Genomic DNA, 56,677 nt, shown 5'->3' with positions numbered 1-56,677 from the left:
ATCCAGGTTCGCATGGTGCCGGCACAGATCACGGGCGACGCAGGCGGCCGGATCAGCGGAACACACTGGCCGGACGTGCGCGACGCCTACGCCGATCGCGTGATCGACATTCTCGAGGCGCACGCCCCGGGTCTCACGGGGCAGGTGCGCGCTCGGGCGATCTCTTCTCCTGACGACCTGGAGCGGGCGAACAGCAATCTCGCCGGCGGCGACTCGATCTCCGGCAGCCACCATCTCGATCAGTTCCTGATGTTGCGCCCCAGCCTGGGGCTCAGTCGTTATCGCACGCCGATACCCCGTCTTTTCCTGGCCGGCGTAGGAACCTGGCCGGGCGGCGGCGTCAACGCCATCTCCGGCCAACTGGCCGCCGAGACATTGCTGCGGACGTTGCGACGGCGCCGGTTTCCTCAGATCCGGCCGGGCCCGGGACCGTCCTCGTCCGTCCATCCGGGATGATCGGGCTGGCCTTGAGCAGGCAGAACTCGTTGCCGATATCGGCCGACTGTTAGCCCCGGCTCTTCATGAGTGAGCGGCGGTGTGGGTGACCCCGAAAGAAGAAAGTGCCCCGTGGCCAGGTATGACAGGGCTCGGTGCCGACGTCGCGGATCGCACCGCTGAGCGGGGAGTTGTCGCAGGTCCACGAGCTGGCGCATCGATCGCACGTCGGAACGGTCGCGAAGCTTTGCCGTGGTCGAACCCAGTATGGTTTCTCCGCGTGACCAAGATCGAGACCGAGATCACCGCCGGTCTCATCCGCGACCTGCTGCGGGACCAGCACCCGGACCTGGCCGAGCTGCCCCTCCGCGAGGTGGAGGGCGGCTGGGGCAACCAGATGTGGCGCCTCGGCGACGATCTGGCCGTGCGGATCCAGCGCATGGACACCGACCCCGATCATCAGCTCAAGGAGCGCCGGTGGCTGCCGCTGCTCGCCCCACGCCTGCCGCTGCCGATCCCCGTCCCGGTGCGGGGTGGTGCACCCTCCGAGCGTTTCCCCAAGATGTGGACGATCATGACGTGGGTGCCGGGCCTGCCGCTGGACCACGGGTCGATCACCCGCGGCGAGCACGCGGCCGACACCCTGGCGGCGTTCCTCCGGGCGCTGCATGTGGCAGCGCCCGCCGACGCACCGGTTGATACAGGCCGTGGCGCGCACCCCAAGGACTGCACGGACGGCTTCGACCAGTTCTTCGACGCCGTCGACGCTGACGCGATCGGCTCCGACGCCGCCGCCGTCCGGGCCGTCTGGGACGACGCCGTCGCGGCCTCCGCGTGGGAGGGTCCGCCGGTTTGGGTGCACGGCGACCTCCATCCCGCGAACGTCGTCGTCGCGGACGGGACGCTGGCGGGCGTCGTCGACTTCGGCGACCTGTTCGTCGGCGACCCGGCGTCGGACCTGGCGGCCGCCTGGGTGCTGCTGCCGGCGGGCGCGGCCGCACGCTTCTTCGCCGCGTACGCGGAGGCTGACGAGGCGGCGGTCCGGCGCGCCCGCGGGCTGGCCGCGCTGAAGAGCCTCTTCCTGATGCTGATGGGCCAGAACGGGGACCGCGGCGTGCCCGGCGGCAAGCCGGCGTGGGGTCCGGCGGGACGGGCGGCGCTCGACCGGGTCCTGAGCGAGCGTCTGACCCGATTCCACGAGTAGATCGGCGGCATTCGCACTCCCGCACGCCCGGACCCGGAAACGCACAGCAGCCCGCCCGAGAAGATCAACTATCACGGTCGTGAATCATCGGGGTCAGTGGCGGGCGTGCGCGATGTCGCCGGCGCGGCGGCGTGGTGTCGTTGCCCATGACGGGAGCCAGGCCGTCTCGGGGAGCGGTGTCAGGCCGGCGAAGTGGTTGATGATCGCCCGAAGTGCCGGATGCGGATTCGTTCTGGGGAACATGAGGGAGAGTGGGTAGGCGAGCGTCGGGTTCACGATCGGGATGCGGCGTAGGTCGTAGTTCGTCGGCCAGATGTACCGGTCGCGCGCGCCGACGAGGGTGGCCACGTCGGCGGAGTCCGCGAGCTCGTCGATGAGTACCTCGGTGCCGAAGTTGGGGCCTGCCGCGTCGATGCGGAGGTCGAAGGCGGTGGCGAGCTGATCGTAGAACTCTGCCCATTCGCTTCGGGGCGCGATACCCGGCACCCAGATCCGAAGCTTGCGCAGCTGGGGTGGTGTCAGTGTTCGTGCGGAGGCGAGCGGATGCCTGGGGCCGACGAGGAGTTCCAGCGGGGAGTCGAAGGCGTGGATCATCTGCACGTCGCGCGGCAGCGTGGCCGGCTCGGTGACGGCGCGGAACGAGGCGTCGACGTCGCCTGTCCGGACGGCGGTGGCCGCCACGTGAGGGTCGTTGACCCTGAGGGTCACGACGTCGAGGTCGGTGCCCGGATGCGACCGCCAGTAGTCGTGCAGAACGACGGCCTGCGCGCTTCGGAGGCCGAGAACGTCGATCCGAAGGGCCCGTGAGCCCGGCCTGACCGCGGTGACGGCGCGATCAACACCCGCGACGATGCTCCGTGCGTGTGGGAGGAACGCCTGGCCGTCGAGCGTCAGTTCGACCCCTCGTGCGGTCCGGGTGAACAGGCGGACCTCCAGTTCGCGCTCCAGGGCGGCGATCCGCTTCGAGACCGCCTGCTGTGTCACGCCCGACTCGTCGGCAGCGTGTTGCAGCTGTCCGAACTCGGCCGCCCGGACGAACGATCGCACTGCCTCGGTATCCACTGATCCAGCTTATGGTCGCCCAACCAATCGTTGTGACTCGCCGAAAGGCGGTTGTTTGATCTCGCTCTCGTGTAGCCGATGTGATCAAGGGGTCCAAACATCGGTTGTACCGGAGGAGTCATGTGCGCGTGAAACTCGGGTCCGGGTTCGGCTGGCTGTGGTCGGCCTACGCCGTCAGCACGTACGGCACGTGGATCGCCTTCGGAGCGTTCCCGCTCATCGCTGTTCGAGTGCTGCACTCGTCGGCATTCGAGGTTTCGCTTCTGGAGGCAGCCGGGCTTGCCGTCGCGGCGGTCGTTGCGGTCCCGCTCGGGCCGTGGGTCGAGCAGCGGTCCAAGCGGCCGGTGATGATCGCGATGGACCTGGTCCGGTTTCTGGCAATGGCGAGCGTCCCGGTCGCGTACCTCCTGGGCTTGCTGTCCTACGGCCAGCTGCTGGTGGTCTCGGTCGTCTCCGGAGCGGCAAGCATCGCCTTCACCGCTGCGTCCGGCGCGTACCTGAAACACCTCGTCCGCAGCGATCACCTCCTCACCGCGAACGCGAGATTCGAGGGCACGAACTGGGTGGCGACCGCGGCCGGACCGCCCCTCGGCGGCGCGCTCATCGGGCTGCTCGGCCCGGTCGTCACCATTACGGCCGACTCCCTCAGCTACCTGCTGTCCGCACTCGGGGTCGGCCGCATCCGCGGAGGCGACGTCGCAGCACCTCGCGACCCGGCCACCAGGAGGCGGGGAGCCGACCTTCTCCGTGGCTGGCGCTTCATCCTCCACGACCGCGCACTACGGTGCCTGTTCCTCAACTCGATCCTGGTCAGCGGCCTGATCATGGCCACCGTCCCGCTCCTGGCCGTCCTCCTGCTGGGCGCCTACCACGTCCCGGCCTGGCAGTACGGTCTTGCCTTCGGCATCCCGGCGCTCGGCGGCTTCGTGGGCGCCCGCGTCTCCGCACGCCTCGTGAAGCGGTACGGCCGGCACCGGGTCATGACCGTCTCCGGCTGGCTGCGATCGCTCTTCCCGCTCGGTCTCGCGTTCATCCATCCCGGCATCACGGGGCTCCTCACCGTGATCGTCGTCGAGGCCCTGCTGATCACCTGCATGGGCATCTTCAACCCGATCTACGCCGCGGAACGCCTGCAACGGACTCCCGCGGATCACGCCGCCCAAGTCCTCACCGCATGGAGTGTCAGCAGCAAACTCGTGCAGGCCACTCTCATGGTGATCTGGGGCATCCTCGCCACCCTCACCAGCCCCCTCGCCGCGATCACCATCTCCGGCGTTCTCCTGCTCGCCACCCCGCTCTTGTTGCCCGGACGGACACACTCGTCGGACCCCGGTGTCAGCAACGCCGTGGCCTAGAACTAGGCCGCTCCGCGGTCCCGGATCAGCGCCGCGGCGCGCTCGCCGATCGCCAGCACCGTGGCGTTGGGGTTGGCTCCGACCAGGTCCGGCATGACCGAGGCGTCGGCGACGCGCAGGTGTGTGATGCCCCGGACACGGAGTTCGGTGTCGACCACTCCCTGGTCGTCGTCGCCGATCCGGCAGGTACCTGCGGGATGGGCCCCGCTGTGCACGGACTCCCGCAGGTATTCGCGTAACCGGGGTTGATCCTGGATGTCCGGGCCCGGCCGGAGTTCCTCCTTGCTCCAGCCGGCGAGGGCCCGGGTGCCGGCGATCTCCCGGGCCATCTGCAGCCCGGCCAGCAGCACCGCCACGTCCCGGTCGTCGGTGAGGAGGCCGGGATCGATCCGGGGTGCGACGGCGGGGTCGGCCGAGGCCAGCGTCACCGTTCCGCGACTGTGTGGGCGAGCGGCGGCGACGGCGACGGCGTACCCGTCGACCGGAACGGTCGCGGGATAGAACGGGCGGTCGAAGAAGAAGATCTGGACGTCCGGTGCGTCGAGTGTCCGGGTGGTGCGGAGCAGGGCGCCCAGAACCCGATGGACCTCCGTGCCGGAGGCCACCGGCCCGGCAGCCGACCGGATCACGCGGGTCATCGGATGGTCCTGCAGGTTCCGGCCGACCCCGGGGAGGTCGGCAATGACGTCGATCCCGTGGCGGCGGAGGTCGTCGGCCGGTCCGATACCCGACACCATCAGCAGGTGCGGAGACCCGATCGCTCCGGCGCACAGCACCACTTCCCGGGTGGCGTCGATCCGCCGCCGCGCACCGTCGAGGACGTACTCCACGCCCCGGCACCGACCGTCGGAGATCACCAGTCCGCGGACCTCAGCGCCTGCCATGACCGTGAGGTTCGGCCGGTCCGCGAGGACAGGGCGGATGTAGGCGTCGGCCGCGGACTGCCGGTGCCCGTCCACGATGTTCTGCTCGATCCAGCCCGCGCCGTCCTGATCGGCGCCGTTGAGGTCGTCCGAGACCGGGAGGCCGAGTTCGGCCAGGGCCTCGAATGCGGCGTTCTCGAACGGCGCGACGTCCTCGGCGCCCGTCACGATCATGGGGCCGCCGGTGCCCCTGTACCGCTCGTCGCGGCCGACCGCGTGCTCGCTCCGGCAGAAATAGGGGAGCAGATCCTCGTATCCCCAGCCCGTCGCGCCCGCAGCGGACCAGCCGTCGTAGTTGGCCCGGTGCCCGCGCAGATGCATCATCCCGTTGATGCTGCTCGTCCCGCCCAGCACCCGGCCTCGCGGATAGTTCAGGTCCCTTCCGGTCAACGCGGTCTGCGGTTCGGTGATGTACGCCCAGTCGACCGACGTACCCAGCAGCGTGGGCCAGGTCCACGGCACGGACATCGCCTCCGGACCGTCGGCCGCCCCTGCTTCCAGCAGCACGACTCTCACGTCCGGGTCCTCGGAGAGTCGTGCAGCGACCACACATCCGGCAGTGCCTGCGCCCACGACGAGATAATCAGCGGTGTCGGAATCGCTGTAGATGTCCACGATCGCCCTTTCGCTCGCTCTGTAGCGAATTCGAGGATACGGCGGCGCGTCCACCGGCGGAATCGAGGAAACAAGCTGTATCACGAATTGTGAATTCGCCCGACATGTAGTACGGCGCCGATTACGTGGGCGACTCCGCCGAGTCGACCGCGACGAAATGTGGAACCTCGTTCGTGAAGCCGGCGCGTACCCGGTCGCCGACCGCCAGTGTGGGTGCGCAGCGCCCCATCGCGCGGACCTGCTCGTCGAGATCGACGAGGCAGATCCCGAACGGTGTGGGCGGATGCTCCGCTCCTCGGGGTGCCCGATGGACGACGGTGATGGCGGTGACGGTGCCGACCCCGTCGCTGGGGAGGCGGTCGATCGTGTCGTGTCCGCAGGTCGGGCAACGGTCCCGGGGCAGGTAGCCTCGTCGGCCGCATCGCCGGCACCGGCTGTAGAGAATCCGGGGGATGCCCCGCGTCCAGTCGGCGTCCGGGCTGGGCTCGGTCCTCACGCTGCCTCCACCACGATGCTGACGTGCGCCGACATCACTCCGCCGTCGGCGTGTGCGAGCGCGGTCCGGGGCGGGCGGGGTACCTGCCGCGCTCCGGCGGCCCCGCGCAGCTGCGTCACCACCTCGGCCAGGTGCGCCATCCCGCCGCCGACCCCGCAATGTCCGTAGGACAGCAGGCCGCCGTGCGTGTTGAGCGGAAGCCGGCCGGTGCGATCGAAGCTGCCACGGGCGGCGTCGGCGCCACTGGTGCCCGGGGCGGAGAAACCGATCTCTTCGAGGAGCATCGCGAGGGTGATCGTGAAGCTGTCGTAGATGCCTGCGATGTCGACGTCGTCGAGATCGCGACCCGCCCGCCTCAACGCCGCGCGCGCGGCGCGGCGGGCTCCCAGGTCGGAGAAGTCGGCTTCGCAGATGTGTTGATGGCGATGTCCCTCTCCGATCCCGGTGATGCGCACCGCCCGTCCGCCCCGGGGCTCCGCGCTGACGAGGAACGCGGCCCCGCCGTCGGAGACGGGGCAGCAGTCCAGGAGCCGGAGGGGTTCGGCGATCATGCGCGACTGCTCGACGTCGGCGACGGTGACGGGTGCGCGCAGGTGGGCGCCCTCGGTCGGGCCGGCGTGGGTTCGCATCTGCACGGCCAGCGGCGCGAGGTCGGCCGGGGTGAGGCTGTGCTGGGCGAGGTGGTGTGACGCCAGGAGCGCGTAGTAGGCGGGGACGGTCGCCCCGAGCGGGACCTCGTACCTGCGGTGCCCGACCTGGGCCAGCGTCCTGGTCGAGACGTCGCCGCTCTGCCCGCTCGCGCGGTCCTCTCCCGCCGCGACGAGCACGGTAGTCGCGTCGCCTGCCCGGATCAGCCGTGCCGCAGCGGCCACCATCGCGAGCCCTGTTGCACCGCCTGCGCTCATTCCGAACGCTGCGTCGGGCCGGGCACCGATCTGCTCGGCGAGCAGATCGGCGGGCATCAGATGGCCATGGGTTGTCGCGTAGCCGCAGATCACGGCATCGACCTCGGTCGCGAGAACCTGCGCGTCGTCGAGGGCTGCCAGTGCCGCGCGAGCCTGCCACTCGAGGGCAGTGGGACCGGGCTGCCGTCCGAACGGGGTCAGTCCCACCCCGCTGAGCCACGGGCCACCGTTGCCGGTCATCGGGCTGCGGGTTCCGGACGCACCTTCACCATGACGTCCATCCGACCCTCCTGTGTCACGTCGCCGTGCTGGTTGACCAGCGAGAACCGGCGTCCCACGACACCGGCGTCGCCCCGGCTGGTCAACCGGGTGTCGAGGATCGTGACCCGCGCGTGCACGGTGTCGCCGATCCTCACCGGCGCGCGGAAACGCCAGCCGTCGATCCCGAGAAGCGCGACGGCGCTCCCCTCGAACGCGCCCGTCCGGGAGATGAGGCCCAGGCAGAGGGACAGGCCGAGCGCGCCGTGCGCGATGCGTTCCCCGAATCGGCCCGCGGCTGCCGCCACGGCGTCGGTGTGGACGGGGTTGTAGTCGCCGGTCCAGGCCGCGAAGGACACGATGTCGGCCTCGGTCACGGTACGAGCGGGGGACACCAGTTCCTGCCCTGTCGTGAAGTCCTCGAAATACAGGGGCATGTCTCCTCCTGGGGTCAGCTCGCCTCGCGGGGGCGGCCGGTCGAGGGCCGGGGGTGCGCAGCGGCCTCGGCCGTGCACTGCGCGGCGATACGCCGCATGTGCCGGCAGACGTCGCGACGCTCCTCGTCGTCGAGTGCTGCCAGCACACCGAGCGCCACGAGCACGCCGGCGAGTTCGTGCCTGGCGTTCACCACCGGGCAGGACACGGCGTAGATGCCGGCGACGTACTCACCCGTGGACTCGAGGATCTCGCCGCGGCGCAGCGCGTCGACCTGCTCGAGGTATCTGGTGGGGTCGGTCGTGGTTGCTGCCGTCATCTGCGCCAGTCCGGGGGCGAGCAACCGCTCGCGCTCCTCGTCGTCGGCGAAGGCCACGACCCACTTGCCGTAGGAGACCGATGTGATCGGGAACCGATTCCCCACGGAGACGCTCACCCCGGCGGCAGACGGCGGCTCGACCTTGGCCATGTACATCATCCGGTTGTCGCCTGCGCGTTGGACGAATGCTGCGGTGAGGCCGGTGTGCCGCGAGATCGCTGCGAGCAGCGGGCGCACCCGGTGGAGCACGTCCAGCCCTTCCTCGGCCCGCACCCCGATCACGACCGCGTACTCGCCGAGCCGGTAGCGGCGGGTCTCGTCGTCGTAGGAGAGCAGGTCGTGCCCTTGCAGGGTGCGCAGGACACGCAGGCAGGTCGTCTTGGAGACGTCCAACTCGGCGGCGATCTCGGAGAGCGTGCTCTCACGGGTGCGGTAGCGGCTGAGCAGCTTGAGCACCCTGGCGGTGAGGTCCGCCCCGGGCGAGTGATAGCCGGCTCGTGCCATATATGAAACGCCGTTCCTTTGGCTCACTGTCAGCGGACTATGGCAAGGGCGATCTCAACCTGTCAAAGGTCTCCACGAAGGCAGGCAAGGCCGTTTCACTGGTGGAACGAGCGGTTGACACCGGGACCCGGTGCGGCGAAATCTCGCGACGGCGATCTTGAGCGGCAGCACGCCGCAAGCTCACCGACGAGCGGAGCAGCATGACCGACGAACTCGTGATGCGGCCCGACCCGCAGAAGAGGACCCCGACCGTGTCGAGCGCCCGTGACCCGTTGCACGCCGTGCTGGACCCAGGATCCGTGGCGATCATCGGAGCGTCCAGCGATCCGGACAAGGTCGGTGGACGCCCCGTCGACTACCTGCGCCGGTACGGCTTCGGTGGCGTCATCCACCCCGTGAACCCGCGCCGCGACGAGGTGCAGGGCCTGCGTACGGTGCCCAGCCTCGCGGCCCTCGACGAACCGGTCGACGTCGTGCTCGTCGCGGTACCCGGAGCGGCCGCGGTGGAAGCGGTGGAGGCAGCGGCAAAAGCCGGAGCCCTCGCGACGATCGTCATGACGGCCGGGTTCGGCGAGACCAGGAACCCCGAGGGCATCGCGCAGCAGCAACGGATGCTCACGGCGGCCCGGGCGGCCGGAATGCGCCTGTTCGGGCCGAACTCGCAAGGGTTGGCCAACTTCGGCACGGGTGCGGTCCTCGGGTTCTCCACGATGTTCGCCGAGCAGCCGCCACAGGACGGCCCGGTCGCCGTCATCAGCCAGAGCGGCGCGATGTGCTCGGTGCCCTACGGGCTGCTGAGGCGGCGCGGCATCGGTGTCCGGCACGCGCACGCCACCGGAAACGACGCCGACGTGACCGTCGGCGAACTGGCCACGGCGGTCGCGGCCGATCCCCAGGTCCGCCTGATCCTGCTCTACCTGGAGAACCTTGCCGACCCGGAGTCGCTGGCTGCTGCGGCCCGGGTGGCCCGCGAGCGGGACCTGCCGATCGTCGCGCTGATGGGCGGGCGCAGCGCCGCCGGGCAGCGCGCCGCGAAGTCGCACACCGGTGCGCTCGCCGGCGAGCGCCGCGTGATCGACGCCTACTTCGCCGAGCTCGGCATCCGGCGGGCCATGAGCATGCCCGAACTGGTCGACACGACGGAGTTGTATCTGCAGGACTGGCGCCCGCAGGGTCGGCGGCTGGTCGTCGTCAGCAACTCCGGTGCGGTCTGCGTCCTCGCCGCCGACGCGGCCGAGGACCGCTCCATGCCGCTCGCCGCTCTGTCCGCGGAGACCGAAGAGCGCGTCGCCGCGGTCCTGCCCGGCTTCGCCACCTCGGCGAACCCCATCGATGTCACCGCGGCGCTCCTCACCGACAGCGGGCTGTTCGGCCGCGTGCTGCCCCTGGTCGCCGAGGACCCGGCCGCCGACGCGTTCCTGCTCGGGATTCCGGTGGCGGGCAAGGGCTACGACGTCCCGCGGTTCGCGATCGACGCAGCCGAGTTCGCCGCGCGCACACGCAAACCCCTGGTCGTCGCCGCGCCGCAGGAGTCGGTTGCGGAGGAGTTCCGGCGCCGCGGCATGACCGTCTACCCGGACGAGTCGACCGCGATCGGCTCGCTCGACCACTACCTGGCACACGTCGAGTTGCGACGCTCGGTGCGAACGGAACCTCGTTCGTACGGGACCGGACCGGCGTCGGACGACCCCGTCACACTCGACCAGGCCGCCGCACTGGCGCGGCTCGCCGACGCAGGGATTCCCGTCGTGCGACATCACCTGTGCCGCAGCCGGGACGAGGCGGTCGCAGCGTTCACCGAGCTCGGGACGGGAGCCGTCGTCGCAAAGGGCTGTTCGATCGATGCGCCACACAAGTCCGAGCACGGCCTCGTCGAGCTCGGCCTGACCACACCCGACGCCGTCGGTGCTGCACACGAGCGGCTCACCGCGCGGATTCGGCACCTCGGGCTCGCGTTCGGTGGCGTGATCATCGCCGAGCAGGTCCGTGCCCTGCACGAGATGGTGGTCGGGGCTCGCCGCGACCCCACCTTCGGACCCGTCGTCCTCATCGGGCAGGGCGGGAAGTACGTCGAGTACCTCCCGGACGTTCAGGTCGTGCTAGCGCCGCTGGGGCGCGAACGGGCCCGGCAGGCGATCGGTGAGTTGCGGCTCGCCCGCGTGCTCGGCGGGGTCCGTGGAGAACCCGCCGCGGACGTCGACGCCCTCGCCGACCTGGCGGTGCGTGTGGGCGAGATGGTGGCGACCGACCCCGGCCTCGTCGCGATCGACGTCAACCCGGTCATGCTCCGGGCGGCCGGCGAGGGTGCCGTCGTCGTTGACGCGCTGGTCCTCACCGGGTGATCACCGAGCAGCAGCCGACCACATCTCAGCCGGTGCGCCCGGGCCCCGCCCGACCCCACCGACATCCCATCGGGAGTGGTGAGGGCCGGGGAGCCCGGGTGCGGGTACACCTCGGCTCAGCGCAGGCCGAGCTTGCTGGAGCACGCCGGCCACGCTCCCCAGCCCTGCGCAGCGAGGACGCGCTGGGCGACAGCGATCTGCTGGGCACGGCTGGCCTGGTGGGGCATGCCCTGGCCACCGAATCCTCGCCAGGTGCTCATCGTGAATTGCAGACCACCGTAGAAACCGTTTCCGGTGTTGGTCTGCCAGTTGCCGCTGCTCTCACACTGAGCGACTCGGTCCCAGAGGGAGGCCGGCGCAGCGTTCGCGGTCGGCGCAGCGTTCGCGGTTCCGGCGATGGCGAGCGGGATTCCGAGCGCAACTGCGCCGGCCACGGCCACGCGGAGGAGAGCTCGACTCTTGCGGGGTTTCGGGGTGTTCATTCTGATTTTCTCCATGGCGCACCCCGAGACGAACCTGCTGGTCAGCGGATTAGAGGCAGCCCGGAAAAATGGGGTCCAGGTGCTTCTTCGAGCCACGGGGTCGGCTCGATAAATGGCCGTCTCGGCCCAGTCCCGACGGGGGGTCGGCGGACCGGAACCGGGGACTGGGGGCGGTGCGACGGTTCCGGATGTTTTCCCGATCGCTCCTCTCCGGAACGACCGCCACATGAAGCTACGAGTTCCGTCCACATGATCGCTGGGTGACCAATCTCACCTGATCAAATGATCTGATCACTAGTTCTGTAAATTACCTGGTCGCAGCGCGAATGTGTGGAATCGATCACGGGGTCGGTTCGACAGATGAAATGCATTCATCTTGGAAGTAGTGATCCGGCGCACATGGCGGCCTTGTTCTGGATCTTTACCGGGTGCGGGATGGGTCGTCGCGACCTGATTCTGTCCGTGCCCTTGGCGGCGCCTACGTCAAGCGAGCGCCAACGGCAGCATCGCTGCTGGTAGCAGCGCTACTCCTGCCCCCGGTAGTCGACGGCGGATCGTAGGCTGAGGGGTTCCTGTGCCGCTCAGGAGCCGGCAGTCACGGGTGCAGTGGGGGGAGCAGGTATGGCCGAGGCGGGTCGGGACGACGGTGGACCGGGTGTGATCCGGTCGGCGTTCGGGTTGCTCGAACTGCTGCGCGTCCTCGGGCGGGCCCGGCTGGCCGACTTGACAAGGGAATCCGGGCTGCCTCGCACGACCGTGCATCGCCTGATGGGCCAACTGACGGCAGTCGGGGCGGTCGAACGCATCGACGCGCACTACAGGCTCGGTCCGAACCTGTTGACCCTCGGCCAGCACGTGACACCGCTCGAACGGCTGCGCGCCGTGGCGCAGCGGCCGCTGATCGAACTCGCTGCGGCAACGCCGGCCCATGTGGGCCTGCTTGCGATGGCGGCCACGGGACCGATCTACCTGGACGTGTTCCTGGGCAGGGGCCGGCTGCCGTTCCGTCGCGAGCCGGGTGAACCGGCGCCTTCAGGCTCGGCCGGGGCGCGCCTGCTGCAGTCGCGCGGGCGGGCCCTCGCCATCGACGACGGCTGTTCGATCGACGGTGTGAGCTGCGCTGCGCATGCGCTCCCACTGCCCGGCGGCGACGTCGCATGCGTCGGCGTGACAGTCCCGCTGCCACGGTTGCCTCGCGCGCTCCTCGCTCCTCTGCAGGCAACCACGAGCCGTATCGCGGCGCTGCTGGCCGTGCACCCGGCCGAGCCGATGTGAGCCCGGCGTCAGCTGGCCCGCAGTCCGCCGTCGATCATGAGGTCGATCGCGCACACACCGGTGTTGGTAAGCAGGAAGTCCGTGGCATCGACGATCTCGGCGATCGTGACGAGCCGGCCCAGCGGCGTGCGGGCGATGGCCGGGTGATCGGGCTGATCCCGCCACCGTGAGCTGTCGCCGACCACACCGGGGTGCAGAGCGTTGATCCGAATCGGCGCCAACTCCAGCGCGAGCGTGCGGACCAGTCCGCTGACGCCGGCGTTGAACGTGGTGACCATGGTGGAACCGGGGTAGGGCCGGTTTCGGGCCAATCCGCCGAATACCACTACCGACGCGGACGGCGTGAAACGCTCGCGCACCACCCGGATCGTCTCGGTGAAGCCGATCAGCTTCACCGTGACCGAATCCGCCGCGGCGTCGATGTCGAACGCCGCCAGGGTGTTTCGAGAGGTGTCGTTGGCTGCCGTGGCGAGCACGAGGTGGTCGACCGGTCCTATTCCGGACAAAGCACTTTCGATGCCGTGGGGGTCCGAGAGGTCGAGCGCGCGGCCGTGGATATCTCCCCCGATGTCGCGTGCCGCCTTCTCGGCGCGATCGGCACTGCGCGAAGTGAGCACGACGTGGTCACCGAGCGCGGCCCTGTTGCGGGCGATTCCCGAGCCCAGGCTGCCGGTGCCGCCGACAATCAGAGTGGAAGTCATGGGACGACGATAGGAAGACTTGTGGGGGGACTCCAGGTAGCGTCCGCTCAACGGACCTGTCGTCGGGTGGCCAACCAGCGTGATGATGCTGCCGAAAGCGGGCGGACGGCTCTGCTGTGTCGGCGTCGGCGCTAGCAGTAGCGCTGTCTTCGCTGGTCTACATTCGAAATGGATCGTAGGCGCGGCGGAAGCTGATCTTCACTCGGCGGCTGCTGTTCCGGCGCAATCACCGGTTCGCGAATTTCTTCCGCTGTCGAAGCGCGAGTCATTGATGCCTGGAGAAGGGAATCTTCTTGAGCCTGCATAGCGGTGCACCGGCCATCGGTGGCGGACGAGCGCGTGTCAAATCCGTCGAGCAGTCCATCGCCGATACGGACGAGCCGGGCACGAGGCTCCGCAAGGAGCTAGGGGTGCTGGATCTGGTGGGGTTCGGCGTTGCGGCTGTGGTGGGCGCCGGAATCTTCACGCTCACGGCGAGTACGGCGGGGAACGTGGCCGGACCGTCGGTGTCGCTGGCGTTCGTCATGGCTGCCGTCGCGTGTGGGCTCGCCGCGTTGTGCTACGCGGAGTTCGCCTCCACCGTCCCGGTGGCCGGCAGCGCGTACACGTTCTCCTATGCCACGTTCGGCGAGCTGGTGGCCTGGATCGTCGGCTGGGATCTGGTGCTGGAGTTCGCAGTGGCCGGCGCGGTGGTGTCCAAGGGATGGTCGCAGTATCTGGCCCAGTTCCTGGCGCAGGCCGGGGTGGCGATGTCCGCTGCCACGGTGTCGGTGGGCCCGGTCGAGCTCGACTGGGGCGCGCTGCTGATAGCCGTGGCTCTCACCTCGGTGCTCGCGCTCGGGGTGAAGCTGTCCAACAGGGTCAGCCAGGTCATCACCGCGATCAAGGTTCTGGTGGTGTTGCTGGTCGTCGTGGTCGGTGTCGGCTACGTCAAGGCGGCGAACTACAGCCCGTTCATCCCGCCGCCTGCCCGCGGGTCCACCTCGGACCATGCCGGTTCGTGGCTGCACCAGACGCTGCTGGAGAGACTGTGGAGCAGCGGGAGCAGCAGTTACGGCGTGGCCGGCCTGCTTGCGGCGGCGTCGCTGGTGTTCTTCGCGTTCCTCGGTTTCGACGCGCTGGCCACCAGCGCGGAGGAGGCCCGCAACCCACAGAAGGACATCCCTCGCGGCATCATCGGCTCGCTGGTGCCGGTGACGATTCTGTACGTGGCGGTCACGCTCGTGCTCACCGGAATGGTCAACTACACCGAGCTCGCTACTCGACCGGACGGCACTACGGCCACCTTGGCCACCGCATTCGCGCTGGACGGGATCAACTGGGCCGTCGTGGTCATTTCGTTGGGAGCGCTCGCCGGTCTGACCACCGTTGTGCTGGTGGCGATGTTCGGCCAGATCCGGATTCTGTTCGCGATGGCCCGGGATGGACTGCTGCCGCGCGGGCTGGCGAAGACCGGTTCCCGAGGGGTGCCGGTGTGGATCACGCTGATCGTGGGCGCGGTGGTGGCCGTCGTCGCAGCGTTGCTTCCCATCGGCGATCTGGCGGAGATGGTCAACATCGGCACCTTGTTCGCATTCGTGCTGGTGTCCGTCGGGGTGGTGGTGCTGCGGCGCAGCCGACCCGACCTGCCGCGTGCATTCCGTACCCCGTTGATGCCGATCATTCCGATCTTGGCCGTGCTGTCCTGCCTGTGGCTGATGGTCAACCTGAGTATCGAGACCTGGCTGCGGTTCGTGGTGTGGATGGTTGCCGGACTCGCGGTCTACTGCAGCTACGGCCGGAGCCACTCCAGGTTCGCCCGATTGTGAACACGGCGTGGGCTGCTTTCCGGTTCAGATCCGAGGCCGTGCTGTGGATCACTGGATTCGTCGAACCGCGACGGGCCACGGGCCCGTGTGAAGACGCGACCGGGTCGGAGCGACCGCCTACAGATCGAGGGATTTCCTGATGAAGCTCATCTCCGTTGTCCGGTACGGGGTCATCGCCGCCGCAGGCTTCGCCGCGCTCACCGCGTGCAGCCAAGGCGCCCCCGCCTCGCTGGCGCCGGTGGTGCAGCAGGCCCCCGTCGCGCCGACGCCCCTTGCGTTGCCTCCCCAGCAAGGGGACCAGCAGACGCTCGAGCCGCTGGGTCAGGTGCAGATCTTCCAGGAGGCGGCGCCCAGCTACGTGACACCGCCTGCCGGCCACAAGCCGGCCAGGACCATCCAGATGCAGGCGGCTTCCAGCCCCAAGGTCGGCACCTACGTCACCGACAGCGCCGGCATGACCCTCTACAAGTCCACCTCGGACAACACGAACCCTCCGCAGTCCAACTGCAACGGCCGTTGTGCCGAGGTCTTCCAGCCGATGCGGGTGGACGGCGCCGCGAAGATCTACCTGTCGGGGATCGACGCTTCCAAGGTCGGCGTGATGCAGCGGTCCGACGGCACCGTTCAGGTGACCCTCAACGGATCGCCGGTCTACTACTACTCCCAGGACCGACCCGGCCAGATCAACGGCCAGGGTGTCTCGAACACCTGGTCCGCCGTGACCCCGAAGGGCGGCAGCGCGGCCGTGCAGGTGTCGAGCAACGGGCGTTCGTCGAGCAACGCGCAGTCGTCCAGCAACGGGCAGTCGTCGAGCAGGTCTGGCGGATCCTCGACGGGTTACGGACAGTCGGGTGGCTCGTCGGGCTACCAGGGCTACGGGCAGTCCTCGGACAGGCAGTCGCAGGGGAGCGAGATTGCTTCTGCTGCCCCGTCGCCGGCCTACGGGCGGTCGTCGGGTGGGTACTCGTCGGCCGGGCAGCCCAGCCGCAGCAATGGTTCTGCCTACACGCAGAACTGAACTGATAGGCCAGAACGCCGGCCGCGGACGCGGTCGGCGTTCTCGCGTGCGTCAGTGCGGGCTCAACCGCGGTCGCATGCCAGCGACAACGCGACAGGTGGTGCACAGATCGCTGTGCTCGCTCGGGACCTCGGGCGGCACCGTGATCTCGCCCCCCGTGATGTGCTCGGCGACGCACCACAGCGTGTGCAGATCGTTCTCGGCGAAGAACAGGGCGTCGGCCTCGAAGGTGGTGAGGCCGAGCAGATCACGCGCGACGCCGCGGATCTCGCGTCCGTCGGTGAGCCTGCGTGCGGAGTCGGCACCGTGCCACTGGGATACCGGGTCGGTGATGGGTTCCCAGTCGAGGGCGAGACCTTCGTGCCGGACGACAGTGCCGGCGAGGCAGTGCGAGGTGCCGCAGCCGGGGCGGCGGAGGGCCCAGAAACGTTGTTCGTGCTCGTCGCGGTGGGCGGTGACGTACTCCAGTTCCTTCCGCAGCCGGGCGACGTCGATGTCGGGAGCAGCGAGCTTCGACAAGCGGTCGGGTCGGGGTTGAGTGCGCATCCGAGTGCTCCTTCGGTTTCGGCCAGGAGTGCGGTCTTCGGCCCCGCTACCGGCGGACGTCCGGTGCGTGCGCGCTGGTCAGTGTTGCGCAGAATCGCCGCAAGGTCATGCGGAAACTCTGATCACGTCGGCGTGCAGACCGTCGCGATGGGCAGGCTCCGGTCCTCTTCGTGCAGTCTGCTCGATCCGTGCGTACCTCGGTGTTCTGCTTAGCGTCAGCAATAGCAGAAGTGCAGTCCTCGGCTGTCGACCTTCCGAAAGTACGATGAGTGTGACGATGACGGTTGGACTGCGCGGCGATCCGGGGCGAGGTAGCTGTCTTTGCGAGCGTGCCATCCCGCGAATCGAAAGGAATGCCTGTGACACGATCCCGAGTAAATTGCACGAGGAGGTCGAGTTCTTCGGACGCGTTGCCGGAAACGGCTGCCGGGGGAGCCGAGAACGCGTGCCCTGTTGCATCGATGTCACGGCGGCGGAAGCCGGGACGCGGAGCGTGGCGGGGTTACAGGGGTGGAGTGTCGTCGGCCGCACGCGGTCCAGGACCAGTGCGCTGGGGCAGGGCCTGAGTCGTCAGCCCCGGACGAGCCTGAGCGCGGGTTCGCATCCGATCGACGGATCCCCGCGAGACAGGGCACGTGGCAGCTCATTCTCCTGCGCCCCGACCTGCGGAAGTATCGGCGCCACCCCTCTCGGGTCGAGAGATGCTGCGACGGACCGAAGAGTCCGCCACGGTCGAGGACCTGAGCTGTGCGCCACGGGTGCCTTCCCCTTCGCATGAGGAGCCGGTTCCGTCATCACCACCCACCGTTTCTCTCCGGCAGGACATGCCCGGAGAGGCTCCCGGCCGCTTACCGAGGGGCCCGATATCGCATTTGGCCGCCGGATCCGCACCTCCGGTCGGGACCGATTGCACATCGTGCCCGTCGGGGGAGCAGCCCGAGGAGACCTATCCGCAATCGAGGTCATGGCCCCCTATCAGCGTGCGTCGCACGAATCATGAATTCTGATGCGCAACGACGGCGTCAACTGGGCGAGTTCCTCAGAATCCGGCGGTTGCGGCTCACCCGCGCCGATCTGGGTCTGCCCCCCATCGGCAGGCGAAGCATCGGGCTTCGCCGCGAGGAGGCTGCCGCCCTGTCCGGCATGAGCATCACCTGGTACAGCTGGCTCGAGCAGGGACGCGATACCCGACCGTCCCGGAACGTGCTCGACTCGCTAGCCCGTACGTTTCGCCTGTCGGTCGCCGAGCATGCCTACATCCTCACGCTGGCCGGGTATGCCGCTCCTCCACCGACCGAGGACAAGATCCCCCGGCGCACCCCCGTGCACGCGCGAAGGTTGCTTGCCGTGCTGGACGACCTTCCGGCATACGTCGCCTCCTCGGACTGGCAGATCGTGGGGTGGACCAGAATGCTCGAGGCGATCTACCCCAACGTCGCGACCGTTCGGGAAGCTGACCGGAACGAGCTGTGGCTCATGTTCACCGATCCGGACGTGCGCGAGTTGATGCACGACTGGGAAGCCGCCGGGCGACGCCTCGCAGCCGACTTCAGAACCGAAGTCGGTCCCCGGCTGACCGACCCGCCGGTCTCCCGCCTGATCGGCAGGCTCTCCGCCGCGAGCGACCTCTTTCGGTCCTGCTGGGAGGATCACGAGGTCCGCGGCTTCACCCCCAGGAGATCCTTGATCCACCATCCCGTCGCCGGTGATCTCCACCTCTGGCTCCACCGGCTGGCCCCCGCAGGGCATCCCCACCTGCACATGGTGATCTGGATACCGGACCTGACCACGGACACCCGCGAACGACTGGCTCGGGTGGTGCAGGGCCGCAGTTGTGTGGGCTAGGGTGCCCCGCACCACCCTCGCCGGCGCCGGGTTCGTCGTTTCATCGCTTCATGATCGGAAGAGACCGGATCGCGACGGAGTTCCCATTGGTCGTGAACGCCACATCCTCGACCGGTCCCGACCAGTTCTCCACGCTCTCGCACCTCGAGTGTTCGCGTGACGGTTCCCGACACGACGCCGACGTGGTGCAGGGGACGTCCCCGCTCGGCGCCCCGCTGCTGGCCCGTTACGACCTCGAACGGGCGGCCGCGACCGTCACCCCGGCCCGGATCGCGACACGCGCACCGGATCTCTGGCGTTACCACGAGCTGCTTCCGGTGCGGGATCCCGCGCACGTCGTCACCCTCGGCGAGGGCATGACCCCGCTGCTGGACCTGCCCCGGCACGGCGCCCGTATCGGTGTGCCGACGCTGCGCATGAAGGACGAGGGGCTCGTCCCGACCGGCGCGTTCAAGGCCCGCGGTGCCGCGGTCGGCGTGTCACGTGCCGCCGAGCTGGGCGTCACCGGCATCGCGATGCCGACCAACGGCAACGCAGGCGCGGCATGGGCCGCCTATGCGGCGCGGGCCGGAATGCGGGCGCTGGTCACGATGCCGGTCGACGCGCCCGTGATCACCCGCCGGGAGTGTGTGGTGACCGGTGCGGAGCTGTACCTGGTGGACGGCCTGATCGGCGACGCGGGGGCGTTGATCAAGGCTGCGGTGGCGGAGCGTTCCGGTTACCAGGACACCTCGACGCTGCGTGAGCCCTACCGGCTGGAGGGCAAGAAGACGATGGGCTACGAGATCGTCGAGCAGCTGGGCTGGCGGGCGCCCGACGTCATCCTCTATCCCACCGGAGGCGGGGTCGGGATCATCGCGATCCACAAGGCCCTGCTGGAGCTGCGCGAGCTCGGTTGGCTCACCGGCGACCTGCCACGGTTGGTCGCGGTGCAGGCCGCCGGATGTGCGCCGATCGTCGAGGCCTTCCACGCCGGGCTCGACGAGAGCAGCCCGCCCGCCGACGCGCACACCGTCGCGTTCGGGATCACGGTGCCCAAGGCGCTGGGTGACTTCCTCGTGCTCGACGCGGTGCGTTCGACCGGGGGCACGGCCGTGGCCGTCACCGACGAGGAGCTGCTCGCGGCGCAGGGCGCGCTGGCCCGCGACGAGGGCTCCTGGGTGTGCCCGGAGGGTGCGGCCTGTTTCGCGGCGGTCGCACAGCTGCGGGAGTCGGGGTGGCTCACCGGCGCCGAGGACGTGGTGGTGCTCAACACCGGTACCGGGCTGATCTATCCGGACACGGTGCCCGTGGACGTCCCGGTGCTGGCGAAGACCGGCGCGATCCCCGCGATGCCGTGAGAGACCGCTCCTCGGCGGCTCAGCCGCTGAGGAGCGCTCGCACCTGTGTGGCGTAGGCCGCGCGCGTCTCCGGGGTGGTGAGCTGCTGCTCGGACCCGCTGTAGGAGAGCACGAACGGCCCGATCCGCTCGACGCTGTCGCCGAGCCCGTCGGCGAAGTGCACCGCGGTCGAGTCGTCGCGCATCTGGTACACCGACACCGCATCGGTGGTGATGAGCTGCACGCAGCCTGCGGAGGTGCACGACTCGGTGTTGTCCCGTTGACGGCCCACCGGGAACTCTGTGTTCAAGTTGTCGACGACTTGCTGAGCGGACGGCCCTGTGGATCGACTCGCATCGGCCAATCCACACCCGGCGATCAGTGCGAGTGCGGCGACCGCGGTCAGCACGGCGTATCCGATCCGGATCATGTCTTGATCACTCTTGATCATCGCCGTATCTGCCGCCGTGTTACGCAGAGCGAGCAGGCGGATACATAAATTCCGGTTACGTCGTGCGTCCGGGCACGGTGCCCGCTGGTGGCCCGCTGTCACGGTCGGGCGGGCGGCGGGTGAGCAGTAGCCGTGCCCCGTACACCAGGGCGGAGGCGACGAACAGCGCCGCGACCAGCCAGAGCCAGCGGCCCAGGTAGGGCTGTTGGTCGAGGCCGGTGGCTGCCAGGTGGGTCGCCCCGCCCTGGCGGATGATGCCGGGCAGGAACATCAGCAGGGTCAGGCCCGCGCCCAGGGCGGGGATCCGGATGTGGTTGACGAGCGGCACGCGCGGGCGCGGCAGGCGGGCGAGGGTCGCGGTGATAACCCGGTCGGCCCCGGCGTACAGCGGGAACAGCACCAGGTCGTGGATCACCGCGGCACCGACGAACCACACGAGCACGGTGAGCAGCGTCGGATCGCCGAGCAGGAACGACGCCGCGTAGCCGGCGAGTGCGAAGCAGGCCAGCAGCAGCGCGAGATGGCCGGGATGGGCGCCGTAGCGACGGTGGAACGGGATCATCACGCGGCCCGGAAGTCGATCGAGCGGACCCACTTCGTGCAGTGCACGCCGGGCAGGGCGGGGACGATGACACGGGCCGGGAAGCCGTGGTCCGTGCTGAGATCGGCGCCATTGACCCGCAGGGCGAGCAGCGAGTCGGGATCGAGGACCTGGCCTGCCGACAGCGTGGCCCGGCCGAACGGGCCGGGGTCGAGCGAGTCGACGAACGCCGATGCCGGGTTCGGAACTCCGGCGAGCGTGGCGAGATCGCGCAGTCGCACCCCCGTCCAGGTCTGCACTGTCGACCAGCCCTCGACGCAGGCGATCGGGAGCTGCGCTGTGTGCAGGGGCAGCGGGCCGTTTCCGGAGAGGAGCATCTCCCGGTCCAGCCGCTGTGCGACCTCGCCGGCGCGGAGGTCCAGCCGCCAGGACGGCCCGGTGGCGGCGGGATGGATCGTGGCGGCAGCGGCCGTTCGGTTCACCGGGAAGTCGTTGGCTCCGGCATCGGCACCGCCGGGGTTGCGGCTGCGGGGGAGCAGGAGCGCGAGGGGACGCAGCGGGCCGCCGACCGTCTCGCCGGCCGTCAGTGCGGCGACGAACAGCGCCCCGCCGCCGACGAGGGCAAGCGCTCCCCGCCGGCTCATCGTGGGCGCCGCGGGTGCGGCCGGGACGAGCCCGATATCGCCGTCGGGCTCCTCGGGCCGGGTGTCGGCGAGCGGCGTGCGCAGTTCGGCACGCAGAGACCGGGAGCGCAGCGACCGGACCATCGTGGGCAGCTTGAGGGAGACATGGGTGACGAACGCGGCGATGAACACCCACGCCCCGAGGTAGTGCCCGGTGTAGAAGCTGAAACCGAAGGCGTAGTCGTACTGGATGTTGAGCAGTCCGGTGACGATCTCGAAGAGGATGCTGCCGACGAGCAGCAGCAGCGACGCGCGCTCGAGCAACTGCGCGGGGGTGCGCACCGGCGGCCAGGCGAACAGCTTCGGGATGACCGACCAGAGCTTCGCCGCCACGACCGGTACGACGACCAGCCCCAGCCCGACGTGCAGCCCCTGGGTCAACCGGAACAACCACGACGGGCGGGTCGGCCAGTCGAAGACCGGCAGGTGCAACCAGCCGACGTCGCCGGGGATGCTCTGGCCGGGCCCGTAGGCGACGTAGTCGAGCAGGCCGGTGATCACCACCAGGGGCAGCGCTGCGAGCAGCACGGCTCCGAACACCGAGGTCAGCCACGGGCCGCGCAGCGGGCTGCGGAACCGGATGGGAGGTCCGGCGCGTCGGCGCGAACGTGGGCCGCCCTGCAGGAGCGTCATCGAGGTCCCTTCGAATGGTGTGGGCGCTCCAAATTACGACGGCGGCTGCGGCGAATCGGCCGTCCCGGCCGATCGGTAAGAGAGCCCTAAGGGCGGTGCTCGCCGACCCGTGACCGACTCGCCTCGCTCGAGCTCGATCGGTGGGTCCAAAAGTAGGATCGGGTCCCGTGAGTACAGACGGGGTCGTGTCCGAGGAGCCGCGTCTGACGCGCAAGGGCCGGGCAACCCGGGAGCGGATCGTCACCACGGCGGCTGGGCTGATGTTCGACCATGGTGTCGCCGGTACGAGCATCGAGGACGTCCAGGCCGCGGCCGGGGTCAGCAGCTCCCAGATTTATCACTACTTCCGCGACAAGCGGGCGCTCGTTCGTGCCGTGATCGCGTGTCAGACGGATGCGGTGCTCGGCGCCCAGCAGCCTCTCCTGGACCGGCTGGACAGCGTGGAGGCCCTGCGGAAGTGGCGCGATCTCCTGGTCGGGCTCCAGCGCGAGCGCCACTACGAAGGAGGCTGTCCGATGGGCTCGCTGGCAGGCGAGCTCGCCGAGACGGACCCAGCTGCCCGAGCGGCTCTCGCCGCCGGCTTCGGCACGTGGGAATCGGCGATCCGGGCGGGGATCCAGGCGATGCTCGACCGCGGCGAGCTGCCTGAACATGCCGATCCTGAACGCCTGGCCAGGGCGTTGCTTGCGGCTCTGCAGGGCGGCCTGCTGCTCACCCAGGTTCGCAGGGACACCGCCGGGCTGGAGGCCGCACTGGACACGGTGATCGACCACATCGCCTCGCTTGCGGCGGCGGTGAGCGCCGGCACCTCGCAGCACGTGGGGTGACCTCGCAACCCCCCGGCGGGCTGCGAGGACGCACGACGGGCTGCGACGTCGTGATAGGTGCCACTCGACCGTGCGCGGGCTGATGAACAGCCGGGAAGCGATCTCGGCATTCGTGAGGCCGTCGCCGGCGAGGCGGGCGATCTGAACCTCCTGGGCGGTGAGATCGCCGGTGGTGCTGACACTGCGCTTTCTGACGTGCTCGCCGGTGGCCGGCAGTTCGCGTTCGGCGCGCTGGGCGAACGCCTCCATCTCCATCGCGGTGAACACGTTGTGGGCGGTGCGCAGCTGCTCGCGCGCGTCGAGCCGACGGCCCGCGCGGCGCAGCCATTCACCGTAGAGCAGCTGGGCACGGGCGAGCTCGCCCCGGACGCGCGTAGGCCACGCCGATCCCCTCACCCCGGCGTGCCGCCTCATCGAGCGTGGCCTCGATGAGCGCGGTGCCCTCGGCTTCACGGCGCTGCCAGGCGACGAGTGCGAGGGCACCGTAGGGCGCGAGGTGGCTCCCGGTCGCCTCGGTGACGGTCTCCAACTCCTCGATCAGCGACGCTGCGGCGCCCAGCTCGCCGACCCACACGTGCACGCCGATGCGCATGGACAGCGCGAGTGGGAGCGCGGTGAGTGCGCCGGCACCCCCGGCGAGCTCGAGGCGCCCGGCTGCCGCCTGCCCGAAGGGCATCGAGCAGCTGATCGAGCGCCACACGCTCGTCGTGACGGCCACGCAACACCTGCCAGCACCGCCTTCTCGTTCCTCGCCGCGCCCCACCCCAGGAATGTCCGAAGCCGTCTGAAACGGCAGCCCACCACGCTCCGGAACAAGCTACGCGAACTGCGATCGCACGACGTTCTCTCGTGCCTGTGAAGGATCATCATGCTGCCCGCGAACTGCGACGCGAAAACGGGACGAATGCGGCTCGGGGCCGGCCGGGTCCATGCGTCCGATTCTGTGGCCAGGATGGCCGGAACTGCGTGACAGAGCCCGCGAACGAGGGGCAGATTGATGTCATGGCGATCAGCGCGAACTGGGCGGGCACATGATCACCACTTCGACGCTCGAGCACATCGGCGTCGGGCGGTCCGCTATCGGCCGAGAACCGCTTCGAGGTGGCCGGCATCGCTGTGCGGCCCGGTGCAGGGGCGTACCTGAGCGTTCTCGAGGCCGGCATCATCCGAACCGGCGATTGAGGTGGGGCTCGGTCGGCGTTCTCGCGGCTGCGGCACGGTCTTCGGCGCGCGATCATCCCCTTCGTCGGCACTGTGGTGATCTGGTGGCGGCGCATTTCCGACATGTCCAGCTTCATTTGAATGGTGACATGTCACAAATGGCGGTGGGTCGAAATTCGAGGGGTGCATGGCTGAAAGTGTGTGGCAGAATGACCTGGCAGGGATGGGATTGATGGTGAGTCAATCGCGCGGAGGGCAAAGGAAGGGTCAGGCCTCCGTCGCCTCGTCCCGTGAGTCGGTAAAGGGGAGCGTGATGAGCAGGGCCAGCTCACTCCACCTCGGGTGGAGGTCGTCGGAGATTGCGATCCGCATGCACCCGCGTTGAGCGGGGAGGTCGATCCGAAATAGCTCGCCATCGCGATCTGCACCACATGATGCGGCGTTTGCCGACGACGCCACCGGCCCGCTGATCCTGCAGTCCGCATTTCGGGCCGAGCTTCTTGTCGCACTCGCTCTCCTGTCTGGTCGGTGCTGTCCGACCAGTGCGGAACGATAGGACTGAGCTACCGATCGGCCTTCCGGTAAGCCATTCCGATCCGATGGGGAAGTCGGTGGCGGCCGGATTCGGGTCCTTCGAACCTGCCCTTGCCTCGGCTCGTCAGGCATAATCATTTCCATTGCGTGTGCGGCCGCGGCCGCCGGGGCTGACGAAAGTCGCAGCCATCCGTAGTGCCAAGCTCGGGGAGATCTTCTGTGTTCGATTTCGGCATTCGTCCACCAGATGCGCTCGCAGCGAAGTACCGTTCCGCGGGAGTGTGGCGCGATTCCGGGCCGCTGAGCGACCTCCGTCGATGGCGCGACGAAACGCCGGAGGGGGTGGCGGTCAGGGCGTACCGGTCGGGCGTGCAACCGGAGCAGGTCAGTTTTGCCGAGTTCGCCGGCCGGGTGGAGCGGTTCGCCGGTGCCTTGTACGAGTTGGAGGTCCGGCCCGGAGACGTGGTCGCGCTGCAGTTGCCGAACTTGTGGCAGACAAGTGCGCTGATGCTGGCGGTGGCGCGGCTGGGCGCGATGCTGGTGTCGATCACCACCGGGATCGTGGCGCGTGAGCTCGAACAAGTGCTGGACCGGGTGGGGGCGAGCGTCTGTATCACGGTCGACCGATGGTCGGGGTTCGGCCATGCCGGGGCGTTGCGGGAGATGGCTCCGCGGTTGCCGTGGCTGCGACACCGGGTGGTCCTGGGAGGGCTCGCCAGCGAGGAGGAGATCGAGTTCGGCTCGTTCTTCGAGGACACGCGGTGGGAACAGTGTCATCCGGTGGCTCTGGACGACGCCCACGAGGATCCGGACCGGGTCGCGGTTGTCTCCTTCACCTCCGGTGCATCGGGCGAGCCGATAGGCGTGCTCCACACGTGGAACACCCTCCACGCCCGTTCGTCCGGATGGGCGGGTGCAGGCCGCTCCGGCAGGCCGGACGTGGTGTTCACGCCGCACGACCTGATGAACGTGACCGGGAATCTCGCCCTTCTCTCCTCCCTGCTGACCGGTGGTTGTGTGGTGCTTCTCGATGACTGGTCGGGGGAGAACGGTCTGGCTCTGCTCGCCGAGACCGGAGCGACGGTGTTCCTCGCCGCACCCGCTTTCGTCGACGACATGATCACGGCCGCGCGGGGAAAGCCCCAGCAGTTGCAGGCGCTGCGCACGGTCCTGTGCGGCGCGACAGCCGTTCCGAACAGGCTTGTTCGTGAGGTGCGGTGTGTGTTCGGGATCCCGCTAGGACCTGCATGGTCGATGACCGACGTGGGGATCGGCGATCCGGTCGTTCCGAGGGGATGTGGGAAACCGGGGTGACGGTGGCCCCTATCGGTGGTGCGCTCTGTCGACGGGTTCGAGCACGGCGTCGCGCAGCACCATCCGCACGTTGCGCCGCATCCACACCGGGTTCGCCGCGAACCTGGCCGACTTCTCGATGCTGAGCGCCACGACGTGCAGCCATCCGAACAGGACGAGCGCTCTGGGGTGGAGTGGGTCCGCGCCGAGCCTGCGTTGCAGATCGGCGAGCTCGCCTGCGTACGGGCCGCCGTCGGCCGACCAGCGAACGACGACGGCTCCGAGCTCCTCCGGGCCCGCCTGCACGGCGGCGATCAGGCGGAACGCCACCGGGTCGAGCATGGTCGGCCCGGCCGGGTCGCCCTGCTCCCAGTCGACCACGCCGCAGATCTCACCGTCGTCGGCGACGATCACATTGGGCGCGGTGTAGTCGCCGTGCGTCCACCCGAGCGCGACCCGGCGGTCCCGCAGCTCCTCGATCAGGAGCTGCTCGACCTGGTCGATGCGGTCGTGGTCGGCGCGAGGCACGTGCTGCCGCACCACGGCGGCGCGCCGGCTGATCCACCGGGCGAGGTGCTCGTCGGTGGCCGGGGTCGCGTATGCCGTGCGCCGGTGCAGGTCACTGATCGTCGCGACGGCATCCGCGGCGAGCCGCTCCTGGACGGCTGCGTCGGTGATGTCGGTGGCGGGCCTGCCGGGGAGTCGTGTGTGGCGTGCGTAGCTGATCCCGCCTGCGTCTCCGTCGGAGATGAGCTCGGGCACCAGCCTGCGCCAGCTGCCGACGCGTGGGTTCGCGTGCAGGGCGAGCAGCGTGGTGCATTCCCGCGTGAGCGCCTCGCGGCTGACGGGGGTGGCGGCCACCTTGAGCACGGAGTCCGTGCCGTCCGGGTGCCCGACCGCAACGACGAGCCCCTGCGATCCACCGGACAGGATCCGGGATGTGCCCCAGTCGCCACCGGACAGGACCTGCCCGCCGGCCGCATAGCGGAGACGCGCGAGCAGCCGCGCATGCCGGACCGCGCTCAGTGGCGCATCGAGCTGCGGGGGTAGCCAGGTGGCCCGCAGGACGAGCACGACGGTTGCCACCAGGCTCTGACCCACGAGCCACGCCGTCGCGATGCCGATGAGTCCCCATTGGGGCACGAGGATGAGCGAGAGCCCGATCGTGATCGTCGCGACCGCCGCCGGCACCACGAACAGCACGGCGCCGCGTTTCCGGGCCCTGGCCATGCTGATGGCCGAGGTGGTGACGATGCCGGGGATCGCGGACAACGCGGCGATGCGCAGTGCGGTGCTGCCGAGGTCTGCGTACTCGGGTCCGAAGATGCGGAGGACGAGCGGGGCCGTCACTTCGATCACGACGACGGCCGGCAGCAGGATCGTCAGCGCTCGGCGCTCCATGTCGCGCCGAGCCGTGGGTGCTCCTTCCGGCGCCGCGACGGCCTGTGGGGTGAGGGCGTGGCCGATCGTCGACGAGACGAGGTGGAGCGAGAACCCGATCGTCCAGACGATGCCGTAGACGGCCGCGTGCACCGGACCGATGACGACCAGGACCAGCAGCGGCAGCCCGTGGACGGCGGCCGACCAGAGCAGCCGCCCGGCGTGGTCGAGTCCGGACTGCCGCACGGGCTCGGTCTCACGGTCGGGCAGTGCTCGGAGGAAGAGGTAACCGACGGCGCAGGCCACGACCGCTGCCACGGCCAGCGCCCAGGTGAACGTCGATCCATCCTGCAGCGCCCAGACGACGGCGATGGCCAGCAGCATGATCTTGAGCAGTGCGAGGACGACGTTCCCCACCGGCAGGGATCCGCCCCGGGCGGCGGCCGCCACCACGGAGTCCTGCAGCGCGAAGAAGGACCAGATGATCGTCGCGGGTATGAAGAACTCCAGCAGCGGCACCCGCCCGGCGTACCCGAGGAGTTCAGGTGCCCAGAAGCTCGCACCGGCGACGACGGCCACCGCGCCTCCCGCCATGAGCATGGCGCTGACGAGGTAGGCCCGTCCGATCCGCCGGTGGCCGTGCCGTCCGGCCGCGGAACGATGCAAGGCCTGGTTGAGGTTGAGCTGCGCGATGCCGGTGAGCAACTGCATGGTGGACAGCGCGACGACGATGACGCCGACCATGGCTGCCGGGTAGAGCCGGGCGGCCACGAGCCAGAACGCGAATCCGGCCACGGCGGTCGACGCGACGCCGACGACAGGGGCGGCGCCGTCCGCGTGCGCGGTCGCCGTCCTGTGGCGCAACCATGTGCCCGTCATGTGATCGGCAGCCCGTATCGAACCGGACACAGATCAGCGCGATGTCCCGTCGACAAATACACGGGCGGGACCGTAGCACCACCACGAGATGAACAATGTGCAAAATCAGGAAGAATGCAGGAAGCGCCCGAGTAGGGGACCCTCCGGCGCCTGGCCTTGTAACTGGTTCGAGTGACGCATCCCCTTTCGGGATGCTGCCACGAGACCGCTTGTCGCCGAGCCTCACCCGATGTGATCAAGAAAGCATCATCATCAACGGTGGTGCGCCCGGAAATGATCACAATGCGCCGATGTGGGATCACCGCGATCATCGACGACGTGACGGACCGGTAGCGGGCGCGGCCGGTTCGATCAACCGACCGCCCACCGGGGGCTTCGCCGTCGCCTTGCGGGATCACCTCCTCTGTGATGACTCGAGTGGGGTTCGGCGGCGGAACGCCAATATCATCGATACCGGCAAAAGGGCCCTGGTCGGGCTTGCCACACGGCGCGTCGCTGCTGTCGCGGCGCACCCCATGGTCCCGTATCTCGGACAAGGTGCTGCCCAGGCGATCGCGGACGCCGCGGTGCTCGCGCGCTGCCTCGTCGATGGCGACACCGACGTCCAGAAGGCGTTGCGCGTCTACCAGGACGTGCGGATCGAGCGGGCGACGGCGGTGCAACTGGGCAACCGGGACCGGGCGGGCATCAACCGTCTGCCCGACGGGCCGGAGCAGCGGGCGAGAGACGCCGAGTTCGCAGGCCAGGACCCCCTGCGCCACGACGATTGGCTCTACGGGCACGACGCGGAGGAGGCAGTCATCGGGGCCTGACTCGGGTGCGTCCCTCCATCCGGCACACAGGGTCAGATGTTGGAGGCGAGGGCCGCGACCCGTTCACGGAGCCAGTGGTGCGCGGGGTCGCTGTGCATGACGGGGTGCCAGTACATGTGCTCGACGATCGGATCGATGGGGATGGGCGTGGACAGCATCCGTAGATCACGCCTCAGGTGTGCCTGTCGCAGCAGCCGTCTCTGCACGAAGCCGAGGAACTGGGTGCCCGGCAGCAGCAAGGGGACCAGCGCGAAACTCAACGTGGTCAGCGCAACCCGCGGTTCGATGCCCAGGGTGGCCAACTGTGCGTCGATGAGGGCAGGACCACTGTTTTCGTCGTGGTATCGGACATACGAGAGCCGTTCGATCGCTTCCCGATCGAGGACGTCACCGATCTCGCGGTTCTCTTTCCACACCACCGGCACGTACTCCTCGGTGAACAGCTCGCGGTGCTGGATATGCGGCATACGCGAGGTCATGGCCTGTCGGGGAACCACGGCGAGATCGATCTGCGCGCGCTCGATCGCGACGGAGGTGGCCAGGTTGACGGGCACCACGTTCACCCTGACGCCAGGGGCCTCCCGGTAGAGCTCTTCGAGAAGCGGCCGTAGCAGCACGAGGGTGACGTAATCGCTCGCCGCGATCGTGAATGACCGAATGTCGTTCTCCGGATCGAACGCCGGTGTGATCGCCAACAGGTGCTCGAGGCCCGCGAGTACGTCGTGCACCGGTTCGAGGAGCGCTTGTCCCATCGGCGTCAGTTCCAGTACCCGGCCGTGGCGTACGAGCAGCGGGTCGTCGAACAGCCGCCGTAGCCGCGCCAATGCCGAGCTCATCGCCGGTTGGCCGATTCCGATCGACTCCGCTGCCCTGGTCACGTGTCGCTGATCGAGCAGGGCGGCGAGGGCGGGAATCAGATTCAGGTCGGCGCGACGCAGCACAGTCGAGGCCTCCATGAGCGCAAAGCATGCCAGCCGTCCCTGCGTCACGGGATTGATCAGGATGCACGGCATCGTCGGCAGTTTTGCGCCCGAGTATCCGGAACCCCGCCGCGGTGGTGCCATTCGGCGATCAGCCCACAGGGCGCTCGATCGAGATCGCGAACGCCGGGCGACCGCTCCGTGTGGATTGTTCTCCTCACGCTTTATGGAGGTTGCTGAATGGTGAACTCTTGGTGTCCAGATATTGACCTCCCGATGTGGCCGGGCCGCCACGGGTGGACGGTGGGCCAGTGGCTCGCGAGGAGTTCTTTCACGACCGGTCTGCGCCGCCGGCGAACTCGATCGCGCCCACCGCCTTTGCCGCGGTGCAGGACGAACGAGGTCGCATGCTGCTGGTGCGCCGGACCGACTCGGGCAACTGGGAGCTGCCGGGCGGGCGCGTCGAGGTCGGCGAATCGGCCATTGCGCCGTTGAACGCGAAGTTGCCGAGGAGAGCGGCGTGAGCATCCGCGTGACTCGGCTCGTGGGGGTGTTCACCGATCCCGGGCACGTCATGGTCTACCCGGCCACCGGTGAGGCGCGCCAACAGTTCGCGGTGTGCTTCCACGCGGAACCGCGGTGTGGTGAGCCCCAGCCTGACCACGACGAGACCTGTGACGCCGCCTGGGTCGACCCCGCCGAACTCTCGCGCCTGCCGATCCACCCCAGCATGCGGAAGCGGATCGTGCATGCGCTCACCCGGCCGCACACTCCGCACGCCGACTGACGGGGGCGCGGGAGACGGCGTCACAGGGGCGCCGGCGTTCCTGCGCCCACGACGACCGGGGCCGGGGTCGCTGTTCGGTCCCCGACCAGTTCGAGCAGCGTGGCGATCATGGTGGTGCGGACGAGGGGGAGCATGAACGCGTTGCCGGGCGGTGGTTGCGCGGCGGCGAGTTCGGCCGTGGCCGCATTGCGGATGCTCGCCCGCGTTGCCGGTGCGCCGCACAGAGCTGCTTCGGCCACCGTCGCCCGCCACGGCTTGGGCGCCACGCCACCGAGCGCGATACGCACGTCACGCACCACCCCACCGGTGACCTCGAGCGCGGCGGCAACCGAGGCCTGCGCGACCGAGTACGAGGCCCCACCGCGCACCCTGCGGTATCGCGACTTCGCGAAGGCAGGCGGCGGCAGGTCGACGGCGATGATGAGCTCCCCGTGCTCCAGCACGGTGTCGCGTTCCGGCTCGTCTCCTGGCAGCCGGTGCAGCGCGGTCAGCGGGATCGTGCGTTCCCCGTCCGGGCGCCGGGTGCGCACCACCGCGTCGAGCGCGGTCATGGCAACAGCCATGTCCGACGGATGCGTGGCCGCGCACGCGGAGGAACCGCCGAGGATCGCCAGCTCGGGATGACGGCGCTCGCGCGCCGCGCAGCCCGACCCCGGCTCGCGCTTGTTGCACCCCGATGTCACGTCCTGGAAGAACGCGCAGCGGGTGCGGTGCAGCAGGTCCCCGCCCGTGGTCGTGGCGTTGCGTGGCCGGCCGGGGACACCCGCCGGCAGGGCCTCGCACAGCAACGGATAGCGCTGCCGGACCCGTGGGTCGGCCGCCAGTTGACGGGCGGGGACCGAAGCGCCGATCCGCAGGCCACCGTCCGGCAGTTCCTCGACGCGATCGGAGGTCAGGCTCCGCACATCGACCAGCAGATCGGGCGTCGCCACGTCGAGTCGCATCAGGTCGTCGAGGTCGGTGCCGCCGACCAGATAGGCCCCGTGGGGCGCATCGGCCAGCATCGTCACGGCCTCCGTGACGTTCTCCGGGCGGTGGTAGCGAAACGGCTTCATCCGGTCATGACCTCCACATCGGCTGCGCCGGCACGGGCTACTGCCCGACCTTGACGCCGGGCTCGCCTGCGGCGTACTGGATCGGGTTGCTGGTCAGGACGTCGGCGGCCTGCAGGGTGTGTCGCTTTCCGGTGGGCAGGACGGGCCGGTTGAAGGCGGCTTCGAGTATCAGTGCGGCGGCGAGGTACCAGGCGATGAGGGCGCTGATGATGAGCAGGTAGGCGCCGATGACCAGCACGGTGGGGGTGGCGGCGAGCAGGGCGATGGCCAGGAGTGTGGAGCCGGCGGCGAGCATGACCAGCAGGGCGGTGAGTGCGGTGTTGTCGGCGGTGGCGGCGATGGCGCCGACCCAGGTGATGGCGGCGAGGACGACGAACCAGAGTCCGAAGGCTCCGGGTGCGCTGCCGCTGCCGGTGGTGGCTGGTGGGAGGGCGCCGAGTGCGATGAGCAGGGTGTAGAGGCCGTAGGCGATCCAGAAGGATCCCCAGATGCCGTGGATGGCGGTGGCGATGGCGTCGCGGGCGCGGTAGGCCCACATGCCGGCGAGGAATTGGGCGATGCCGCCTGCGGTGAGGGCGAAGGGGAACAGGACCAGGGGGGTGTCGGTGCTGCCGTACCAGCCGGCCAGGTTGGCGGCGACCATGAAGGTGGCGGCGGCGAAGCCGAACAGTCCGAGGATGGATGGTGCGGCGACCGGTGACAGCACGATGGTGCTGTGGTCACGCCAGAAGGCGTGGTCGGCGGTGTCGGCGTCGGCTGTGCGTCCGTTGGTCTTCGTGCTCACTTCTCCTCCAGATTTTCGCGATCTTCGAGATATGTGGACTTCTCCCCGACTCGTGATCATTTGCCGGGATCGTGCATCTGTGGCAGCGTCTCTTTCCCGTCGTGGCGGTCGCACCCGTGAAACTCCCGGTGCGATGCCCCGGGCGGTGCCCCAGGGATGGGCCCCGTGTCGCGGGACCCGGGGTTGAGGTGACGCGGAGGCATGTCACCCGCGCTTCCGGCACATCATTGGAGGTCACGATCGTTCTCGACCCCCCGATGGGGACGTACGACCACCTGCAGGGCGTACTCAGCTCGGAGTTCTCACTCCTCGAGTACGGCGATTTCGAGTGCCCGTACTGCCGCAGGGCGGCCCCGGTGATCCGAGAGCTGAAGGAGCGGCTCGGCGAGCGCATGGTCTTCGGGTTCCGTCACTTCCCGCTGGCCGGGATGCATCCCTTCGCCCTGCCGGCCGCCCTCGCGTCGGAGGCTGCGGCCGTCAAGGGCCGGTTCTGGCCGATGTACGACCGGCTCATCTCGGGTGACGAGCCGCGGCTGCGGCAGGAGGACCTGCGCCGCTACGCGGACGAGATCGGCGTCCCGCCCGACCACGTGGTGTGGCCCGCCACCCAGTTCGTGGAGGATCGGGTGGAGGCCGATTTCAACTCGGGTGTCCGCAGTGGGGTGCGGGGCACTCCCACGCTGTTCGTCAACGGCAAGCGGTATCACGGGACCGTGTCCGTCGGCGACCTGCTGACAGCGATCGAGAAGTCCGCCGGGCACGCCGAAAAATAGCGGGGCGACGCGGAAAACCGAACCGCACGATTCGAGAAGAGTTCCTGGCCGGGATCACTTGTTGTGCCCGCAGGATCATGTTCATACGCTCTCGATCATGCCTCGGCACATTCTCGGGATGGCTTCCCGGCGCCTTCTCGACCACTGGAGAGAGCTTCTCACGATTCGACATGCCGCTGTTGTGTGCATGGTCGTGGCGGTGATGCTGTGGATTACGTCGGCCGCCGCCGCCACGACACCCACGCCGGCTACCACGACATGGGAGTCCGACAAGCGCACCGAGCTGTTCTTCGGGGGCACGAGGCGGGACGACAGTGCGATCACGCCCGCGGAGTTCGAGATGTTCCTCGACAAGGACGTGACGCCCGCCTTCCCCGAGGGGCTGACCTGGCTGCCCGTCCATGGCCAGTGGATGGGCGGCAAGCAGGACTCCTACCTGCTGATCCTGCTGTATCCGGACAACAACCGGCGGGCCGACCGAGACATCGAGGAGATCCGGTCCGACTACAAGAGCCAGTTCGGGCAGGAGTCCGTGCTCCGCGCGGACAGCGCCGAGCGCGTCTCGTTCTAGGTGCGGGTTCTTCCGTGCTCCGGCTCACGCCCGCGCGCCCCTATCAGCGGTTCCGCAGGCTGAATTCTTCGAGCCAGCTGAATGCGGCCGGCCGGACAGCGGCGATGGCCTCGCCGTACTCGGAGACCCGGCTCATGAGCCGCGACACGTCGGGATTCCGAGGGGAGACCCACGTGGTGGTGTTGCCATCGACGAAGCAGACGATGTCGTAGTCGGCGCAGTCGCGATCGGCCCAGTCGCGATCGGCGCAGTCCTGATCGGCCCAGTCCTGATCGGCCCAGTCCTGATCAGCCGAGTCCTGATCGGCCCGGTCACGATCCGCGAGACCGGGTTGACCTGGGGTAGGGGGCCGCTCCACGCGGGATGCGCGCAGGGGTGCTCCCGGACTCTGCGGTCCCCGGGAGCGGCCTCCGATGCCGGTGATGTCCACCGTCCAGCCCTCTGCCGTGAAGACGGACCAGGGATCGTTGCCGTAGCCGTCGTCGGCAGGGGCAGTGGTGAGGACGAGTAGCGCTCGGTGAGGTTTCTGTGGTGTCGTCATGGCCGTCCTTGTGTCAGTGGTCCGGAGGCCGGATCACGTGGGGGCCGTCCGGTGGTCCCGGCACTTCAGCCCGAACGGACCACTGACGTGCCGTTTCGCTCGTTCGAGCCTGACCGGGCGATAGGGGAGATCGGACCAGGAGAGTTACTGGTCGTCCTACCGGTCTCCCCCGGGGTCGACCCCGGGCATCCCCGGGTAGGCATCTGTAATGATCAGATGCGCAATCTGATCCAGCGGCGGCCGGGCGCACACCGCTCGGTTGGTGGGAAATGCTCGATGGAGAGCCTACGGTGCGATCCGGACGAATTCATGTCCGGTGTGGCGAAAGTATCGGTGAATTGTGGTTGCTTCGTTCGACGTATGGTGGCGGCAGTAATAGACTCACGATCTGTGTTGCTTTCTCGGCGGTCCGTAGTCTCGCCGGACCGAGCCGGTTCGGGCGGGTGGACCAGGGCGGGCGGTTCCGCGGAGCTGCGCAGTGTGTCGAAGAGATATCCGGGTGTCGAGGCGCTCGTCGATTTCGATCTGAGGGTTGTCGAGGGCGAGTTCGTTGCGATCGTCGGGCCGAGCGGGAGTGGCAAGACGACTGCGATGCGTTTACTGGGCGGCTTCGAGCGGCCGGATTCCGGAAGCGTCTGGATCGGCGGTCGTGACGTCACGTGGTTGCCCCCGCAGAAGCGCGAGGTCAACACCGTCTTCCAGAACTACGCGCTGTTTCCTCATCTCTCCGTGGCCGAGAACGTCGGATACGGCCCGAAGCTGCGTGGGGTGAAGGCCAGGGACAGGCGCGCCTTGGTCGCAAGCCTCCTGCAGCTCGTGCAGCTCGAGGGTGTGCAGGAGCGGCGGCCTGCCGAGCTGTCGGGCGGCCAGCAGCAACGGGTCGCCATCGCACGGGCTCTCGCGAACGAGCCGGCTGTGCTGCTCCTCGACGAGCCGTTGGGTGCGCTGGACTCCCGGCTACGCGGGGACCTGCAGATCGAGCTACGCAGGATCCACCGGGAGCTGGGCACGAGCTTCGTCTACGTCACGCACGACCAGGACGAAGCCTTCGCCCTCGCCGACCGCGTCGTGGTCGTGCACGCGGGCCGTGTGGAGCAGCAGGGCAGCCCCGCGGAGATCTACGACGGACCGGCCACGCTTTGGGCGGCGCGCTTCATCGGCTCGCAGAACTTCGTGACCGGACGGGTCGACGCCGTCCGCGGCTCGCGGTGGAGCATCGCCACAGACGTCGGGCTCCTGCATGCCGAGCACGCACACGGAGCCCTCGCCGTGGGGGCGCCTGTCGTCGTCGCGGTGCGCCAGGAGCGGGTGGCGATCGAACCGACTCCACCCTCCGCCGTGGACAACGCCGTGCCCGTGCGGGTGAGCGAGGTCGTCGAAGTGGGTCCTGAGCTGCGGGTCTCGGCCTCGACGCCCGGTGGCACGGCCTTTGTCAGCACAGCCCAGAGATGGGGCAGCCACCCGAACCCCGGTGTCGGTGATGACGTCGTGGCTCATTGGCCCGCCGAGTCGGCGCACGTCTATCCCTCGTGATGAACGGTAGTCCTCGATGACCTTGCACGACCGGAGAGGCAACGGGCCGACCGCCCGTTCCGCCTCCTCGCTTCGGCTGACGCGCCGCAGCTTCCTCGGTGCCGCCGGAGCTCTGTCGGCCACCGCGCTCCTCGCCGCCTGTGGCGGTTCGGGCGGAGGTTCGGGTGGCGGCACTGCCCAGGCCTCGGAGCTCGACATCTACAGCTGGGCCAACTACTTCGCTCAGGACAACCTCGCCGGCTTCACGTCGGCGACCCATATCACGCCGAAGATCAGCACCTACGACTCCAACGACACGCTCTCGGCCAAGCTCAACAGCCCGGCGGGCACGGGGTTCGACCTCGTCATCCCGACGTCCGGATGGATTTCCGAGTACGCCTCCCGTGGCCTGATCCAGAAGATCGACCAGACCAGGCTCGACCTGTCCGCGCTCGATCCCGCGCTGCTGAACCGGGAGTACGACCCGCACAACCAGTACTCGATTCCGAAGGACTGGGGGGTGTACGGCGTCATCTACGACCCGCGGGCGGTGGGCGGGGACATCACGTCGTGGCAGGACTTCCTCGACGCCGGTGAACGCCCCGGTGTCCAGGGCAAGATCCGGTTGGCCACCTCGGGATGGGAGAACGTGGCGATCGCGCTGTGGGCCGACGGCGAGGACTGGAACACCACTGATCAGTCGGTGATCCGGGCCGGCGGCGAGCGCATGAAGGCCTGGGTCACCAAGACGAAGCCGCAGTTCACGGGCGCCAATGTCGATCAGATCGTCAACGGGTCGATCGTGCTGGCGGTGCACGACCAGTCGGGGGCGCGGCGCGCCATCGAGCAGAACCCCGGGCTGCGCTGGGCGGTTCCCGCTCCGACGAGCGAACTGTGGGTCGACTGCTACGCGATCCCGAAGGGTGCCCCGCACGTCGATGCGGTCTACAAGTTCCTCGACTACGAGCTGACGGAGAATGCGCAGGTCACCGACACCCGGTTCATCGGTTACCCCACCGCGCTCGCCGGCCTGCGCGACAAGCTGCCCCCCGGCACCGACAACGTCGATCTCATCTTCGGTGGTCCCGGGGTGGACCTGTCGAAACTCAGCACCTTCGTCGTGAACCCGGACACCGTGCCGATCTACCAGGACATCCAGACCGAGCTACATGCGCTGTCCTGATCCGGCGCCCCGCCGCCTGCGGGGGAGCGGGGCCGCCGTCCTGCCCCATCTGCTGGCCGCCGCGCCCGGGCTGTGGCTCACGGTCGTCTTCGTGGCACCACTGCTGGTGACCGTCGTCCTGTCCTTCGCCCACGCCGGCTTCGGCGAAGTGACCCTGGGCTTCACGCTCGACAACTACAGGATGGCGCTGAGCGGCCTGTACGCGCAGACCTTCGTACAGACGGTCGTGCTCGCCGTGGGCTGCAGCGCCCTCAGCCTGCTGCTGGGCATGCCGATCGCCTACTTCATCGCCCGGCACGCCGGACGGTTGGCCGGCCCGCTGCTGGCGGCGATCCTGCTGCCGTACTTCTCGAGCTTCCTCATCAGGGTGCTGTCGTGGCAGGTCATCCTCGCGAGCGGGGGCCCGGTCGACGTGGTTCTCCACTCGGTCGGCCTGCTGCACGCGCCGCTGGACCTCGTGGGCACCCGCACCGCGGTGGTCATCGGCATCGTCTACGGCTACCTCCCGATCGCCGTCCTCCCGCAGTACGTGGTCTTCTCCCGCATCCCGCTGTCGACCACGGACGCGGCGGCCGACCTCGGGGCGGGGTCATGGCGCCGGTTCACCTCGGTGGTGTTGCCGCTCGCGCGACCCGGGGTGGCCACCGCTGCTCTTCTGACGGCCGTGCCGATGCTGGGCGAACTGGTGGTGCCACAACTGCTCGGCGGCGGCCGCGGCCTCCTGCTCGGGCAGCTCGTGCAGACGCAGTACGTCCAGTCCCAGAACTACGCGCTGGGTTCGGCGATCGCCGTGCTCATCCTGGTGGCGGTCGGCGTCCTGGTCGCCCTCCTGCTGCGCCTGACTCGCGGCTTCGACGAATCGCCGCGATGACGAGCGTCCGGTCCACCCGCACGGCCCTGGCTGTCGTCTGCGCCCTCGGGCTCGCCGTGCTGTACCTGCCGCTGCTCGTCTCCGTCCTGTACTCCTTCAACCAGGGCATCGACGGCAAGCAGACCGCTCGTCTCACGGGCTGGTCGCTCGGGGCCTACGCCGACGCGTGGCAGGACGATTCGCTCCGCACGGCGGCACTCACCGGGCTCCAGATCGCCCTCGTGGTGGCGGCCGTCTCCGGCCTGCTGGGCTCCGTGTGGGGCTACTCGATGGTGCGCCATCCATCGGCACGGGTGCGCCGCGTGCTGGCCGGTTTGGCGTATCTGCTGGTCATCATGCCGGAGGTCGTGCTCGCCGTCTCGCTGCTGCAGTTCGTCGGCAGGGTCGGCATCCCGCTCGGCTTCCTGACGCTGGCTGCCGCGCACACCCCGGTGACGATGGTCGTCGTCGCGCTCATCGTCCGGGCACGGGTGCTCACGCTCGATCGCCGGATCGAGGACGCGGGGCGCGACCTCGGTGCGTCCGAGCTGCGGATCCTCGGCGACATCGTCGCTCCCGCCCTGCTACCGGCCGTGCTGACCGGCACTGTGCTGGCCTTCACCTTCTCCTTCGACGACGTCGTCATCTCGGCCTTCCTGACGACGCCGTCCGTGAACACCCTGCCGGTGTACCTCTACAGCAGCCTCAACTACGGCACGACGCCCGCGGTCTACGCAGCGACCACGGCCGTGCTCGCGCTCACGATCGTCGTGCTCGGTGTCGCGGGCCTCCTCCACCGGCGATCGGCCCGGCGGCGGCCGCCCGCGCCGCTGGTCCCGGGCGATTCGCGTATGGATGCGCGCCAACCTCTGCCGACGCGCCGCCTGTCCGCATAACGTCGCGGCCATCCGTGACGCCGCATGAGGAGGCAGAGATGACGACTTTCACCGACGAGCGAGCGGCCGATGCGCGGGATTCCGTTGTCGAGTCGAGACGGTGATCATGATGATCGGGCAGGCACTCGACCGCGTCGAGGGCCCGTTGAAGGTCACCGGAAAGGCCACCTACGCCTACGAACAGTGGGACGAGGGCGGCGTTTCGCCCCTCTACGGTTTCATCGTCGGCGCGACGATCGGCAAGGGGCGCATCACCCGGATCGACACCGCTCGCGCCGAGGCCTCGCCCGGCGTGCAGATGGTGATGACCCATCACGACACACCGCCGGAAGGCAGCCCGGATCACTCCGCTCGCCTCGAGTTCTACCGGGCGTTTCCGGTGCTGAGCGGTCCCGATGTCCATCATTACGGGGAGCCGGTGGCCCTGGTTGTCGCCTCGACGTTCGAGCAGGCACGGGCAGCGTCACACCTGGTGGATGTCGAGTACGCCACTGAGCCGGGCAGGTACGACTTCGCCGCGTTCCAGGATCAGGCGTACGTCCCGGAGAAGCTGGTTTTCGGGATGCCCGTTGATACCGCGGTGGGTGATTTCGCTGCCGGGTTCGAGGCCGCCGAGATCAAGCTCGACCAGCGATACACCACTCCGTACGCGTTCTCTCTGCCGTTGGAGCCGCATGCGTGTCTGGCGGTGCCGCGGGGCGACGATCTGATCCTTCATCTCAGCACTCAGATCGTCGATGCGGCCCGTACGTCGATCGCAGCCACCCTGCAGATGGACGCGGAGCGGATTCACGTCGTCACCCCGTACGTCGGCGGGGGATTCGGGTCCAAGCTGAGGATCCATTACGAGACGATCCTGGCGGCGTTGGCGGCCCGCGCGTTGTGCCGTCCGGTCAAGATCGCGCTGACCAGGCAACAGACCTTCCACCTCGTCAGCCTGCGTCCCACATCGAGCCAGCGGGTGCGCCTGGGCGCGGGACGGGACGGGCGGCTGGTCGCGATCGCCCACGAGGCCACGATGCACACCAGCCCCGAGGCGGAGTTCGTCGAGGCGACCGCCGTCACGACGCGCAGCCTCTACGCCGCGCCGGACCGGTTGACGAGCCACCGGATGGTCCCGCTGGATCTGGTGCGGGGTGAGTCTGTCCGGGCGCCGGGTGAGGCGCCGGGCCTGCTGGCGGTGGAGTCGGCGATGGACGAGCTGGCCCATGAGCTCGGCATGGATCCGGTGGAACTGCGGATCCTCAACGAGCCCTCCGTCGATCCCGAGCGTGGTGTGCCCTACAGCGAGCGGAAGCTCGTGGAGTGCCTGCGGGAAGGCGCCCGGCGGTTCGGCTGGGAGCGCCGCAGCGCCGAGCCCGCGAGCGTGCGCGACGGGCGGTGGCTGCTCGGGTACGGCATGGCCACGGCCATTCGCCGACACTCCCAGACAACGGCGACGGCGCGGGTCCGACTCGAAGCCGGAACCGCGGTCGTCGAGTCGGACATGACGGATATCGGTACCGGTACCTACACGATCCTGACCCAGGTGGCGGCCGATGGGCTGGGACTGCCTCCTGAGCGCGTGCGGGTCGAGCTCGGCTCGTCCGAGTTCCCGGTCAGCATGGGGTCGGGCGGGTCGTGGGGAGCAGGCAGTTCGAGCACCGCCGTCCACCGTGCCTGTGCGGCTTTGCGCGAGAAGGTGCTGGCCGCGGCGTGTGGCGACGCGCGCTCCGCATTGCACGGTCGGGACGCAGCGGACGCGGTGTTCTCGGACGGCAGGGTGAGCATCGACGGCGCCTCCGAGGGGCTCCGTGAGATCGTCGACCGCCTCTACCCCGAAGGGATCGAGGCGGAGGGATCGGTTCGCTTCATGTCGGACGAGCCGAACTACCAGAAGTACGGGATCCACACCTACGGGGCACAGTTCGCCGAAGTGGGAGTCGACACCGACACCGGGGAGATCCGTATGCGCCGGATGCTGGGCGTGTTCTCGGCGGGTCGCATCCTCAACGCGAAGACCGCGCGCTCGCAGTTGGTCGGCGGCATGATCTGGGGCGTGAGCGCGGCCCTCCACGAGGAGGGCGTTGTCGATATGCGGAGCGGCGCGTTCGTCAACGGGGATTTCGCGCAGTACCTCGTGCCCGTCCACGCCGACATTCCCGAGGTCGATGCCCTCATGCTCGACGGGTCCGACGACAAGGCCAACGCTCTCGGCGCGAAGGGCATCGGTGAGCTGGGAATCTGCGGGGCGGGCGCGGCGGTGGCCAACGCGGTCTTCAATGCCGCCGGGGTACGCGTGCGCGATTTCCCCATCACGATCGAGAAGGTGCTGTCCGGCCTGCCACGGATGGACGTCTGATTCGACGCGGCGGCACGAATCGACATGCGATCGTGTCACCCAATGGATCGGTCGGTCGCTTCCCGGGAGACGGTGAGGATGGCGATGTCGTCGTAGGCCTGGTCGCGACCGACCAGCTGGGCCATGATCACGGCGCAGAGCCGCTCCGCGCGGTCGGTGGTCATGGCCTGGCGGAGCCGGTCGAATCCGTCGTCCAGCGATTCACCGCGCCGTTCCACGAGCCCATCGGTGTAGAAGCAGATGGAGCTGCCGGGCGTGAGGCGGGTGGCGGTGGTGTGCCGCGGCCAACTCGGCTCCACGCCGAGCGGCAGGTCGTGGTGGACCTCCAGGAGCTCGGCGTCGGCGTCGGGCCGGGCCACAGCCGGCGGGGGGTGACCGGCGGTCGAGATCAGCAGCGACTCGTTATCGGGTTCGAGCGTCGCGCAGAGGACGGTGGCCATCGTCCGCGGTTCGAAGTGCCGGATGTGCTCGTCGACCTTGGCGATCATGAGCGCGGGATCGTCGAGCTCCAGCGCGCAGGCTCGCACCACCGTGCGCAGCCGGCCCATCGTCACCGCCGCGGTGAGGCCGCTGCCCGCGACGTCGCCCATCACGAGGCACAACCGGCCGGACGGGAGTGCGAAGACGTCGTACCAGTCGCCACCCATCGAGCCGTCGCCGGGCACGTAGCGGGCCGCGAACTCCAGGCCGGGTAGGGACGGCAGTGCGGCGGGCAGCAAGCTGCGCTGCAGCGCGGCCGCGGCGGTGCGATCGGTGTGCGATAGCCGTGCCTGGGTGGCAAGCGCGACGCGGTCGCCGACGAGCTGCAGCAGGTGACTGTCCTCCTCGGTGAAGCGCCGCGGGTGCAGAGATCCGACGTGCAGGACGCCCAGGACCCTGCCCTCGTTCAGCAGCGGCACCCCCAGCAGCGAGCGGATGCCGCGGCGGAGCAGGAGCGGGTTCTGCACGTTGCCGGCGTTGACCTCGTCGAGGATGACCGGTTGTTTCTCCGCCGCGATACGACCGGCGAACCCCTTGCCGAGGGGAATGCGCACACCCTGCTGCACCTCCTCCTCGATGCCCTGCGCAGCTGTCGCGACGAGCTGGCTGCCGGAGGGGTCGAGCAGGAGCACCGCCGCGGTGTCGACGTCGAGGAGCAGGCGTACACGTTCGAGGAGGGCGGTGAGGAGGTCCTCGACGTCGAGGTGCGCGAGGTCGGCGTCGGTGACGACCTCGATGCGGCGCAACCGCTGCTCCGGTGACTCCACCGGCGCATCCTCTACCGACATCCGTCGATGCTATCCATCGGGCCGGAGATGCCATCGCCATCGAGAGAGGCCGTCGCTCGGACGGGGCCTCGCGTATCAGGGCGATGTGATCGACCCGGAGAGGGGCTGACCGCACCGCGGTGACGATCTAGGGTCCTCGGGAGAAAGAACGCGGACCGGCCGGACGGTACAGACGGGCAGGAGATCGCCATGCACGAAATCGCCATCCCTCCGGAGATCCTGGAGCGCGTCGTCAGGCGGTGCGGCACCGAGCACCCGTTCGAGGACCTGGACCCCGCCCGCACCGCGTTCGTCGTGATCGACATGCAGGTCGGCTTCATCGACCCCGAGATCGGCCACGCGGCCTGCCCGATGGCGGAACGCATCGTGCCCGCGGTGAACCGCCTGGCCGCCGCCGTCCGGGACGCCGGTGGCGGCGTCTTCTGGGTGCAGAACGTGTACGACGCAAGCTGCGACACGGAGTGGAGCGTCATGCGGGGCATGGCCACTCCGGAAGCGCGGGCCCGTCGCGGGTCCGCGATGACCGAGGGCAGCGCCGGGCATGCGCTGTGGCCTGCGATGGACGTGCGGCCCGAGGACCGGCGCGTGTCGAAGCGTCGCTTCAGCGCCTTCATCCAGGGCTCGTCGGACATCGTGGAGCGGCTGCGAGCGGAGGGCTTCGACACGGTGCTGATCGGCGGCACGGTCACCAACGTCTGCTGCGAGAGCAGCGCACGCGACGCGATGATGATGAATTTCCGCACCGTGATGGTGGCGGACGCCAATGCGGCGATGTCGGACGCCGAGCACAACGCCTCGCTCGCGGCCTTCTGGCACATGTTCGGGGACGTGATGACCGTCGACCATGTCATCGCCCGTCTGACCGCAGACCGCCTCGCAGGCGTACCGTCCACATGAGCCGATTTCATCCCAGATAGTGGGAGAATCGTTGCAAGATGTGGACGCTCGGGTTGAGGATCCGGGTGTGCGTGCTGCTCAGGAGACCTACACCCACGGCCATGCGGAGAGCGTGCTGCGCTCGCATCTCATACGGACGGTCGACAACTCTGCCGCGTATCTCGCCGGCCACCTGCAACCCGGCGCCGTGGTTCTCGACGTCGGTTGTGGGCCGGGGAGCATCACCCTCGACATCGCCTCCCGGGTGGCTCCGGGGCGTGTCCTCGGGATCGACAGCTCAGCAGGCGTTCTCGACGGGGCCCGCGTGCTGGCCGCGCAGGCCGGTGCCGGCAACGTGACGTTCGAGCTCGGAGACGTCTACGCGCTCGACGCTGCGAACGACTCGTTCGACGTCGTGCACGCCCACCAGGTGCTGCAACACCTCGGCGACCCCGTCGCCGCGCTCCGGGAGATGTTGCGGGTCTGCCGCCCGGGCGGCGTCGTCGCCGTGCGCGACGCGGACTACGCCGCGATGACCTGGTATCCGGCCGATTCGAGGCTCGACCGCTGGCTGGAGATCTACCGTGCTGTCGCGAAGAGCAACGGCGCGGAGCCGGATGCCGCCCGCCACCTGCTGGCGTGGGCACATGCCGCCGGCGCCGGCACTGTGGTCCCCAGCGCTTCCGTCTGGTACTACGCCACTCCCGAGCAGCGGGCGTGGTGGGGTGGGCTGTGGGCGGATCGGATCCTCAGTTCCTCGATCAGGCAGCAGGCGCTCGACGGCGGGTACGCCGGCGCCGAGGAGATCGCCGACATCTCGGCCGCATGGCGGGAATGGGCCGCGCACCCCGACGGCTGGTTCGCCATCGTGAACGGCGAGGTGCTCTGCCGCCCGTGAGCACGGAGCGGGTTCCGCCACTGGTCGCTTGTACGATCGAGGAGTTCGGTCGGCGCTTCCGATGAGTGAACAAGCTGCGAAAAGCGAGGCTGTGATGGCGTCCGGAGCGGCCGGCACGCAGGCCGTCGAGCTCGAGTTGTCGGCCATGATCGGCCACCTGCTTCGCGCCTGCCAGCAGCTCCATGTCGCCATCTGGTCCGAGGCCTTCCCCGCCGGTCTCACGTCCCCGCAGTTCGCCGTGATCCACGCGCTGGCCACGGAGGGCGAGCTCAACCAGACGACACTTCGGTCGCGCGCTCGGCTGGACCGTTCCACCGCGGCCGACGTGATCCGTCGCCTGGCGGCGCGGCGGCTGATCAGCCACGTGAAGGACCCCCGCGACGCCCGCCGCCGTCTCGTGCGCCTGACCAACGCCGGGCGGGCGGTGCATGCCGAGGCCGTCGAGCGTGCGTTGCAGGTCAACGAGACGATGCTCGACGGGTTCGACGACGCGCGGCGCACGCAGCTGGTCTCGCTCCTGAACGAGCTGCTCGACAACCACCGCGGGCTCCTCGGCTACCGCGGCGACGACTAATGGGTTCGTCGGGCCGTGGTTCTGGCAGGCTCGATTCCGGTAGCGGCCGGTGGGTCAGCACTCGCGACGACAGAGCGGTTGAGCTCTAAGGTCAGATCGTGCGCCCGCCGGTCGTGAGGAGCGTGACCGCTGATGGGATGACGTGCCCCGCGGCCCTCGAGTGTGGATCGGCGGGTGGGGTGAGCACTTGACCATTAGTCCGCGGCTGTCTCCTCCGCGCTGCCGATCGTGTCATCGCAGGGTTGCCGGGAGGGCGTTGGCGTGCTGTTCGTGGGGGATGACTGGGCCGAGGACCACCACGATGTCGAGGTGGTCGATCAGACCGGGCAGCGGCTGGGTCGGGCCAGATTGCCTGAGGGTGTGGTCGGCATCGGTCGGCTGCATGAGTTGCTGGCGCGGCATCTGTCTGAGGAGTCGATCGATCCGCTGACCGGGACGCTGGTTGAGGGCGCGGTGGTGGTGGGGATCGAGACCGATCGGGGGCCGTGGGTGCAGGCCCTGCTCGCGGCCGGCTACCGGGTGTTCGCGATCAACCCGATGTCGGTGGCGCGGTATCGGGAGCGGCACTCGAGTTCGGGGGCCAAGTCTGATGCGGGGGATGCGCACGTGCTGGCCGAGATCGTCCGGCTGGATCGGGCGCATCACCGGCCGGTGGCCGGAGACTCCCCCGCCGTCGAGGGGCTCAATCTCGTCGCCCGGACCCACCAGTCGTTGATCTGGGAGCGAACCCGGCATCTGCAACGGCTGCGCTCGGCGTTGCGTGAGTTCTTTCCCGCCGCCCTGGACGCGTTCGCCGCCGCCGGAATCGACCTGGGGGCATCGGACGCGCTGGAGTTACTGGGCCAGGCCCCTGACCCGGACCGAGCTGCCCGGTTGTCCCGCTCGAAGATCACCGCAACGTTGAAGCGGGCCCGCCGCCGCGACCCCGAAGCCAAGGCCGACACCATCCAGACACTGCTACGGGCTCCGGCGCTGCGGCAACCCGCCCTGGTGGAGCAGGCCTACGCCACGATCGTGGTCTCCCAGGTGCGGCTGCTGACCGGGCTGATCACCCAGATCCCCCAGCTGGAGGCGGTGGTGGAGCAGGGTTTTGGCCAGCACCCGGACGCTGAGATCTACACCAGCCAGCCCGGCCTCGGGCCGATCCTGGGCGCCCGGGTGCTCGCCGAGTTCGGAGACGACCCCCACCGATACACCGACGCCAAAGCCCGCAAGAACTACGCCGGCACCTCCCCGATCACCCGCGCCTCGGGCCGCAAGACCGTTGTGCTGGCCCGCTACGCCCGCAACCGCCGCCTCGGCGACGCCGTGCACCAATGGGCCTTCTGCACACTCACCAACTCGCCCGGCGCCCGCGCCTACTACGACACCCTCCGCGCCCGCGGCACCAGCCACCACGCCGCACTACGCCAACTCGGCAACCGCCTCGTCGGCATCCTCCACGGCTGCCTCAAAACCCGAACCCGCTACAACGAAGCCACCGCCTGGGCCCACCAACACGCCGCTGCTTGACCCCGCAGCACATGGGATGTCTGAGCTGCGGCTCCCTTTTCCCGGCCGTTCCGGCGACATTGTCACGAGGCCGGCTGTGCGTCGTGCCCGAGGGCGACCCGCGGCGTGCTCGCGGACGGCGAATTGGGCGAGTTTCCAGAACCTGTCAGCATGCGGACGAATCTGTTTCTGGTCGGTGAGTGGCGCCGGCTGTGCTTCGTCGCACATTCCCCGCTGTGCTCGATGATCACAAATCGAGTTGCGGACTACCGCGAAATACCAGCTACAACGGGCTCTTCGGCGCGCTGCTCGGGGGTTCGTCGTGGCGTGGCCCCACCTGGTTGCGTCGCCGGCCACCTCGTCGTGCCTTGACGTCAACCGGAGTCGATCCTAATTTCATCCGTATGCTGACGACATTGGCAAGCCCGGTCGGCGTCCCATGAGCGGCCCGGAACGCAGTGAGTTCCTCGTGATCGGTGGGGGTATCGGAGGCCTCACTGCGGCACTCGCCCTGGCCCGGGCGGGCCGCCCGGTCCGCGTGCTGGAACGGGCGGCCCGGTTCGGCGAGATCGGAGCGGGCCTCCAGGTGGCGCCGAACGCCTCTCGGGTGCTCGACCGCCTCGGCGTCCTGCCCGACGTCGTGCGCGACGCGTTCTTCCCCAGCCGGCTCGTCCTGGGCGACGCGATGACCGGCGAGCCGATCACGGTGTTGGAGACGGCCGACGCGTTCCTCGAACGTTTCGGTCACCGCTACTTCGTGACCCACAGGGCCGACCTTCACCGCGCCATCCAGACGGCGTGTGAGGAGAGCGGGCTCGTCGAGCTGCTGCCGTCGAAGCACGTGGTGCGCGTCGAGCCACGCGAGGGCGGAGCGCTGGCTGCCTGCGCCGATGGCACCGAGTACGAGACCGCAGCGCTGGTGGCAGCGGACGGGCTCCGCTCGACCACCCGCGACATGCTGATCGACGACGGTGCGCCGGTGGACTCCGGCTACGTCGCCTATCGCGGCACGGTGCCGGTCGAGGCCCTGGCCGGGCACGGCGGGCTGCGCGTGCCCGACGGCATGGTGATCTGGGCCGGTCCCGGCCTGCACCTGGTGCAGTACCCGGTGCGCCGCGGCGAGCTGGTCAACCAGGTCGCCACCTTCGACACCCGCCGCTACCCGTCGGAGGAGGACATCGGCAGCCAGGTCGACCGCGTCTTCGAGCGCACATGCGCCGCAGTCGCCCATGGCGTCGGGCTCATGGATCACTCCCGGCGCTGGCCGATGGTGGACAGGGCTCCTGCGGGCGGGTGGACCAGCGGACGCATCACGCTCGTCGGTGACGCGGCGCATCCGATGCTCCAGTACCTGGCACAGGGCGCCTGCCAGGCGATCGAGGACTCGGTCGTGCTCGCGGACAGCGTCACGGCGCATCCCGGGGACGTCGACGCCGCGTTCGCGGCCTACGAGGCCCTCCGCTTCCCGCGCACGTCCCGCGTCCAGACCACTGCCCAGATGTGGGGCGACATCCTTCATGTCGACGGCGTCAGCGCGATGATGCGGTCGGCACTCCTCTCCCCGCGCGCAGGAGACGACTTCGACATCGTCGACTGGCTCTACGGATACGACCCGACCAGCGTCGCCCGGGAGCGGCAGCTCACGCGATGACCACCGAATCGTCGGCTATTCCGGCCGGGCTCGGGTAAGGGTCTCGGCATTCGCTTTCAGCCAGACTGCCCGCGTATTCGGACGCACGAACGGCGGTCGGACAGCTCAGCGGAAATGGATGTCGCTCAGGTCGATCCCGACCATCAGTTGGTCGAAGCTCACTGTGCCGTCCGCGTCGGCCCGATAGGCGCGCCGCCTCGACGGGAGCCGCACGCCGTCGGCCTCCACGATGTCGTGGACGTACTGCACCCCGGCGAATCCGCCCGCCACGTCGACCCGGTAGTCATGGCGGCGCAGCAGATGGTCGGGACCGAAGTAGAACTCCTGCACGCTGCTGTGGCTGGCGATCTGCGCCGGGAACCGCGCCTGCAGCACCGCCCACCGCTCCCCGTCCTCCTCGACCGGGTCGATCTCGGTGACCGAGAACCCCGGCATCGCCAGCAGAAACGGCGTGGTCAGGTACGTCCACAATGCGTACCCGTTGAAATACGCCCGGTGCAGCGGGCCCCACGGCGTGTCGATCTCGTGCCCGGCGAACATCTCCCGCGGATCCGCCCGCTCGGCCACGACCTGCCCGTCCAGCTTCTCGATCGCGATCCGACCCGGGGTGAAGTCGGTTTTCTGGTCCGACGCTCCGAAGGGCTGCACCGACGCCCACTCCTCGTGCAGCGCCACCGTCATCCGCCGTGGATCGGCGTCCTGCACCAGACCCTTCATCCCCCAGAACTCGCCACCCGTGACGATCGTGGCCTCCGCCCGGGAGAACCGCCGCCACCGCTCGAGTCCACCGTGCGCTTCCAGCACGGCGTCCAACAACTCACGCATCCCGATCCCCTCTCGGTTGAGAATGAGTTCGATCGAACGCGCGCCCGCGCGTTCGATCGACTCCATCTCATCCCACGCGGACGTCGCGAGCCAGTGCATCGCGTGAGTAGTACCAGGCGCTCGGAAATGCCTGAAAATGGTGGTGGAGCAGGCTCTTCGGGCGAATCAGATAGCGCTGTCGAAGCTGGGCGAGTGGTTCGTGCCAGGCAGATCAGTCCGGCAGGGCCGTGCTGTCGGGCACCACGATCGCGAACACGTCGGCCAACCCGGCGAGGCTCGCGATCTGCAGGGCCGCGGCGCTGACCACCTCACCCGTCACCGGGAGCGGTCGGGTCGCGGTGGCAGCGGCGACCACCGCTGGCGCGTAGCCGAGGTTGAACGCGCCGCGGGCGGTGGAGTTGATGCACATGTGCGTCATGAAGCCGGCGAGCACCAGGTTCTTCGCGCCCCCCGCCTTGAGACGCTCGTCCAGATCGGTGTCGATGAACGAGTTCGGGTGGTTCTTGACGATCACGGTCTCGCCCTCGCGCGGCGCGACCGGGCCTGCGATGGCACCGATCTCGGCGCGGATGTCGTAGGGCGAACCTTCGCCCCCGTCATGCTGGACGTGTATGACCGGGATCCCGGCCGAACGGGCACGGTCCAGCAGCGCTGCGCCCTCCTCGATGGCACGCGTGACGCCGTCGAGCTCCAGCGGGCCGCGCGTGTAGGTGTTCTGGAAATCGATCATGATCAGCGTCGAATCGGCGAGCGGCGCAGGTGCGCTCGGCAAGCCGCTGAGGGCACGCAGGGTCGTGACGTCGGGCATCGGGGCAACCTCGTGGCGGACGTGCGGGGGCGGCGCGCCGATCGGTGGAGCTGTGCTTCGCGGCTGCGCACACCTCGGACGAGGCCCATTCTGCGACGTTCCGGACGACGGCGCGCCGCCAATGTGGTCAGGTACCACTCGGATCGGGCGCCATGCCGTTGTGGGCCGCTCCGCACGGTCGGCCGGGGATGGCCGCCACCACGACGAATGTGTCGTCGTCGCCCCCGTGAACCTGTCGGGGGCGACGACGACGTGCGTCAGACGGTGATCGGAACGACCGTCGTGGGTGCGTCCGCGGTTGTGGTGGTGACCTCCTCGAACTCGGTCATGTTGTCGAGGTTGGTGCCCATCGCGATGTTCGTGACCCGCTCGAGCACGATCTCGACGACGACCGGCACCCGGAACTCCTCGGCCAGCTTCTTGGCCTCTTCGAGTGCGGGCAGGATCTCCTCGGGCAGCGACACCCGCAACGCCTTGCAGCCCAGCCCCTCGGCGACCTTGACGTGGTCGACGCCGTAGCCGTTGACCTCAGGAGAGTTGATGTTCTCGAACGAGAGCTGGACGGCGTAGTCCATGTCGAACCCGCGCTGAGCCTGGCGGATCAGCCCGAGGTAGGCGTTGTTCACCAGGACGTGGACGAAGGGCAGGTTGAACTGCGCGCCGACGGCCAGCTCCTCGATCATGAACTGGAAGTCGTAGTCGCCGGTGATCGCGACGACCTGGGCGTCCGGATCGGCCTTCACGACGCCGAGCGCGGCGGGCACCGTCCACCCCAGCGGCCCGGCCTGCCCGGCGTTGATCCAGTGTCGCGGCTTGTAGACGTGCAGGAACTGGGCCGCGGCGATCTGCGAGAGCCCGATCGTGGAGACGTAGACGGTCTCCGGACCGAAGCTGCGGTTCATCTCCTCGTACACGCGGTGCGGCTTGATCGGCACCGTGTCGAAGTGCGTCTTGCGCAGCAACGTCCTCTTGCGCTCGTCGCACTCGTCGATCCACTGGCTGCGGTCGGGCAGGGTCCCGGCCGCAGCGCGCTCGCGGGCCACCGTGACGAAGAGTTCCAGCGCGGCCTTCGCGTCGGAGACGATGCCGTAGTCCGGGGCGAACACGCGCCCGATCTGGGTCGGCTCGATGTCGACGTGGACGAACTTGCGGCCTGCTGTGTAGGTCTCGAGGCCGCCGGTGTGCCGGTTGGCCCAGCGGTTGCCGATGCCCAGGACGAAGTCCGAGGCCAGGAAGTTGGCGTTGCCGTAGCGCTGCGAGGTCTGGATGCCCGCCATCCCCGCCATCAGTTGGTGGTCGTCGGGGATCGTGCCCCAGCCCATGAGGGTCGGGACGACCGGCGTGCCCGTCAGCTCCGCGAACTCGACGAGCAGATCGGAGGCGTCGGCGTTGATGATGCCGCCGCCGGCCACGATGACCGGGCGCTCCGCCGCCGCGAGCATGGTGAGCGCCTTCTCGATCTGCGCGCGGCTGGCCGCCGGCTTGTAGACCGGGAGCGGCTCGTAGGTCTCGATGTCGAACTCGATCTCGGCCAGCTGGACGTCGAGCGGCAGGTCGATCAGAACCGGACCCGGCCGGCCCGAACGCATCAGGTGGAACGCCTGCTGGAACGCACCGGGAACCTGCGCGGGCTCCAGCACGGTCATCGCCATCTTGGTCAGTGAGCCCGCGACAGTTGCGATGTCGACGGCCTGGAAGTCCTCCTTGTGGAGCTTCGCGACCGGGGCCTGGCCGGTGATGCACAGGATCGGGATCGAGTCGGCCGAAGCGGAGTACAGGCCGGTGATCATGTCGGTGCCGGCGGGGCCGGAGGTCCCGACGCAGACGCCGATGTTGCCGGCCTTCGCGCGGGTGTAGCCCTCGGCCATGTGCGCCGCACCCTCGACGTGCCGGGCGAGCGTGTGGCTGAGCGTTCCGTCGGCGCGGACCGCCGAGTAGAACGGGTTGATCGCGGCACCAGGCAGGCCGAACAGGTCGGTCACGCCCTCCTTGCGCAGGATCGCGACGGCGGCGTCGACTGTCCTCATGCGGGGCATGGGGGTTCCTCTCAGGAGGGGTGGGACTCGCCGGCGCGGCCGGAGAGCTCTTCGACGGACTTGAACAGGGCCGAGTGGTCGAGACCGCCGTGGCCTTGCGCGTTCAGCGACGCGATGAGCTGCGCGACTGCGGCACCGAGCGGGATGACCACGCCGGCCTCGCGTGCCGCGTTGGTGACGATGCCCATGTCCTTGTGGTGCAGGGCGATCCGGAAGCCCGGGGCGAAGTTCCGCGAGAGCATGTTGCCGGCCTTGCGCTGCAACACCGTGCTGCCCGCGAGCCCGCCGCCCAGCACCTTGACTGCCGCCTCGGTGTCGACGTGGTGTGCCTCGAGGAAGACGATCGCCTCGGCGAGGAGCTCGATGTTGCCGGCGACGATGAGCTGGTTGGCGGCTTTGACGGTCTGGCCAGAGCCGGACGGCCCGACGTGCACGATCGTGGCTCCGACCGCGTCGAAGACCGGCCCGGCGAGCGCGAAGTCGTCCGCCGAGCCACCCACCATGATCGACAAGCTGCCCTCGATGGCGCCGGCCTCGCCACCGGAGACGGGTGCGTCGAGCACGCGCAGGCCACGCGCGGCGCCGACCTCGGCCATCCGGCGCGAGACGTCCGGCAGGATCGTGGAGAAGTCGATCACGAGGGCGCCGTCACGGGCGTTGTCGAAGACGCCGTCCTCGCCGGTGAGCACGAGCTCCACGTCGGGGGAGTCGGGGACCATGACGGCGATGACGTCGGCGCCCTTGACGGCCTCGGCGATGTTGCCGGCACCGCGACCGCCCGCGGCGGCGACGGCCTCGATGGCTGCCGGCTCGAGGTTGTAGCCGACGACGTCGAAGCCGGCCTTGACGAGGTTGATGGCCATCGGGCGGCCCATGATGCCCAGCCCGATGAACGCGATCGTCTGCTTGGTGCTGCTCACGGTGTCCTTCTCCAAGAGTTGTCGTGGCGTCGACTGGGTGCCGGGTGTCAGTGCGCTCCGCGCTGTTCCCTCGGCAGCCAGCCGAGGCTTTCCACCGTGTTGCCGCCGGTGGGCTTGTACTCCAGCGAGACCCAGCCGTCGTAACCCCTGGCACGCAGGTCCTCGAGCCGGGAGAAGAGGTCGAGCTCGCCGGAGCCGGGCTCGCCGCGGCCAGGAGTGTCGGCGATCTGCACGTGGGCGATGTCGGCGAAGTTTGCGGCGATGGCCTCGTCGAGGTCGTCGCCGTTGCTCGCGAGGTGGAACAGGTCGCAGAGGAAGCCGACGTTGTCCGCGCCGGCGGCGTGGACCCGATCGAGCACCGTGCGCACGTCCGACGCGGTCCGGAGCGGGTAGGGCTTCGGGCCGCTCACCGGCTCGACGAGGACCGTCGCGCCGAACTCGGCCACGGCGTCCGCCGCGAACACCAGGTTCTCGACGGCGAGGTCGTCCTGCTCCGCGGGGGTCGCATCTGCGACGCGGACGCCGTACAGGGCGTTCAGGCCCCGGACACCGAGCCGCGCGCCGATGGCCGCCGCCACCGCGACGTTGTCGCGGAACTCGGTGGAGCGCTTCGGGATCGACAGCGCACCGGCGTCGGGCCCCGCGAGGTCGCCCGCGAAGAAGTTCAGGCCCACGAGCGCGACCCCGGCGTCCTCGATCGCGGTGACGAACGCATCGACGTCGGCATCCGCGGGCACGGCCTCGGGGAACGGCCACCAGAACTCGACCGCATCGAAGCCCGCTGCCTTCGCGGCCGCTGGGCGTTCCAGCAGTGGCAGCTCCTGGAACAGGAGCGAGCAGTTGGGCAGGTAGCTGAGCTGCGGCGCACCCATGATCCACCAACTTCCGTACAGCGGAATAGAACTTCCTGAATTCTGTATGGAAGGTAGGGCCGGCCCGGCGGGCGTGTCAACCGTGGACCCGTGGGAACGTGCCGTGAGCTGGGGCGATGTGCGGGATCGCGCATCCGCTTCCATTCCGCTACGCCGACGAGGGTGCGGTGCGTTGTGGAGCCGTAGTGCTGTCAGGACATGGCTGCTGGCAGCACTACGGCTCCGAACTGTGGAGAGGCGTGCCGCGACCTACCGCGGCCGACGATCGCTGTCCGTCGGAACCGGCGCACCCCGCTGGCTCAGGCAAGCGGTCGGGGACTCATGATCATCACTTTGGGCCCCGCGGCAGGGCATGACCCGGTTCTCGACCCCGAACCGATGATCATGAGGGCAATGAGCCAGCCCCGGCGGCCACAGCTCGCGGGCGCGGCCCGGACGCGGGGGCGGGGCGGGGCGTGGTTACTTGTCGAACTCGCCCGCAAGCTGCTCGGACACCTGCCGCAGCAGCGGCACCGCCCGGTGGATCAGTGCGTCAGTCATCCTCGGCGAGGGCCCGGAGATCGAGAATGCCGCGCGGGGCATCCGGCCGGGCACGGCCACGGCCACGCACCGCACGCCGATCTCCTGCTCCTCGTTGTCCACCGCATAACCCGCGGCCCGGACCATGTCGAGCTCTTCCTGGAAGAGGTCGATCGCGGTGATGGTGTGGATGGTCTGCGCCTGCATCGCCGAGCCTTCGACAATCGTGCGGACCTGTTCGACCGGCATCTGGGCGAGCATCGCCTTGCCCACCGCGGTGCAGTGGACCTGCGCCCGCCTGCCCACCTCGGTGAACATGCGCATGGCGTGGGTGCCGGGCATCTGTGCGGTGTAGACGATGTGGTCACCGTCCAGCGTCGCCAGGTTGGCACTCTCACCGATCTTGTCGACGAGCTGTCGGAGGTACGGGAGCGCCCAGCTTCCGAGCAGGGTGCCGGCGTGTTCTCCCAGCCGAATGAGGCGGGGCCCGAGCGTGTACTCGCGCGAGGGCTGCTGGCGCACGTACCCGAGTTCCACGAGCGTGCGGATCAATCGATGGATCGTCGGCGGGGGCGTCTCCAACCTGGCCGCGAGCTGCATGACGCCTGCCGTACCACCGAGGTCACTCATCGCCTCGAGCAGCTCGAACGTTCTCTCGACCGACTGAATGCGGCTCGCGCCGCGCTCGGTCGATTCGATCTGCCCGGCCACATGTCCCCCTCGTTCGCCAGCTGACTGCCGGCAACTTCCGACATGCGGAAGTATAGGCCAGTGCGATTGGGTGCCGGTCACCCGATTCTGCCCAGCCTGCGCCACGAGGGCATCGCGTGCCTGTGGGACTAGCCCGTCCGAAAACGAGGCGGACTCTCACTTCCATGATTCGGAAGTCAGGGCCTCGTGATCGCGGCGGGCGAATCGGCGGCGGTAGGCCGGGGTCACGATGAAGACCGCGAGCGTCGCCATGACGACCTGGAAGAGCAGCGCCCAGTTGGAGAGTCCGACGAGGTGGGCGATGGCCGTGCCGCCGAAGGCGCCGACGACCGCGTCGAGGATCGAGCGCCAGGCCGGGATCCCCCGCCTGCGCGATGCGTACATCCGCCCGATTGCGCCGATGACGAGACCGACGACGATCGCGCTGAGAATGGGGGAAAGGGTCTGGATGGCGTGGATGCCGGCCGGGTTGATGGCGGTTGTGGTGGACACAGTTCCTCCCGGTGTGCCCAGGGGCCTGATCCTGAAGGCCCGCTGCTGATGGTGGGCTAGAGATCCACCCCCCACACGGCCCGGAGCCGGAACGGGTTCGGTCGCGCTCGCGCCCAATCGGTCGCACGGTGGTCATCAGTCCTGGTGCCTGCTGACCACGAGTGGCCCGCCCGCGCAGACCTACCGGACGAGTGCCGCTCGCTCGATACGGGCGGCGGCCGGCCCGACGTTCCGCCCGCACGAGCGGCCCGTTCACCCACACCTAGCGCACGAGAGCGCCGTTCGTTCAGCTCCCGCAGCCCGCAGCCCGGAGCCCGGAGCCCGGAGCCCGCCGCCCGCAGCGTGGAGCTCGCAGCGCGGAGCGCGGAGCTCGCCGCCCGCAGCGTGGAGCCCGGAGCCCGGAGCCCGGAGCCCGGAGCCCGGAGCCCGCCGCCCGCAGCGCGGAGCGCGGAGCGCGGAGCTTGCGGGCGCGCCCGGCCGTAGTGGGTCCGGGGCGCGAGCGCCCGCGTTCCGAGATCGGTGTTTCCGCCCTCGCGAGGGCGCGTAACCACGTCTCACGGCGATCTTGGCGCGTTGATCGTTCCGAGATCCGCTTGTGCGCCCTGGCGGGGGCTGATCGGCGGATCTCGCGGCGATCTTGCCACCCAGCGGCCTGAGTGTGCCCCCACCCGCACCAGCGGTCCGTCCGCCCAGACGTAGACCTCGAGAGTGCCGTTCGTCCAGCTCCTGCAGCCGCCCGCGGGCGCGCCCGGCCGTAGTGGGTCCGGGGCGCGAGCGCCCGCGTTCCGAGATCGGTGTTTCCGCCCTCGCGAGGGCGCGTAGCCACCTCTCACGGCGATCTTGGCGCGTTGATCGTTCCGAGATCCCCTTGTACGCCCTGGCGGGGGCAGATCGGCGGATCTCGCGGCGATCTTGGCTCAGGGCGGCGGGGCCAGCTCCTCGTCGAGGCTGTCGTTCACCTGCGTGAGCGTGTCGATGTGGTGCGCGAGCCACACCATGAACTGGGTGTCGGCGGAGCGGATGTCCATGCCCAGCACGCGGGAGACGCGGTCGAGCTTGTAGAGGGTGGTGTTGCGGTGCAGACCCAGTCGGCGGGCTGCGGCGTTGAGGTTGCCGGACTCGGCGATGTAGGCGAACACCACGCTCTCCAGGCTGCGGGCGTTGCCGTCGGCGCGGCGGAGAGGGGCGAGCATCTCGGTGGCGAAGGAGCGTCCGTTCTCGGAGTCGGCGAGGTCCCGCAGGGCGACGAAGATGCGCAGGTCGTCGTATCCGGCGACGGGAGGGACGTCGATCCGGCGGCCGAGCGCGAGCGCGGTGCGGGCCTCGCGGTAGCTGGTCGCCACACCGCCCGCCCCGGTGCCCACGCGGCCGAACGCCACGCGGGCCTCGGCGTCGAGCCGCTCGCGCAGCACGCGCCGGACGGCACCCGCGACGTCGCGGACCGCAGCGGCGTCGACGCCGTTGGCGACCGGGTGGACGACG

At 69.2% G+C, this 56,677-nt stretch carries 52 protein-coding genes and 2 pseudogenes (2 of these 54 only partly in view); 26 read left to right on the top strand and 28 right to left on the bottom strand.

What is annotated here, in order from left to right:
* Both ACQPZQ_RS35380 and ACQPZQ_RS35375 read left to right on the top strand, forming a co-directional pair.
* On the top strand, positions 1-456 hold the end of the coding sequence (locus ACQPZQ_RS35380; protein WP_433288191.1) for a phytoene desaturase family protein. The gene continues 1,185 nt to the left of window position 1, outside the view; only the last 456 of its 1,641 coding nucleotides appear in the window; its start codon lies beyond the left edge, outside the window; its stop codon occupies positions 454-456.
* A 259-nt stretch (positions 457-715) separates the two neighbouring features.
* Entirely contained in the window at positions 716-1,639 is a 924-nt protein-coding gene (locus ACQPZQ_RS35375) for a phosphotransferase (RefSeq protein ID WP_433288189.1), read from the top strand.
* A 93-nt stretch (positions 1,640-1,732) separates the two neighbouring features.
* On the opposite strand, the gene ACQPZQ_RS35370 is transcribed toward ACQPZQ_RS35375, so the two are convergent.
* Positions 1,733-2,701 carry a LysR family transcriptional regulator gene (locus ACQPZQ_RS35370; RefSeq protein ID WP_433288187.1) on the bottom strand — a complete coding sequence of 323 codons (969 nt, stop codon included), beginning with the start codon at positions 2,699-2,701 and terminating at the stop codon, positions 1,733-1,735.
* A 128-nt stretch (positions 2,702-2,829) separates the two neighbouring features.
* On the opposite strand from ACQPZQ_RS35370, the gene ACQPZQ_RS35365 reads away from it, so the two are divergent.
* The gene (locus ACQPZQ_RS35365) at positions 2,830-4,056 is read left to right on the top strand and encodes an MFS transporter (RefSeq protein ID WP_433288185.1); all 1,227 of its coding nucleotides are present in this window, start codon (positions 2,830-2,832) and stop codon (positions 4,054-4,056) included.
* Between the two features lie 2 nt (positions 4,057-4,058).
* On the opposite strand, the gene ACQPZQ_RS35360 is transcribed toward ACQPZQ_RS35365, so the two are convergent.
* From ACQPZQ_RS35360 to ACQPZQ_RS35340, 5 genes are all read right to left on the bottom strand, one after another.
* Positions 4,059-5,594, bottom strand: coding sequence for a GMC family oxidoreductase (locus ACQPZQ_RS35360; protein ID WP_433288183.1), 1,536 nt, complete (start codon positions 5,592-5,594; stop codon positions 4,059-4,061).
* Between the two features lie 121 nt (positions 5,595-5,715).
* Entirely contained in the window at positions 5,716-6,090 is a 375-nt protein-coding gene (locus ACQPZQ_RS35355; RefSeq protein WP_433288181.1) for a Zn-ribbon domain-containing OB-fold protein, read from the bottom strand.
* Positions 6,087-7,235 carry a thiolase family protein gene (locus ACQPZQ_RS35350; protein ID WP_433288179.1) on the bottom strand — a complete coding sequence of 383 codons (1,149 nt, stop codon included), beginning with the start codon at positions 7,233-7,235 and terminating at the stop codon, positions 6,087-6,089. The genes ACQPZQ_RS35355 and ACQPZQ_RS35350 overlap by 4 nt, the downstream gene beginning before the upstream one ends.
* Entirely contained in the window at positions 7,232-7,690 is a 459-nt protein-coding gene (locus ACQPZQ_RS35345) for a MaoC/PaaZ C-terminal domain-containing protein (protein ID WP_433288177.1), read from the bottom strand. Before ACQPZQ_RS35345 ends, ACQPZQ_RS35350 begins: the two co-directional genes overlap by 4 nt.
* A gap of 14 nt (positions 7,691-7,704) precedes the next feature.
* Complete coding sequence (locus tag ACQPZQ_RS35340) at positions 7,705-8,511, bottom strand: IclR family transcriptional regulator (protein ID WP_433288175.1); 807 nt, start codon at positions 8,509-8,511, stop codon at positions 7,705-7,707.
* 200 nt (positions 8,512-8,711) lie between these two features.
* On the opposite strand from ACQPZQ_RS35340, the gene ACQPZQ_RS35335 reads away from it, so the two are divergent.
* On the top strand, positions 8,712-10,853 hold the full coding sequence (locus ACQPZQ_RS35335) for an acetate--CoA ligase family protein (protein WP_433288173.1): 2,142 nt from the start codon (positions 8,712-8,714) through the stop codon (positions 10,851-10,853).
* Between the two features lie 125 nt (positions 10,854-10,978).
* Here the strand turns inward: ACQPZQ_RS35335 and ACQPZQ_RS35330 are convergent.
* Positions 10,979-11,350: pseudogene (locus ACQPZQ_RS35330) on the bottom strand (transglycosylase family protein); the annotation flags it as partial.
* A gap of 606 nt (positions 11,351-11,956) precedes the next feature.
* On the opposite strand from ACQPZQ_RS35330, the gene ACQPZQ_RS35325 reads away from it, so the two are divergent.
* The gene (locus ACQPZQ_RS35325) at positions 11,957-12,610 is read left to right on the top strand and encodes a helix-turn-helix domain-containing protein (RefSeq protein WP_433288171.1); all 654 of its coding nucleotides are present in this window, start codon (positions 11,957-11,959) and stop codon (positions 12,608-12,610) included.
* Between the two features lie 8 nt (positions 12,611-12,618).
* On the opposite strand, the gene ACQPZQ_RS35320 is transcribed toward ACQPZQ_RS35325, so the two are convergent.
* Entirely contained in the window at positions 12,619-13,362 is a 744-nt protein-coding gene (locus tag ACQPZQ_RS35320; RefSeq protein ID WP_433288169.1) for an SDR family oxidoreductase, read from the bottom strand.
* Positions 13,363-13,631: 269 nt separating this feature from the next.
* Here ACQPZQ_RS35320 and ACQPZQ_RS35315 point away from each other — a divergent pair, with 269 nt between their 5' ends.
* Both ACQPZQ_RS35315 and ACQPZQ_RS35310 read left to right on the top strand, forming a co-directional pair.
* Positions 13,632-15,119, top strand: a complete 1,488-nt coding sequence (locus ACQPZQ_RS35315; RefSeq protein WP_433299509.1) for an amino acid permease — start codon at positions 13,632-13,634, stop codon at positions 15,117-15,119.
* A 139-nt stretch (positions 15,120-15,258) separates the two neighbouring features.
* Positions 15,259-16,137 (top strand): hypothetical protein, encoded by an 879-nt coding sequence (locus ACQPZQ_RS35310; RefSeq protein WP_433288167.1) that lies wholly within the window; start codon positions 15,259-15,261, stop codon positions 16,135-16,137.
* Between the two features lie 51 nt (positions 16,138-16,188).
* On the opposite strand, the gene ACQPZQ_RS35305 is transcribed toward ACQPZQ_RS35310, so the two are convergent.
* Positions 16,189-16,683, bottom strand: a complete 495-nt coding sequence (locus ACQPZQ_RS35305) for a hypothetical protein (protein ID WP_433288165.1) — start codon at positions 16,681-16,683, stop codon at positions 16,189-16,191.
* Positions 16,684-17,679: 996 nt separating this feature from the next.
* Between ACQPZQ_RS35305 and ACQPZQ_RS35300 the strand changes: the two genes are divergently transcribed.
* The gene (locus ACQPZQ_RS35300) at positions 17,680-18,528 is read left to right on the top strand and encodes a helix-turn-helix transcriptional regulator (protein WP_433288163.1); all 849 of its coding nucleotides are present in this window, start codon (positions 17,680-17,682) and stop codon (positions 18,526-18,528) included.
* A 50-nt stretch (positions 18,529-18,578) separates the two neighbouring features.
* A complete protein-coding gene (locus tag ACQPZQ_RS35295) occupies positions 18,579-19,868 on the top strand; it encodes a threonine synthase (RefSeq protein ID WP_433288161.1) in 1,290 nt (429 codons plus the stop codon).
* 19 nt (positions 19,869-19,887) lie between these two features.
* Here ACQPZQ_RS35295 and ACQPZQ_RS35290 read toward each other — a convergent pair whose 3' ends face one another.
* The 3 genes from ACQPZQ_RS35290 to ACQPZQ_RS35280 all read right to left on the bottom strand — a co-directional run bounded on the left by ACQPZQ_RS35290 (position 19,888) and on the right by ACQPZQ_RS35280 (position 22,155).
* Positions 19,888-20,277, bottom strand: coding sequence for a hypothetical protein (locus ACQPZQ_RS35290; RefSeq protein ID WP_433288159.1), 390 nt, complete (start codon positions 20,275-20,277; stop codon positions 19,888-19,890).
* A gap of 76 nt (positions 20,278-20,353) precedes the next feature.
* Entirely contained in the window at positions 20,354-20,893 is a 540-nt protein-coding gene (locus tag ACQPZQ_RS35285; RefSeq protein WP_433288157.1) for a hypothetical protein, read from the bottom strand.
* Entirely contained in the window at positions 20,860-22,155 is a 1,296-nt protein-coding gene (locus ACQPZQ_RS35280) for a molybdopterin-dependent oxidoreductase (protein ID WP_433288155.1), read from the bottom strand. The genes ACQPZQ_RS35285 and ACQPZQ_RS35280 overlap by 34 nt, the downstream gene beginning before the upstream one ends.
* 167 nt (positions 22,156-22,322) lie before the next feature.
* On the opposite strand from ACQPZQ_RS35280, the gene ACQPZQ_RS35275 reads away from it, so the two are divergent.
* Positions 22,323-22,982: a TetR/AcrR family transcriptional regulator gene (locus tag ACQPZQ_RS35275; protein WP_433288153.1), complete on the top strand. Its 660-nt coding sequence runs from the start codon at positions 22,323-22,325 to the stop codon at positions 22,980-22,982.
* A 48-nt stretch (positions 22,983-23,030) separates the two neighbouring features.
* Here the strand turns inward: ACQPZQ_RS35275 and ACQPZQ_RS35270 are convergent.
* Positions 23,031-23,357 (bottom strand): annotated as a pseudogene (locus ACQPZQ_RS35270) (helix-turn-helix transcriptional regulator); the annotation flags it as partial.
* Positions 23,311-23,700, bottom strand: coding sequence for a hypothetical protein (locus tag ACQPZQ_RS35265; RefSeq protein WP_433288151.1), 390 nt, complete (start codon positions 23,698-23,700; stop codon positions 23,311-23,313). The pseudogene ACQPZQ_RS35270 and the gene ACQPZQ_RS35265, both read right to left, overlap by 47 nt.
* A 1,172-nt stretch (positions 23,701-24,872) precedes the next feature.
* Here ACQPZQ_RS35265 and ACQPZQ_RS35260 point away from each other — a divergent pair.
* Entirely contained in the window at positions 24,873-25,991 is a 1,119-nt protein-coding gene (locus tag ACQPZQ_RS35260) for an AMP-binding protein (protein ID WP_433288149.1), read from the top strand.
* Between the two features lie 9 nt (positions 25,992-26,000).
* On the opposite strand, the gene ACQPZQ_RS35255 is transcribed toward ACQPZQ_RS35260, so the two are convergent.
* Positions 26,001-28,229, bottom strand: coding sequence for a phosphotransferase (locus tag ACQPZQ_RS35255; RefSeq protein ID WP_433288147.1), 2,229 nt, complete (start codon positions 28,227-28,229; stop codon positions 26,001-26,003).
* Positions 28,230-28,420: 191 nt separating this feature from the next.
* Between ACQPZQ_RS35255 and ACQPZQ_RS35250 the strand changes: the two genes are divergently transcribed.
* On the top strand, positions 28,421-29,041 hold the full coding sequence (locus tag ACQPZQ_RS35250) for a hypothetical protein (protein ID WP_433288145.1): 621 nt from the start codon (positions 28,421-28,423) through the stop codon (positions 29,039-29,041).
* A gap of 32 nt (positions 29,042-29,073) precedes the next feature.
* On the opposite strand, the gene ACQPZQ_RS35245 is transcribed toward ACQPZQ_RS35250, so the two are convergent.
* The gene (locus ACQPZQ_RS35245) at positions 29,074-29,997 is read right to left on the bottom strand and encodes a LysR family transcriptional regulator (protein WP_433288143.1); all 924 of its coding nucleotides are present in this window, start codon (positions 29,995-29,997) and stop codon (positions 29,074-29,076) included.
* 275 nt (positions 29,998-30,272) lie between these two features.
* On the opposite strand from ACQPZQ_RS35245, the gene ACQPZQ_RS35240 reads away from it, so the two are divergent.
* A complete protein-coding gene (locus ACQPZQ_RS35240; RefSeq protein WP_433288141.1) occupies positions 30,273-30,485 on the top strand; it encodes an NUDIX domain-containing protein in 213 nt (70 codons plus the stop codon).
* The gene (locus tag ACQPZQ_RS35235; protein ID WP_433288139.1) at positions 30,482-30,748 is read left to right on the top strand and encodes a hypothetical protein; all 267 of its coding nucleotides are present in this window, start codon (positions 30,482-30,484) and stop codon (positions 30,746-30,748) included. The genes ACQPZQ_RS35240 and ACQPZQ_RS35235 overlap by 4 nt, the downstream gene beginning before the upstream one ends.
* A 20-nt stretch (positions 30,749-30,768) precedes the next feature.
* Here the strand turns inward: ACQPZQ_RS35235 and ACQPZQ_RS35230 are convergent, their stop codons facing one another.
* Both ACQPZQ_RS35230 and ACQPZQ_RS35225 read right to left on the bottom strand, forming a co-directional pair.
* A complete protein-coding gene (locus ACQPZQ_RS35230; RefSeq protein ID WP_433288137.1) occupies positions 30,769-31,803 on the bottom strand; it encodes an FAD binding domain-containing protein in 1,035 nt (344 codons plus the stop codon).
* A 37-nt stretch (positions 31,804-31,840) separates the two neighbouring features.
* Positions 31,841-32,587: an acetate uptake transporter family protein gene (locus ACQPZQ_RS35225; protein WP_433288135.1), complete on the bottom strand. Its 747-nt coding sequence runs from the start codon at positions 32,585-32,587 to the stop codon at positions 31,841-31,843.
* Positions 32,588-32,844: 257 nt separating this feature from the next.
* Here ACQPZQ_RS35225 and ACQPZQ_RS35220 point away from each other — a divergent pair, with 257 nt between their 5' ends.
* Complete coding sequence (locus tag ACQPZQ_RS35220; protein WP_433288133.1) at positions 32,845-33,360, top strand: DsbA family protein; 516 nt, start codon at positions 32,845-32,847, stop codon at positions 33,358-33,360.
* A gap of 202 nt (positions 33,361-33,562) precedes the next feature.
* The gene (locus tag ACQPZQ_RS35215) at positions 33,563-33,931 is read left to right on the top strand and encodes a DUF3574 domain-containing protein (protein WP_433299507.1); all 369 of its coding nucleotides are present in this window, start codon (positions 33,563-33,565) and stop codon (positions 33,929-33,931) included.
* Between the two features lie 43 nt (positions 33,932-33,974).
* On the opposite strand, the gene ACQPZQ_RS35210 is transcribed toward ACQPZQ_RS35215, so the two are convergent.
* Positions 33,975-34,472 carry a hypothetical protein gene (locus ACQPZQ_RS35210; RefSeq protein WP_433288131.1) on the bottom strand — a complete coding sequence of 166 codons (498 nt, stop codon included), beginning with the start codon at positions 34,470-34,472 and terminating at the stop codon, positions 33,975-33,977.
* Positions 34,473-34,952: 480 nt separating this feature from the next.
* Between ACQPZQ_RS35210 and ACQPZQ_RS35205 the strand changes: the two genes are divergently transcribed.
* The 5 genes from ACQPZQ_RS35205 to ACQPZQ_RS35185 all read left to right on the top strand — a co-directional run bounded on the left by ACQPZQ_RS35205 (position 34,953) and on the right by ACQPZQ_RS35185 (position 41,254).
* Positions 34,953-36,005 (top strand): ABC transporter ATP-binding protein, encoded by a 1,053-nt coding sequence (locus ACQPZQ_RS35205; protein ID WP_433288129.1) that lies wholly within the window; start codon positions 34,953-34,955, stop codon positions 36,003-36,005.
* A 16-nt stretch (positions 36,006-36,021) separates the two neighbouring features.
* Entirely contained in the window at positions 36,022-37,167 is a 1,146-nt protein-coding gene (locus ACQPZQ_RS35200; protein WP_433288127.1) for a polyamine ABC transporter substrate-binding protein, read from the top strand.
* Positions 37,154-38,038, top strand: coding sequence for an ABC transporter permease (locus tag ACQPZQ_RS35195; RefSeq protein ID WP_433288124.1), 885 nt, complete (start codon positions 37,154-37,156; stop codon positions 38,036-38,038). The genes ACQPZQ_RS35200 and ACQPZQ_RS35195 overlap by 14 nt, the downstream gene beginning before the upstream one ends.
* Positions 38,035-38,913 carry an ABC transporter permease gene (locus ACQPZQ_RS35190; protein WP_433288122.1) on the top strand — a complete coding sequence of 293 codons (879 nt, stop codon included), beginning with the start codon at positions 38,035-38,037 and terminating at the stop codon, positions 38,911-38,913. Before ACQPZQ_RS35195 ends, ACQPZQ_RS35190 begins: the two co-directional genes overlap by 4 nt.
* A gap of 106 nt (positions 38,914-39,019) precedes the next feature.
* Entirely contained in the window at positions 39,020-41,254 is a 2,235-nt protein-coding gene (locus ACQPZQ_RS35185; RefSeq protein ID WP_433299505.1) for a molybdopterin cofactor-binding domain-containing protein, read from the top strand.
* A 35-nt stretch (positions 41,255-41,289) separates the two neighbouring features.
* Here ACQPZQ_RS35185 and ACQPZQ_RS35180 read toward each other — a convergent pair whose 3' ends face one another.
* The gene (locus ACQPZQ_RS35180) at positions 41,290-42,522 is read right to left on the bottom strand and encodes a PP2C family protein-serine/threonine phosphatase (protein ID WP_433288120.1); all 1,233 of its coding nucleotides are present in this window, start codon (positions 42,520-42,522) and stop codon (positions 41,290-41,292) included.
* Positions 42,523-42,711: 189 nt separating this feature from the next.
* Here ACQPZQ_RS35180 and ACQPZQ_RS35175 point away from each other — a divergent pair, with 189 nt between their 5' ends.
* From ACQPZQ_RS35175 to ACQPZQ_RS35155, 5 genes are all read left to right on the top strand, one after another.
* Complete coding sequence (locus ACQPZQ_RS35175; protein ID WP_433288118.1) at positions 42,712-43,419, top strand: isochorismatase family protein; 708 nt, start codon at positions 42,712-42,714, stop codon at positions 43,417-43,419.
* 67 nt (positions 43,420-43,486) lie between these two features.
* Positions 43,487-44,296 (top strand): methyltransferase domain-containing protein, encoded by an 810-nt coding sequence (locus ACQPZQ_RS35170; protein WP_433288116.1) that lies wholly within the window; start codon positions 43,487-43,489, stop codon positions 44,294-44,296.
* Positions 44,297-44,390: 94 nt separating this feature from the next.
* Positions 44,391-44,870 (top strand): MarR family winged helix-turn-helix transcriptional regulator, encoded by a 480-nt coding sequence (locus ACQPZQ_RS35165; RefSeq protein WP_433288114.1) that lies wholly within the window; start codon positions 44,391-44,393, stop codon positions 44,868-44,870.
* A 261-nt stretch (positions 44,871-45,131) separates the two neighbouring features.
* Positions 45,132-46,382, top strand: coding sequence for an IS110 family transposase (locus ACQPZQ_RS35160; RefSeq protein WP_433288112.1), 1,251 nt, complete (start codon positions 45,132-45,134; stop codon positions 46,380-46,382).
* A gap of 418 nt (positions 46,383-46,800) precedes the next feature.
* A complete protein-coding gene (locus ACQPZQ_RS35155) occupies positions 46,801-48,012 on the top strand; it encodes an FAD-dependent monooxygenase (protein WP_433288110.1) in 1,212 nt (403 codons plus the stop codon).
* Positions 48,013-48,117: 105 nt separating this feature from the next.
* On the opposite strand, the gene ACQPZQ_RS35150 is transcribed toward ACQPZQ_RS35155, so the two are convergent.
* The 8 genes from ACQPZQ_RS35150 to ACQPZQ_RS35115 all read right to left on the bottom strand — a co-directional run.
* Complete coding sequence (locus ACQPZQ_RS35150) at positions 48,118-48,837, bottom strand: hypothetical protein (RefSeq protein ID WP_433288108.1); 720 nt, start codon at positions 48,835-48,837, stop codon at positions 48,118-48,120.
* Between the two features lie 211 nt (positions 48,838-49,048).
* Positions 49,049-49,645: a cysteine hydrolase family protein gene (locus ACQPZQ_RS35145; protein ID WP_433288106.1), complete on the bottom strand. Its 597-nt coding sequence runs from the start codon at positions 49,643-49,645 to the stop codon at positions 49,049-49,051.
* A 257-nt stretch (positions 49,646-49,902) separates the two neighbouring features.
* Complete coding sequence (gcl, locus tag ACQPZQ_RS35140; RefSeq protein ID WP_433288105.1) at positions 49,903-51,681, bottom strand: glyoxylate carboligase; 1,779 nt, start codon at positions 51,679-51,681, stop codon at positions 49,903-49,905.
* Positions 51,682-51,692: 11 nt separating this feature from the next.
* Positions 51,693-52,601 (bottom strand): 2-hydroxy-3-oxopropionate reductase, encoded by a 909-nt coding sequence (locus tag ACQPZQ_RS35135; protein WP_433288103.1) that lies wholly within the window; start codon positions 52,599-52,601, stop codon positions 51,693-51,695.
* A gap of 47 nt (positions 52,602-52,648) precedes the next feature.
* Entirely contained in the window at positions 52,649-53,473 is an 825-nt protein-coding gene (locus ACQPZQ_RS35130; RefSeq protein ID WP_433288101.1) for a hydroxypyruvate isomerase family protein, read from the bottom strand.
* A gap of 459 nt (positions 53,474-53,932) precedes the next feature.
* Complete coding sequence (locus ACQPZQ_RS35125) at positions 53,933-54,703, bottom strand: IclR family transcriptional regulator (RefSeq protein WP_433299503.1); 771 nt, start codon at positions 54,701-54,703, stop codon at positions 53,933-53,935.
* A gap of 156 nt (positions 54,704-54,859) precedes the next feature.
* Positions 54,860-55,195, bottom strand: coding sequence for a GlsB/YeaQ/YmgE family stress response membrane protein (locus ACQPZQ_RS35120; protein ID WP_433288099.1), 336 nt, complete (start codon positions 55,193-55,195; stop codon positions 54,860-54,862).
* Positions 55,196-56,112: 917 nt separating this feature from the next.
* A protein-coding gene (locus ACQPZQ_RS35115) for a helix-turn-helix domain-containing protein (RefSeq protein ID WP_433288097.1) crosses the window boundary here: on the bottom strand, positions 56,113-56,677 show its 3' portion. Its footprint extends 1,193 nt past the window's final position; the window shows 565 of its 1,758 coding nt (coding positions 1,194-1,758); the start codon falls outside the window, past its right edge — the gene reads right to left on this strand; the stop codon is at positions 56,113-56,115.

This window comes from Pseudonocardia sp. CA-142604 (assembly GCF_050948475.1).
Lineage (GTDB): Bacteria > Actinomycetota > Actinomycetes > Mycobacteriales > Pseudonocardiaceae > Pseudonocardia > Pseudonocardia alaniniphila.
The sequence above is the reverse complement of the archived record's forward strand: the minus strand, read 5'-3'. Positions and strand labels throughout refer to the sequence as shown.

Excerpts from the sequence above, each read along its gene's own strand:
- ACQPZQ_RS35350 (WP_433288179.1), bottom strand. The coding sequence starts at position 7,235 with ATGACCGGCAACGGTGGCCCGTGGCTCAGCGGGGTGGGACTGACCCCG.
- ACQPZQ_RS35345 (WP_433288177.1), bottom strand. The coding sequence starts at position 7,690 with ATGCCCCTGTATTTCGAGGACTTCACGACAGGGCAGGAACTGGTGTCC.
- ACQPZQ_RS35340 (WP_433288175.1), bottom strand. The coding sequence starts at position 8,511 with ATGGCACGAGCCGGCTATCACTCGCCCGGGGCGGACCTCACCGCCAGG.
- ACQPZQ_RS35335 (WP_433288173.1), top strand. The coding sequence starts at position 8,712 with ATGACCGACGAACTCGTGATGCGGCCCGACCCGCAGAAGAGGACCCCG.
- ACQPZQ_RS35325 (WP_433288171.1), top strand. The coding sequence starts at position 11,957 with ATGGCCGAGGCGGGTCGGGACGACGGTGGACCGGGTGTGATCCGGTCG.
- ACQPZQ_RS35310 (WP_433288167.1), top strand. The coding sequence starts at position 15,259 with ATGAAGCTCATCTCCGTTGTCCGGTACGGGGTCATCGCCGCCGCAGGC.
- ACQPZQ_RS35305 (WP_433288165.1), bottom strand. The coding sequence starts at position 16,683 with ATGCGCACTCAACCCCGACCCGACCGCTTGTCGAAGCTCGCTGCTCCC.
- ACQPZQ_RS35300 (WP_433288163.1), top strand. The coding sequence starts at position 17,680 with ATGAATTCTGATGCGCAACGACGGCGTCAACTGGGCGAGTTCCTCAGA.
- ACQPZQ_RS35295 (WP_433288161.1), top strand. The coding sequence starts at position 18,579 with ATGATCGGAAGAGACCGGATCGCGACGGAGTTCCCATTGGTCGTGAAC.
- ACQPZQ_RS35290 (WP_433288159.1), bottom strand. The coding sequence starts at position 20,277 with ATGATCCGGATCGGATACGCCGTGCTGACCGCGGTCGCCGCACTCGCA.
- ACQPZQ_RS35280 (WP_433288155.1), bottom strand. The coding sequence starts at position 22,155 with ATGACGCTCCTGCAGGGCGGCCCACGTTCGCGCCGACGCGCCGGACCT.
- ACQPZQ_RS35255 (WP_433288147.1), bottom strand. The coding sequence starts at position 28,229 with ATGACGGGCACATGGTTGCGCCACAGGACGGCGACCGCGCACGCGGAC.
- ACQPZQ_RS35250 (WP_433288145.1), top strand. The coding sequence starts at position 28,421 with ATGCTGCCACGAGACCGCTTGTCGCCGAGCCTCACCCGATGTGATCAA.
- ACQPZQ_RS35245 (WP_433288143.1), bottom strand. The coding sequence starts at position 29,997 with ATGGAGGCCTCGACTGTGCTGCGTCGCGCCGACCTGAATCTGATTCCC.
- ACQPZQ_RS35230 (WP_433288137.1), bottom strand. The coding sequence starts at position 31,803 with ATGAAGCCGTTTCGCTACCACCGCCCGGAGAACGTCACGGAGGCCGTG.
- ACQPZQ_RS35220 (WP_433288133.1), top strand. The coding sequence starts at position 32,845 with ATGGGGACGTACGACCACCTGCAGGGCGTACTCAGCTCGGAGTTCTCA.
- ACQPZQ_RS35215 (WP_433299507.1), top strand. The coding sequence starts at position 33,563 with ATGCTGTGGATTACGTCGGCCGCCGCCGCCACGACACCCACGCCGGCT.
- ACQPZQ_RS35210 (WP_433288131.1), bottom strand. The coding sequence starts at position 34,472 with ATGACGACACCACAGAAACCTCACCGAGCGCTACTCGTCCTCACCACT.
- ACQPZQ_RS35200 (WP_433288127.1), top strand. The coding sequence starts at position 36,022 with ATGACCTTGCACGACCGGAGAGGCAACGGGCCGACCGCCCGTTCCGCC.
- ACQPZQ_RS35195 (WP_433288124.1), top strand. The coding sequence starts at position 37,154 with ATGCGCTGTCCTGATCCGGCGCCCCGCCGCCTGCGGGGGAGCGGGGCC.
- ACQPZQ_RS35190 (WP_433288122.1), top strand. The coding sequence starts at position 38,035 with ATGACGAGCGTCCGGTCCACCCGCACGGCCCTGGCTGTCGTCTGCGCC.
- ACQPZQ_RS35185 (WP_433299505.1), top strand. The coding sequence starts at position 39,020 with ATGATGATCGGGCAGGCACTCGACCGCGTCGAGGGCCCGTTGAAGGTC.
- ACQPZQ_RS35180 (WP_433288120.1), bottom strand. The coding sequence starts at position 42,522 with ATGTCGGTAGAGGATGCGCCGGTGGAGTCACCGGAGCAGCGGTTGCGC.
- ACQPZQ_RS35175 (WP_433288118.1), top strand. The coding sequence starts at position 42,712 with ATGCACGAAATCGCCATCCCTCCGGAGATCCTGGAGCGCGTCGTCAGG.
- ACQPZQ_RS35165 (WP_433288114.1), top strand. The coding sequence starts at position 44,391 with ATGGCGTCCGGAGCGGCCGGCACGCAGGCCGTCGAGCTCGAGTTGTCG.
- ACQPZQ_RS35155 (WP_433288110.1), top strand. The coding sequence starts at position 46,801 with ATGAGCGGCCCGGAACGCAGTGAGTTCCTCGTGATCGGTGGGGGTATC.
- ACQPZQ_RS35150 (WP_433288108.1), bottom strand. The coding sequence starts at position 48,837 with ATGCGTGAGTTGTTGGACGCCGTGCTGGAAGCGCACGGTGGACTCGAG.
- ACQPZQ_RS35145 (WP_433288106.1), bottom strand. The coding sequence starts at position 49,645 with ATGCCCGACGTCACGACCCTGCGTGCCCTCAGCGGCTTGCCGAGCGCA.
- gcl (WP_433288105.1), bottom strand. The coding sequence starts at position 51,681 with ATGCCCCGCATGAGGACAGTCGACGCCGCCGTCGCGATCCTGCGCAAG.
- ACQPZQ_RS35130 (WP_433288101.1), bottom strand. The coding sequence starts at position 53,473 with ATGGGTGCGCCGCAGCTCAGCTACCTGCCCAACTGCTCGCTCCTGTTC.